The sequence below is a fragment of the Bacteroides sp. AF25-38AC genome (assembly GCF_003602995.1).
GTDB classification, from domain to species: Bacteria; Bacteroidota; Bacteroidia; order Bacteroidales; family Bacteroidaceae; genus Bacteroides; species Bacteroides uniformis.
Genome location: NZ_QTMD01000002.1, coordinates 288,357 through 335,934, shown reverse-complemented (window position 1 = coordinate 335,934; position 47,578 = coordinate 288,357). Strand labels below are relative to the sequence as shown.

At 44.9% G+C, this 47,578-nt stretch carries 30 protein-coding genes, 1 tRNA gene and 1 pseudogene; 23 read left to right on the top strand and 9 right to left on the bottom strand.

The window, feature by feature from the left end; translation table 11 throughout:
• Window positions 1–127 precede the first annotated feature (127 nt).
• From DWY55_RS02880 to DWY55_RS02855, 6 genes are all read right to left on the bottom strand, one after another.
• Window positions 128–200: transfer RNA gene (locus DWY55_RS02880), tRNA-Met, on the bottom strand.
• Window positions 201–591: 391 nt separating this feature from the next.
• Window positions 592–1,407 carry an alpha/beta hydrolase gene (locus DWY55_RS02875; protein WP_035458100.1) on the bottom strand — a complete coding sequence of 272 codons (816 nt, stop codon included), beginning with the start codon at window positions 1,405–1,407 and terminating at the stop codon, window positions 592–594.
• Between the two features lie 39 nt (window positions 1,408–1,446).
• Complete coding sequence (locus DWY55_RS02870; RefSeq protein ID WP_117878701.1) at window positions 1,447–2,124, bottom strand: GDSL-type esterase/lipase family protein; 678 nt, start codon at window positions 2,122–2,124, stop codon at window positions 1,447–1,449.
• Between the two features lie 68 nt (window positions 2,125–2,192).
• A complete protein-coding gene (locus DWY55_RS02865; RefSeq protein WP_005834898.1) occupies window positions 2,193–2,978 on the bottom strand; it encodes an SGNH/GDSL hydrolase family protein in 786 nt (261 codons plus the stop codon).
• A gap of 12 nt (window positions 2,979–2,990) precedes the next feature.
• Window positions 2,991–4,661, bottom strand: coding sequence for a RagB/SusD family nutrient uptake outer membrane protein (locus DWY55_RS02860; protein WP_016274244.1), 1,671 nt, complete (start codon window positions 4,659–4,661; stop codon window positions 2,991–2,993).
• A gap of 16 nt (window positions 4,662–4,677) precedes the next feature.
• Window positions 4,678–7,962 (bottom strand): SusC/RagA family TonB-linked outer membrane protein, encoded by a 3,285-nt coding sequence (locus tag DWY55_RS02855; protein WP_229034779.1) that lies wholly within the window; start codon window positions 7,960–7,962, stop codon window positions 4,678–4,680.
• Between the two features lie 362 nt (window positions 7,963–8,324).
• Here DWY55_RS02855 and DWY55_RS02850 point away from each other — a divergent pair, with 362 nt between their 5' ends.
• The 5 genes from DWY55_RS02850 to DWY55_RS02830 all read left to right on the top strand — a co-directional run bounded on the left by DWY55_RS02850 (window position 8,325) and on the right by DWY55_RS02830 (window position 17,221).
• Window positions 8,325–12,263 carry a two-component regulator propeller domain-containing protein gene (locus DWY55_RS02850; RefSeq protein WP_259321637.1) on the top strand — a complete coding sequence of 1,313 codons (3,939 nt, stop codon included), beginning with the start codon at window positions 8,325–8,327 and terminating at the stop codon, window positions 12,261–12,263.
• 283 nt (window positions 12,264–12,546) lie between these two features.
• Window positions 12,547–13,131, top strand: a complete 585-nt coding sequence (locus DWY55_RS02845; protein WP_005828604.1) for a TetR/AcrR family transcriptional regulator — start codon at window positions 12,547–12,549, stop codon at window positions 13,129–13,131.
• 31 nt (window positions 13,132–13,162) lie between these two features.
• Window positions 13,163–13,909 carry a 3-oxoacyl-[acyl-carrier-protein] reductase gene (fabG, locus tag DWY55_RS02840; protein ID WP_005828602.1) on the top strand — a complete coding sequence of 249 codons (747 nt, stop codon included), beginning with the start codon at window positions 13,163–13,165 and terminating at the stop codon, window positions 13,907–13,909.
• Between the two features lie 92 nt (window positions 13,910–14,001).
• Window positions 14,002–14,673 carry an RluA family pseudouridine synthase gene (locus DWY55_RS02835; protein ID WP_008665938.1) on the top strand — a complete coding sequence of 224 codons (672 nt, stop codon included), beginning with the start codon at window positions 14,002–14,004 and terminating at the stop codon, window positions 14,671–14,673.
• Window positions 14,674–14,683: 10 nt separating this feature from the next.
• On the top strand, window positions 14,684–17,221 hold the full coding sequence (locus DWY55_RS02830) for a prolyl oligopeptidase family serine peptidase (RefSeq protein WP_118931142.1): 2,538 nt from the start codon (window positions 14,684–14,686) through the stop codon (window positions 17,219–17,221).
• 93 nt (window positions 17,222–17,314) lie between these two features.
• On the opposite strand, the gene DWY55_RS02825 is transcribed toward DWY55_RS02830, so the two are convergent.
• Window positions 17,315–17,497 (bottom strand): hypothetical protein, encoded by a 183-nt coding sequence (locus DWY55_RS02825; RefSeq protein WP_005828596.1) that lies wholly within the window; start codon window positions 17,495–17,497, stop codon window positions 17,315–17,317.
• A 222-nt stretch (window positions 17,498–17,719) separates the two neighbouring features.
• Window positions 17,720–19,147, bottom strand: coding sequence for a sigma-54-dependent transcriptional regulator (locus tag DWY55_RS02820; RefSeq protein WP_022402237.1), 1,428 nt, complete (start codon window positions 19,145–19,147; stop codon window positions 17,720–17,722).
• 93 nt (window positions 19,148–19,240) lie between these two features.
• On the opposite strand from DWY55_RS02820, the gene DWY55_RS02815 reads away from it, so the two are divergent.
• The 18 genes and pseudogenes from DWY55_RS02815 (at window position 19,241) to DWY55_RS02735 (ending at window position 46,437) form a co-directional block, all read left to right on the top strand.
• Complete coding sequence (locus tag DWY55_RS02815; protein ID WP_117878709.1) at window positions 19,241–20,080, top strand: peptidylprolyl isomerase; 840 nt, start codon at window positions 19,241–19,243, stop codon at window positions 20,078–20,080.
• A 24-nt stretch (window positions 20,081–20,104) separates the two neighbouring features.
• Window positions 20,105–21,343 carry a M16 family metallopeptidase gene (locus DWY55_RS02810; RefSeq protein WP_005834912.1) on the top strand — a complete coding sequence of 413 codons (1,239 nt, stop codon included), beginning with the start codon at window positions 20,105–20,107 and terminating at the stop codon, window positions 21,341–21,343.
• 1 nt (window position 21,344) lies between these two features.
• Window positions 21,345–22,688 carry an MATE family efflux transporter gene (locus DWY55_RS02805; RefSeq protein WP_008665947.1) on the top strand — a complete coding sequence of 448 codons (1,344 nt, stop codon included), beginning with the start codon at window positions 21,345–21,347 and terminating at the stop codon, window positions 22,686–22,688.
• Window positions 22,689–22,692: 4 nt separating this feature from the next.
• Window positions 22,693–24,987, top strand: coding sequence for a hybrid sensor histidine kinase/response regulator (locus DWY55_RS02800; RefSeq protein ID WP_009037266.1), 2,295 nt, complete (start codon window positions 22,693–22,695; stop codon window positions 24,985–24,987).
• A 107-nt stretch (window positions 24,988–25,094) separates the two neighbouring features.
• The gene (locus tag DWY55_RS02795) at window positions 25,095–29,645 is read left to right on the top strand and encodes a translocation/assembly module TamB domain-containing protein (RefSeq protein ID WP_009037265.1); all 4,551 of its coding nucleotides are present in this window, start codon (window positions 25,095–25,097) and stop codon (window positions 29,643–29,645) included.
• A gap of 9 nt (window positions 29,646–29,654) precedes the next feature.
• Window positions 29,655–32,009, top strand: a complete 2,355-nt coding sequence (locus tag DWY55_RS02790) for a BamA/TamA family outer membrane protein (protein WP_005828585.1) — start codon at window positions 29,655–29,657, stop codon at window positions 32,007–32,009.
• A gap of 125 nt (window positions 32,010–32,134) precedes the next feature.
• Window positions 32,135–33,046 carry an NDP-sugar synthase gene (locus DWY55_RS02785; protein WP_005828584.1) on the top strand — a complete coding sequence of 304 codons (912 nt, stop codon included), beginning with the start codon at window positions 32,135–32,137 and terminating at the stop codon, window positions 33,044–33,046.
• A 700-nt stretch (window positions 33,047–33,746) separates the two neighbouring features.
• Window positions 33,747–34,667: a tyrosine-type recombinase/integrase gene (locus tag DWY55_RS02780; RefSeq protein ID WP_005828581.1), complete on the top strand. Its 921-nt coding sequence runs from the start codon at window positions 33,747–33,749 to the stop codon at window positions 34,665–34,667.
• A 439-nt stretch (window positions 34,668–35,106) separates the two neighbouring features.
• Window positions 35,107–35,679 carry a DUF3575 domain-containing protein gene (locus tag DWY55_RS02775; RefSeq protein WP_005828576.1) on the top strand — a complete coding sequence of 191 codons (573 nt, stop codon included), beginning with the start codon at window positions 35,107–35,109 and terminating at the stop codon, window positions 35,677–35,679.
• Between the two features lie 13 nt (window positions 35,680–35,692).
• Window positions 35,693–35,998: pseudogene (locus DWY55_RS22265) on the top strand (DUF3868 domain-containing protein); the annotation flags it as partial.
• A 243-nt stretch (window positions 35,999–36,241) separates the two neighbouring features.
• On the top strand, window positions 36,242–37,156 hold the full coding sequence (locus DWY55_RS22260) for an OmpA family protein (protein WP_243633631.1): 915 nt from the start codon (window positions 36,242–36,244) through the stop codon (window positions 37,154–37,156).
• A gap of 52 nt (window positions 37,157–37,208) precedes the next feature.
• Window positions 37,209–38,357 (top strand): hypothetical protein, encoded by a 1,149-nt coding sequence (locus tag DWY55_RS02765; RefSeq protein ID WP_005828571.1) that lies wholly within the window; start codon window positions 37,209–37,211, stop codon window positions 38,355–38,357.
• A 131-nt stretch (window positions 38,358–38,488) separates the two neighbouring features.
• Entirely contained in the window at window positions 38,489–39,421 is a 933-nt protein-coding gene (locus tag DWY55_RS02760) for a FimB/Mfa2 family fimbrial subunit (protein ID WP_008665958.1), read from the top strand.
• 19 nt (window positions 39,422–39,440) lie between these two features.
• Entirely contained in the window at window positions 39,441–40,448 is a 1,008-nt protein-coding gene (locus DWY55_RS02755; protein WP_005828567.1) for a hypothetical protein, read from the top strand.
• A gap of 19 nt (window positions 40,449–40,467) precedes the next feature.
• Window positions 40,468–43,764: a fimbrial protein gene (locus DWY55_RS02750; protein WP_117878711.1), complete on the top strand. Its 3,297-nt coding sequence runs from the start codon at window positions 40,468–40,470 to the stop codon at window positions 43,762–43,764.
• A gap of 6 nt (window positions 43,765–43,770) precedes the next feature.
• Window positions 43,771–44,745, top strand: a complete 975-nt coding sequence (locus DWY55_RS02745) for a DUF5106 domain-containing protein (protein WP_117878713.1) — start codon at window positions 43,771–43,773, stop codon at window positions 44,743–44,745.
• Window positions 44,746–45,094: 349 nt separating this feature from the next.
• Window positions 45,095–45,427 (top strand): DUF3795 domain-containing protein, encoded by a 333-nt coding sequence (locus DWY55_RS02740; RefSeq protein ID WP_005828559.1) that lies wholly within the window; start codon window positions 45,095–45,097, stop codon window positions 45,425–45,427.
• Window positions 45,428–45,660: 233 nt separating this feature from the next.
• A complete protein-coding gene (locus tag DWY55_RS02735; RefSeq protein ID WP_005828557.1) occupies window positions 45,661–46,437 on the top strand; it encodes a class I SAM-dependent methyltransferase in 777 nt (258 codons plus the stop codon).
• A 74-nt stretch (window positions 46,438–46,511) separates the two neighbouring features.
• Here the strand turns inward: DWY55_RS02735 and DWY55_RS02730 are convergent, their stop codons facing one another.
• Complete coding sequence (locus DWY55_RS02730; protein ID WP_120178008.1) at window positions 46,512–47,360, bottom strand: helix-turn-helix domain-containing protein; 849 nt, start codon at window positions 47,358–47,360, stop codon at window positions 46,512–46,514.
• Window positions 47,361–47,578 lie beyond the last annotated feature (218 nt).

The following is a 47,578-nucleotide window of genomic DNA, read 5'->3' as shown; positions in this document are numbered from 1 at the left end:
CTTGCTAAATTATATGCTTAAATATAAAATACCTCAGATTGTTACGTTGACCCTTTTTTTCTGTCCTTGATGGGAATTAAAAAAATGAGGATAAAACGGTTTATAAAACCTTTTATCCTCATTGTAGTTGCGGAGATCCGACTCGAACGAATGACCTTTGGGTTATGAGCCCAACGAGCTACCAACTGCTCCACTCCGCGATGTTATCGTTTTGTGGGTGCAAAGGTACGGCTTTTTATTTAATATGCAAATAAAATGCATGATATTTTTTAGTATAACTCTGATGAAATATTTAAAATATTGATAATGAGTGTGTTTTCTCCTTTCTTTTTTTGACTGTTTATTAATTCCTATTTCTTATTAATAATGGCTCAAGCTTATCTGCTATCATGCGATAGGCTTCCAGAGTGATATGTAATCGGTCTTTTAGATAGAGTTCTTCTCTAAGTTTGCCATTAGTTCCATACATCATAGAAGTAATATCAAGAAGAGTGACGTTGGAACTGTTAAAAGAGAAAAATCATTTCATATTCTTCATGTTGTTAAATTGTGTAACCTATGGTAAAAATCTTTCTGTTGATTTGTATTATATCACTGTTTTGCGGGAGTATTTAATATCCGTTTTATCTGTTGGTGTAATATATAGAAAGCAGGTTCACCCATAGGACCATGCCCATGCCCGCCGATTTCATAAAGATAAGTGTCTTCATGCCCGACAAGTTTCATCATCCGCCACATGTAAGCGTTTTCCTCATAACGTCCAAAAAGCTCTAACTCCCGATCACCGGTTATAAGTATCAAGGGGGGGGCATCTTTTCTGACATGAAATAATGGGGCGAATTCATCGATAGTAGGTTGTAGATTATCAATACCGTTCATTTTACGATAGGAAAAATGACTAATGACTTGGCCGCTAAAGGGAATCAGACCTGCAAGGGAATCTGCATCTATACTGTACTCTTTTAACCATTTTTTGTCTAATCCAATCATTGCAGTGAGGTAGCCGCCTGCCGAATGGCCGGAAACAAATATTTTCTTTTTGTTTCCTCCGTATTTTTCTACTTCTTTAAAAGTCCAGGCTATGGCTGCTGCCGCATCGCCTAAACATTCCGAGATTGTTACTTTGGGAAGTAAACGGTAGTTTACAGCTATCACTATCATGCCACTTTTCTTTAATTTGGTTGGAATGGACTTATTGCCACTAGTCAATCCTCCTCCATGAAACCATATTACAGTTGGGCAATCCTTTAGATTTTCAGGATAATAGATGTCTAACTTGCACCGTTCTTGAGCATATGCATCTTGCGATGTTGCATAGGTTAAATTTTCAATTGTCTTGTAGACGGTTTCCTGAGCGTTGGTAAAGGTGCATATGAGAACGCTCAAACATAAAAGTATTCTTTTCATTTTAATAAATAAAATATTGTATGTGATTATTAATCAGGGTTATTTGTTATTAATGAGATAAGGTTCTATTATTTTGGCAAATTCTTTATAAGCAAGTACGCTGGGATGAAGCCTGTCACTAATATAGAACTTTTCAGGTAAAGCTCCATTCTTGTCATATAGACGTGATGTTATATCAACGTAGGTAACTTGGTGGCTGTCTTTGAAGTAGTCTTGTATCAGTTTGTTCACCTCTCTTTCCTTTGGAATCCAGTCGGGCATAGAAGGGGATGGATGAAAAGAAAGGAGAATAACCGGAACGCCAGGAAGATGAATATCCAATAAACGGCAGAAGCACTTAATGTCTTCGAAAACACGTTCGATGGATACGCCATTATAAAGATCATTCGCACCGCATAACAACACTATCTGTGCCGGTTTGTAGGCTACTACCAGGCGTTGATAGTGGTATAAATAGTCGCTGATCCATGAACCGCCATATGCACGATTTAAAACCCTATGATTGGGGAAATAACTGCCGGTATTTTTCCACATGCCCAATGAGGAACTGCCGATAAAAAGAATGCTTCCTGGTTTAGGAAAATCTTTCTCGTCCATGCTGTAATAATTGTCCAGCTGTTCTTTATAGGCGTTTGCTCTGAAATACAAAGAATCTTGAGCGTTTGCTATGCTATACACAAACAGCAGAAAATAAATGATTGATATATTCTTTTTCATTCTCTTTAGCTTTTTGTAAATATTGGTAGCTCATCTAAGAATCTTCCAATGTTATTATTCTGTTCTTTTTAAAAGAAGTTGTTACGAATCTCTTTAGCAATGTAACGTCCTATCAATCGTTGCCCTTCTATATCCGGATGTACTCCATCCTTTAGATAGCGCCCACGGGTGTTGGAATTTTCGAAAAACTGACTAATACCGCTTTCGCCGTAACAATCAATAACCTGAACGGATAAAGCTTGACTGACTTGGCGCAACACTTCATTTCGTTTCCGATGCATTTCATTTTTTGCCTTGTCCCCGGTCTGTATAGGCAACCATACGAATACACGGCATTCCGGGAAGTTCTCAAGTATAGTTTGAATTGCCCATCTTGCCCCTCCTGCCATGGTCGTCACATTAACATCGTCCAGCGTTCTTGCTGATAATGCTTCTGCAACTCCATCAAGTTTTGTATCATTTGAGCCCATTGCAAAAACGAAAACATCGGGTGCGGGATAAACACCGTCCTTTACTTCTGAGATAAATTTCTGAATATGTACTTTGGATACATTATTATGTCTCATTTGCAATTCTTTCTTATCTTTTGTAGGCTTCCATCCATCTGAAATTCCGGCAAAGTTGTCACTGTTGTAATCTTGTGTATCAGGATGGCATGCAAAGGTAGACGAACCAACTGCAACATTATGGTGTGATGCAAATCCCAATAAATCGACTACGGTCTTTGACCATTGGTTGCCAGAGGTAGTGCTGCTGCCATCACAACCAAAGTTCAATTTGCTAAAATTTGTTGTTTGTGCTTGGACTATCAGGCATAGTCCCCATCCTAACATTAGAAATATAATTCTTTTCATGTTTTGTTTCTCTTAATAACCGTAATTATTAGCTCCTATTAATTTGTTCTCAGCAATTTCTGCAGTCGGAATTGCATATAGTAAGTTCTTTTTTGAGCGAATGGTAGAGCGGTTGGCTGAGCCGCAGACAATGAATTGTGTGTCGTTCATAACGTCTAAATATAGTCCCCACCGTAAAAGGTCAAATTTCCTATTGAATTCTTGGCAAAATTCCAAAGCACGTTCTTTCAGGACTAGACTTCTTGCCTCTATCTTATCGGTCACCTTATTTGTATATAAGGTTGTAGCTTTTGCCCGTTTTCTTATGACATCAATATCTTTCATTGCAGCTGTTATATCCCCCAATTCTACTTCTGCTTCAGCTCTGAGCAGGAATGCTTCTGCATAGCGAATTAAAATTACATCTTGTTCTGATTGTGACGCTTCTTTCTGTTTAAAGAAGGTTGGATTAGAGATATCACCTTTATACCATTTAGTCAGACATGGCACTCCGTATTTATATTCCGCGTTAAAATCAGGAACAAAAGCTTTTAGATTGTCCGGTAGACTCTCTGCATTATATTCGTCCGAGAGAGAGGGAAAAGAAACCCATTTTGTGGAGGTGTAGCTTGTTAGGAAGTAATGCCATACACCGTGCACAATACGGTCATCCTCTTTGTCAAATTGGGTATATAGATTAGGGGCCATATATATCCATGCGCCACTGCCACCGTAAGGAGCCGGAGTGTAATAGCTATGTAAACCTGATGTTTGAAAGTCTACGTCACTTACACTGGTTGCTCCCCATACAAATTCTTTGTTTTTCCTATTGTTACCACCCCAAAGGTTTAGATACCCTTCTACTAAATCAAAATCAACACCTCTTCGTGCAATGACCATGTCGCAAAGCTCTTTTGCACGTTGATAACACTGCTGGGCATCTATGTTTTCAGCTCCTTCAACTGCATTGCAGGTATATTTTTTATCCACTCCCTTGATATCTACAATTATTTCTGTATTTCCTTTGCAGGTTAATGCGCTGGAACCCATAGTGCAATATACGCGTGCCAATAATAGTGCTGCAGCAGTTTTATCTGCATGCCCCCAAGCGCCGACATTGCCTTCTGATGTATAATACATGTATTCTAAGCAAGTTTCCAGGTCATTGACAATTGTGTTGTAGACTGCTTCTACGGAAGCTCTGGGACAATCTGTCTCTGCTTCCGAAGATAATCTCAATGGGACGGCACCATACATTCTTACCAGATGGAAATAAGCGAATGCCCGTAGAAAAAGCGTTTCACCATACAACTGCCTGACAGCGGATTCTGTCTGATAAGAATCTGTAGATTCCAGAGCTTCTTTAGCTTTGTTTGCCCGACTGATCATTCTATAAAAGACACTCCACAAATCATTGTTTGTATTATAGGCATAGTGTCCGGTGATATCGCCGCTACCTGCAGAACTGAGTACCCAAGCTGGAGCCCCACAATGATCGTTGTCGTAGTCCATCCAGGCCATATACGTCTGTTCCATACACCAGTTATCCCAAAAAGTCGCATAGATACCGGTTACTAGTTGTTCTGCTCCTTCTTCAGTCTGACCTAATTTCTCTGATGTGATAGAATAAGGGGTTTCTTCCAATGAACAGCTTGTTGCAAATGCTGCCATCGAGCATATCATTATCAATAGTATTTTCTTCATGATTCGTTTTTATTAATTAAAAAATAACATTAAGTCCCAAAGTAAAGCTTCTCTGCTGGGGATAGGCTCCAGAATCAATACCCCTTAAAGAAGGCGTGGAGCCAAAAGAATTAACCTCAGGGTCATATCCGCGGTATTTGGTGAAGGTCAACAAGTTATTGGCAACCACGTTGAACCGTACGCTATTTATGAACTGAAATGGTTTTCTAATTGTATATCCTATGGATAGAGTGCGTAATTTTAAATAAGAGCCGTCTTCTAGATATAATCTGGAAAAACGAATGTCACGTCCTGAATAATTGAATATCTTAGGGGCAATTCCGCTATTGGGATTTATGCTCCATGATTGTTCATATACGTAGTATGGAACGTTCTGGGTCTGTCCCAGGTTATAAAAACGTAATGAGTTCATATTGAATACGTCATTTCCTTCCACACCCTGAAAAAGAATGCTGAAATCGAAATTCTTCCAGGTCAGGTCCATATTGAATCCATAAAAATACTTGGGATTTGCATCTCCAATCCATGTTTGATCCTGGTCTGTGATAAAACCGTCTTCATCAAGATCTTTATATTTAAGTTCACCGATCCAGTCTCTACGAATTATTTCTTCTGTAGCCGCATCAGAACCGTTCACTGTGTAATCTGGATATTGGGTTTGGAATTGCTTGCTATTAATGACTTCCTCGCGTGAGTTCCAGATACCGTCTGTGACAAAACCATAAAATGAACCGATAGAATGACCATCAGCAATAGCATACGGGCGCAAGCTGTTATAGATAGAGTTGGGGAACATCGGGTCTTTGCCAAAATCGCAAATCTCATTCTTGTTAAATGATATGTTGCCACCGAATGACAATGAAAAGTCTTTGTTTTGAATTGCTCTTACATTTAAGCTGGCTTCAAGTCCGCGATTGATAACAGAACCGCTATTGGAAAGTATCTGTAAGATGCCGGTGCTTGGGGGAACTTGCTTGTATTGCAACAGATCCGTGGTTTTTTTATAATAATAATCTACTTCCAATGATATCCGCTTTAATATATCCAATTCAATGCCTGCATCATGCTGCCAAGTAGTTTCCCATGTTAAATCCTTATTCCCTGGATTATATACATTCGTTGCATATCCATTTTCAACCGATGTGCCGAATGGATAATTGGCTGCAGCCATAATGGCAAAGGTTTGGTAAGAGCTGATGGCCTGGTTGCCGGAAGCTCCATAGCTATAGCGAAGTTTTATATTATCAAAGATATGAGATACGCCTTTCATGAATTTTTCTTCTGACAGCCGATATGAGAAACCGACAGAGGGGAAAAAGGCTGCGCGCTTGCCTTTGGCGAATTTACTGGAGACGTCATCACGTGCGGTAAAAGTCAGATAATATTTGCCTGCATAATTATAGGCAAGCCGTCCGATCAATGAAAACAAACGTGAGTCCCCCTTGCCAGAGGTGGCTGATAACATCTCACTTGCATCTTGAAGCAGCCAGCCATTGGTAGCATCCGTACCGAAGCCTTGTACTGTAACTACTTTGTTATAGTTGCTGGACGCTTCCCAGGAGGTTCCTGCGGTTGCGCTTACATTATGTTTACCCCAAGTTTGGTTGAACATTAACAAATTGTCGAACACCAATGATGACCGCCAATTATCTCCACCGTATGATTTTCCGTTCACATATTTACCTTCGGCCATAGTTCTCGGCCAGTATTTATTGGCATCATTATGAGTATAGTTATATCCAAGAACTGTTCTGAAAATCAAGCCTTTTGTTAGCGTTATATTTAAATAGTTGGAAGTCCTGAAAGATATGTTTCGATTCTCGTTCAACGCATCAGCGTATCGAGTAGGCACTGCTACCATGCTATATTCATTATCCAAATCGTCTTGGGTTTGTGTTGCTGGATAAGTCAATGCTGAGCGGATAATGCCTTCCGTTCCGTTATTTTGGTTGTTTGTAGCAGTCTTGACAATACTTGAATTTGCAAATGAACCCGATATGGATGTACCTACTTTCAGCCAATCTTTCACTTGTCTATTCAAGTTTAGCTTTATGGTATAGCGTGTATAGTCCGAACCTTCAACGATACCTTCTTGGTTCAGATATCCTCCACTTATAGCATAATCGTATCCTTTGGTCTGTCCTGCAATATTTAAGTTGAGGTCATGTGTCACTCCCGTACGGAAAATCTGATCTTGCCAATAGTACGGATCGTTACTGAAGTCGTCAGGTCCTTGCAAATAAGTGCCTTCTGCATTCTCAACTCCGGGGAAAGGCAGGTCGGTTTGTTCCCAAGGGAAATTGGAAACTTCTTGGGTGTTGATGTAAGATTGATTCCTGTATGTTGCATAATCACGTGCTCCAAGTACCTTTATCTTTTTCACAGGATTGCTAATTGTTGTTTTATATGAAAATGAAATTTGGTCTTTAACATCTAGTCCGGTACCGCTTTTGGTGGTAATCAGGACTACGCCGTTGGCACCGCGAGAACCGTAAATGGCTGTTGACGAGGCATCCTTCAAGATTTCAATAGATGCGATGTCGCTAGGATTAAGCGAGGACAAGGCATTATTGTAAGTGGGCGAGCTCGAGTCAAAATTGATTGTGTCATCATTGCTGTCTGCGATGGGTACTCCGTCGATTACATACAAAGGTTCAGTAGAACCTTGAAATGAATTTGTACCTCGAATCTGGATGCTGATTCCTCCACCGGGAGCTCCATCGTTTGAAACCACGTTCACACCGGTCAGGCGCCCTTGTAGCCCCTTTTCTAGACTTACTGGGGAACTTTTTAGTAAATCTCCACTTTTTACTTGTGCCACAGCCCCGGTAAGATCGCTCTTTTTTACATAGCCATAACCAACGACAACTACTTCATCCAGCGTTTTGCTATCTTCATGCAAAACAATTTTCATATTTACAGTTGCCTTTACTGTTTGTTGCAAGAATCCGATGTAAGATATCGTCAGTGGAGTTCCTATTGGACAATTCAGTATAAACTGACCGTTGATATCGGTAATTGTACCATTACTGGTGCCTTTCTGTAATATATTGGCTCCAATTATGGGTTCTCCATTCTGGTCAACCACTACTCCTGCTATTTTTTGTTTTTGTTGTACTGTTTCTACAGTCTGGGAGGAAGTTGCCCACGACAAAGAAGGACTTCCGCAGAATAAAAGAGTTATAAAAACTCCTGCCATGAATACATTCTTCATATTTCTCAGATAATTTATTAGATTTATAAAGTTATTAAAAGTAAAACGTTGTTGTTTTAAAGAGAGTAAAATCTCTTTTTGCTCCATATCCTATCCATTCTCCATAACTAAAATCAATTTAAAGGTTGACACTCCATTTTATTTTTCGTAGCTCAAAACACTGGCGGGTATTGTTACCAACCTTTATACCCGCCACATGTTTGAATCTAAGAAAAACAGCACGAATTACAAATCCGCCGTTCTGTGGACAAAAGTAAGGAAACAATAACCTGAAGTACTCCTAATTTGTTTCTCAGTCTGTCCGGTTCGTATTTTTACCCAAACGGGAAGCGTTTTTACCCAAATGGGAAGTAGTTGTACTGTATGTATTTAAAGCAATTTCCTATCTTTGCATACAAACATATTCATCTTATTACCATATGAAGCATTTACTGACAGTCATATTTTGTATGATAGTCTATATCACACAGATTAATGCCCGGCTAACTTTTCAAACATTTGATGTAAAGTCTGGAATTTCAGATAACTATGTTATAGCTATGTTACGTGACCAATACGGGTTTATGTGGTTTGCGACACTTAATGGCTTAAATCGTTATGATGGCTATCAATGCAAGCAATATTGGGTTACTGATTCTGATACTTATAGTAATTGTTTTAATAATATATCGGAGGACGCATCAGGTACTATTTGGGTACGTACTCCCGATCAATATTTTTACTACAATAGAGAGTTGGATAAATTGGAAAGTAACATAGAAAAGCGGTTGAGACCACTGGGAATAAATGATAAAATAGAAATGATACATGTTGACTATGAGCAGAATTTATGGTGCATGGCTGGGAATAAGCTATATTATTATGATTTTCAGGATAAAAAACTTCAGGAATTATCTTTTCCGGATAAAGAACTGTTGCATATAGTTTCCAGACAATCGTATTCTTGCTTGTTATTTTCTAATGGGGAAATCGCAGAAGTAGACTGGGAAACAAAAACTGTTCGGAAGATTGTTCAATTAGAACTTCCTCGCTCTGGAGAACATCGTATATATATGGATACCCAGTTTAGATTATGGATTTATACAATATATACCTCCAATCTACAGTGTTATGATATTCAAAATAGAAAGATGTTTGAGTTTTCTGGCAAAGAGACTATACAATCGGATATTGTAAAAGCTATCATAGATGATGGGAATGGTAATATTTGGATAGGTACCAATAGTAAAGGCATATACATCTTGAATGAACAGACCGATAATCTCATGCACATTCATAGAGATTCGGGAACTCCTTTTTCCTTGTCGAGCAATCACATTAATAGTTTTTATAAAGATAATCAGGATATTCTGTGGGTTGGAACGACGAAGCAGGGGGTTGCGTTTACTGATTTGAATAATACCGCCTTTGAAATATGTAAAACTCCTGAGCAGGAAGATATCAGTTGTTTTCAAGAAGATAGGAATGGGAATCTGTGGCTTGGATTTGATGGAAAGGGCTTGGCTTGCTATGACAGCAAACAAAAAAACTATAAGTTGTTTAATACTCACAATAGTAATATTCCCTCTAATCTTATTATAGGTTCATATCTTGATTCCAAAGGCAAGATGTGGTTCGGTAGTTATGGGGGTGGCATATTTTATGAACAGAACGGAACCTTTTTTCCTTTTGAACAGATTTTGGAACCAATAGAGTATGTCCGGCATATTGCTGATGACAAATATGGGAATTTATGGGTTGGAACGTTTATGCACGGTCTGTATTGTATAGATAACGGAGGGAAAATAACGTCTTATACAAAAGAGAATTCATGTTTATACACCAATACCATTACAGACTTGGTCTATTCAAGTGACCATGCGATGTTATATATTGGTACTAGTACGGGATTATATGAGTTGAATACTCAAACACGGCAACTTGCTCCAGTAAAAGGGAATAATAATAAAGTGTCATTGACAAAAATGCATATTAGTTGCTTATACCGTGATCGACGGGGATTGTTGTGGATTGGAACCAGACATGGAGTTGGAATTTATGATGAAAAAAGTAGAACGCTTACTCGTCTTTCTACAAATGATGGTGTATCTCATCCTTATATACGTGGCATTGTAGAAGACCATAATAAAAATATGTGGATAGCTACAGATTGTGGTATTACTCACATTATTGTGGTTGATGACCCTACTGCCCAAAAGCTGCAATATCGGTGTTATTCCTATTTTAATGAAGATGGTATTGGGGATATTACATTTAACAACTACTCAATTTATTGTAACCGGAAAGGCGAAGTTTTAATGGGAGGTACGGGAAAATATTTAAAGATAGACCCTAATCAGGCTTTGTATCATCCCAACCAACATAAAGTTATTTTTACCGGATTATATTTAGCCAATCAGCGTGTAGACGTAGAGAAAAAAACGCATGATGGGCGAATCTTGTTACAAAAGAATATTCAGTTGCTTGATGAAATTACAATGGATTATTCTGATAGTAATTTTGCATTGGAAATTTCTGCAATGGATTATGGAACACAGCATAAGCTTCAATTTGCATATCGGATGGATGCTAAAGAGGAATGGGTCAGCTTTGAAGGAAATAGAATCTATTTCAACAAACTGTCTCCAGGGATATATCATCTGCAAGTGAAAGTTAATGAACTGCACGGTAGTAGGAATCCAATATCTTATATGACAATTCTGGTACGTCCACCCTTTTGGCTGTCTCCGGTAGCCTATGTTATCTATATGGTACTGTTCTTGTCAGGAGGTATACTCTTGCTTAGGCGCCTACGTTCTAGGCATCAACGGATTCTGGTACAACAAAAATGGGAACTTGAAGTAGCCCAGCAGCATGAAATGGATGAAGCAAAGATACGTTTCTTTACAAATATAAGCCATGATTTAAGGACTCCATTGTCACTTATCATAACTCCCTTGGAGAAGTTGATACATTCGGAAAAAGCTGGTCCAATCAAGGACGATTTGGACTTGATGTATCGAAATGCTTCTACTCTGCTTGATGAGGTAAATCAGTTGTTGGATTTTCGTAAACTTGATCAGCAAAAGGTACAATTATCCTTGTCTTACGGAGACATAACTGAGTTTATTGCCGAAACATGCAAGTCTTTCAAGGCGTTATCGCAAAAGCATAATATTGAGTTGAAAGTTTGTATCAACACTTCAAAAATAGAAATGGATTTTGACCGTAACAAAGTGCAGCGAATCATATCCAACCTTCTGTCAAATGCCATCAAGTACAATCATGATAATGGTAGTGTGATAGTTGCTATTGACAAGATATTGGCCGGTGATGGGGAACAGATACATATTCAAATAAGTGACACCGGTATCGGTATCAAAAATGAGAATAAGGATAAGATTTTCGACCGTTTCTTTCAGGAACAGCACATTTCTACTACTTATATTGGGAGTGGTATCGGTCTGCATATTGTGAAAGAATATGTTACTCTCCACGGTGGTGAGATAAAAGTAGAGGATAATCATCCCCAAGGGACTATTTTTACAGTTATCCTACCGATTGCCAAGACATTAAAACTGAATTGTACAGAAGATACATCAGCATTTGATGTGGAAGAACAGTTTCATGCTGATATGTCTTCAGTGGACAGAGAAAAGAACTCTTTACTGATAGTAGAGGACAATGATGACTTTCGTAGTTTTCTTGTCGGTTGTTTGCAAGAATATTATCAGGTATATGAAGCGTCTGATGGAAAGAAAGCTCTCACAGTACTTGCGCAACAATCAATCCATGTGGTAATCAGTGATATAATGATGCCAGTAATGGACGGAATGGAATTATGCCGCAAAATAAAGACTGATATCCGCTATTCTCATATTCCTATTATTTTACTTACGGCCCGTACGGCTGAAGAACATATTCTTAGTGGTTTGAAGGAGGGAGCTGATGAATACATTACAAAGCCGTTTAACTTGGAAATACTTTTATTACGTATAAGAAAGTTGTTGATGTGGACTTTGAAGAACCATGATAAATTTAAAACGAGGGACATCTCTCCATCGGAAATAACCATTAGTTCTTTAGATGAACAACTGATAGAGAAAGCCATTCGTATAGTCGAGGAGAATATGGATAATTCAGAATTCTCAGTAGAGGAACTTAGTGCTCAAATAGGAATGAGTCGTAGTGGGTTATATAAAAAGTTAATGCAAATTACAGGAAAATCTCCTTTGGAATTCATGCGGATACTGCGCTTGAAAAGAGGTAGAAAACTTTTGGAAGGAAGTCAAATGAATATTTCACAAATATCTTATCAAGTAGGGCTTTCGCCCAAACAATTTGCCAAGTTTTTTAAAGAGGAGTTTGGATATTTGCCATCCGAATATAAGAAAAAAGAAGAAAAATGAACTTCTCAATAGCTTGGAGTATATTCATTAAGATATTCTTTGTCATTGGTAGCTTCTTATAAGTGAGTAAGAACTACTTGTGGCACTGATTTTTACTCTTGTAGGTCAAGGGAAGAATTTGTAGGAAAATGCTGTTAGATGAAAAAGAATTGTTATCTTTGTCGTGCTCAACTTAAAATAAATAAGTATGAATTGAAACGTTATAATTTGTAAGTGTTTGATATTCAGAACGAAAATAAATAAGCTTTTTTGCTCAAATAATAAAGCAATGTGCAATTAATCTATGACCGTATCGAAGACAAAAGCTAAATTAGTGGACGTTGCCCGTCAGCTGTTTGCAAAGATGGGTGTTGAAAATACCACGATGAATGATATTGCCCTCGCTTCGAAGAAAGGTAGGAGAACGCTCTATACCTATTTTAAGAGCAAGGAAGATATCTACTTGGCTGTTGTCGAGTCGGAGCTGGATATTCTTTCGGATATGATGAAGCACGTGGTAGAGAAAGATATTCAGCCGGACGAGAAACTGATGGAAATGATTTACACCCATCTGGATGCGGTAAAAGAGGTTGTCTTTCGAAATGGTACTCTTCGTGCCAATTTCTTTCGGGATATTTGGAGAGTGGAGAAAGTGCGCAAACGTTTCGATGCTACAGAGACCCAGCTTTTCAAGGAGGTTCTGCGTGAAGGTATGGAGAAGGGCGTTTTCCAGATAGATGACTTGGATATGACTGCCGAGATTGTGCATTACAGTGTCAAAGGTATTGAAACACCTTATATTCGCGGTCATATAGGAGCCAATCTGGATGATGCGGTACGCGATACTTACGTGACCCGTCTGGTACTTGGTGCATTGGGAAAGAAGTAAGAATACATTTTATAAATAATTTTAAAATAATATGGGATTATTAGATGGAAAAACAGCCATTGTGACAGGTGCTGCACGCGGCATCGGCAAGGCTATCGCTTTGAAGTTCGCTCAAGAAGGAGCAAACATCGCATTCACTGACTTGGTGATTGATGAAAATGCCGAGGCTACGGCAAAAGAATTGGAAGCTTTGGGAGTAAAGGCAAAAGCTTATGCCTCCAATGCAGCAAACTTTGAAGACACTGCCAATGTAGTGGCAGAAATCCATAAGGACTTTGGACGTATTGATATTCTGGTAAACAATGCCGGTATTACACGTGACGGTCTGATGATGCGTATGAGCGAACAGCAATGGGATATGGTTATCAATGTCAACCTGAAATCGGCATTTAACTTTATCCATGCCTGCACACCCATCATGATGCGCCAGAAGGCGGGTAGCATTATCAATATGGCATCTGTGGTAGGTGTTCACGGCAATGCCGGCCAGGCCAACTATTCTGCTTCCAAAGCCGGTATGATTGCTTTGGCCAAGTCTATCGCTCAGGAGCTGGGTTCTCGCGGTATCCGTGCCAATGCCATTGCTCCGGGCTTCATCATGACAGCCATGACCGATGCCTTGTCTGAAGAGGTGAAGGCTGAATGGTGCAAGAAGATTCCTTTGCGTCGTGGCGGCACACCCGAAGACGTGGCAAATATCGCTACTTTCCTGGCTTCTGATATGTCTTCTTATGTATCCGGTCAGGTTATTCAGGTAGATGGTGGGATGAATATGTAATTTAATGATTAATGATTAGTGATTAATGTTTAATGAGAAGTTGGGTGTTAGTCATTAATCATTAATCACTAATCATTAAACATTAACAACCGATGACTGTCGTATACGAAGACAATCATATCATTATAGTCAACAAGACCGCTTCCGAGATAGTTCAGGGAGACAAAACGGGTGATACACCGCTTTCGGAAACTGTAAAGCAGTACCTGAAAGAGAAGTACAGCAAGCCTGGAAATGTCTTTATCGGTGTCGCCCACCGGCTGGACCGCCCCGTGAGCGGTCTTGTTGTTTTTGCCAAGACCAGTAAGGCACTGTCGCGTCTGAACGAGATGTTCAAGAATAGCGAGGTGAAGAAGACTTACTGGGCAGTAGTGAAGAACTTACCCCGCGAGGAAGAGGGGGAATTGGTGAACTATCTGGTGCGAAATGAGAAACAGAACAAGAGTTATGCATACGACAAGGAGGTGCCGGGCAGCAAGAAAGCGATTTTGCATTACCGGCTCATCGGGCGGTCGCAGAACTATTATCTGTTGGAAATAGATTTGAAAACCGGACGCCATCACCAGATACGTTGTCAGTTGGCAAAGATGGGCTGTCCCATCAAGGGAGATTTGAAGTATGGTTCGCCCCGCTCCAATCCCGACGGCAGCATCTGTCTGCATGCGCGGTATATCCGTTTTGTGCATCCGGTGTCCAAAGAACCGATAGAAGTGGAGGCTCCCGTCCCTCCTGGAAATTTATGGAATGGTTTTGAAACGATTTAATCTTACAGTAATGAAGAAAATCACAGTTTTGTCGGGTTTGCTGCTCCTTGCGGGATTGGCTGCCCAAGCTCAGGAAAGAGTTGCTGAGTATAATGTGCGTCCTGCCGTTACGGTGCGCACTCCCCTCCAGGGCGATAGTATCAACTTCAAGGGAGACAAGTTTACTACCGGCAATCTTCTGAAGACGAAGGTCAGTCTCGACTTCGACGGAGGTCGGTACGAACGTATGGTTGCTGATACGGCTGGATATGTAACTGTGGCAAAGGCAGACAAGGACAATCTGTTCTATCTGTTTGCTACCAATCTGCGTGCGGAGCGTTTCATGAAGGGCAAGCTGAATGTATATTCTCCTGCCCGTTTTGAGGTGTTTGTAAACGGTGAATCCAAGCAAGTCAAGGAGACAGCGGAGGACAGCTTGTCGCAGGTCCGTCCTACGGCTGTCAGTCTGCGTATGGACCCCGAAGCGGATTATGAGATTGTCATCAAGTTGCTTTCAAGCGCGGACGACAAGATGCAGCCGATGCTGAAATGCGAATTTGAAAAGGAAAAGGACTTTGCCGATGTAGCCTGCCGGATGGCACCGGACATGAAGAGACGTTTCTCTTTGTTCAACACCAATTTCGGCTCCCGAGCGAGCAGGGTTTCTCTTTCGCCCAACGGCAAGTATCTGCTGACCCGCTATTCGGACAATTACGACGTGAAGCGTTCCAGGACCCGTTGTGAGCTGACCGAGGTAAAGACCGGCCGGGTGATATTGCCCAATGCCAATGAAAAGATGAACTGGATGCCCAACAGCAATAAGCTCTATTATACGGTTATGGGCGAGGAGCAGAATGACCTGGTTGTGTTCGATCCCGCCACGATGCGTGAGGAAGTGCTGCTGAAGAATGTTCCCGAAGGATATTTCAGCTGGTCTCCTACAGAAGACTATCTTATCTATATGCTCACGGACGAGGGCGAAAAGGTGAGTGGCCCGTTGAAACGTCTCTTGCATCCGGACGACCGTATCCCCAATTCTCGTGACCGCTATTATCTCATGAAATACGATGTGGCGACGGGACTTTCCGAGCGCCTGACCTACGGTAGTCACAACGTCTATCTGAATGATATTTCCCCGGATGGCAAGAAACTGTTGTGCAGCACTTCCAAGCCGGACATCACTCGATGCCCTTTCTCCCTCTCTTCTCTTTTCGAGATTGATTTGACCACCTTGCAGGCAGATACGCTGGTCGCCTGGGATGCTTATCTGGGAAGTGCTTCTTACTCTCCGGACGGGAAGCAGCTTCTGGTGACGGGCAGTCCGTCTGCTTTCGGAGGCATTGGCAAGAATTGCGGTGAACATCCCATAGCCAATGACTTTGATACCCAAGCATTCATTATGGATTTGGCTACAAAGAAAGTGCAGGCTATCACGCGCGATTTCAATCCTACAGTGTCTCCCGTGCAGTGGAACCGTGTGGACGGATGTATCTATTTCGATACGACTGATGGGGATTGCAGGCATATATACCGTTATGTTCCGAAGACGGGCGGCTTTGAAATGCTTCCGCTTGAAGAAGATGTGATTACTTCCTTCACGCTGGCCAATGACAATCCGGTTGTGGCTGCCTATGTGGGCGGAGGAAACACCAGTACGGGCGTAGCCTATACGTACGACACGAAGAAAAAAGTTTCTACCCTGCTTGCCAACCCCATGAAGCCCGTCCTCGACAAGATTGAGCTGGGACAGATGGAAGAGTGGAACTTTACAGCTTCGGACGGTACGGAGATAAAGGGAATGATTTGCCTTCCGCCGTCTTTCGACCCGAGCAAGAAGTATCCGCTTATCGTGTACTATTATGGAGGAACGACTCCTACGACTCGCGGTATAACTTCCCCGTACTGTGCACAGTTGTTTGCGTCACGTGACTATGTGGTTTATGTTATCCAGCCCAGTGGTGCCATCGGGTACGGCCAGGAGTTCTCTGCACGCCATGTCAATGCATGGGGTGAGCGTACGGCCGATGAGATCATTGAAGGTACGAAGAAATTCTGTGCAGCCCATCCGTTTGTCAACGATAAACGTATCGGATGCCTGGGTGCCTCTTATGGAGGATTCATGACGATGTATCTGCAGACTAAGACGGATATGTTTGCTGCCGCTGCCTCGCATGCTGGCATCAGCAATGTAACGAGCTATTGGGGCGAGGGTTATTGGGGATATTCCTATAACTCTGTTGCGGCAGCCGATAGCTATCCTTGGAATAATCCCGATTTGTTTACGAAGCATGGAGCATTGTTCAATGCGGACAAGATTAATACCCCTCTGTTGTTGCTGCATGGCACGGTAGATACAAACGTGCCTATCGGTGAAAGTATCCAGTTGTATAATGCGCTGAAGATATTGGGCAAGCCGGTGGAATTTATTACCGTGGACGGTGAAAACCATTTTGTACTTGATTATGCAAAACGTGAATTGTGGCACAATTCAATTATGGCTTGGTTTGCCCGCTGGCTGCAGGATAGTCCGGCATGGTGGAATGACCTTTATCCGGAAAGACATTGGTGATTTCTTAGCTGATAACTGTCAACTATCAATTTAAAAAGCCGTTTCCCAGAATAGACAAGGAGGAAACGGCTTTTTGTTGTAGTGTGCTTACTGTTATTGGGCCACTTTTGCTGTGTCTTGGACGTTCTCGGCTTTCTGCAAAGTATCCGTTACCACAGTGTCGTTAGACAAGGTTGTTGTCTTACTCGGCTGTTCTACCGGAGCCTTAGCTTGAGCCAAGAACGTTCCACCACAAACAAACATAAACAGGGCTGCTACTAATACTAATTTTTTCATAATTCATTTGCTTTTAGGTTGGTATATCTTATTGTTAAGTCTAAGTGCTTGCTTGTTGTAGCGCTTGTTGCTTACGTCTAATATAGTTCAAATGGTGTGCCAGAAAGAATGTGTGTTGGATAATATTCTGATAGTTAGTGATATATGTTTCTGTGCAAAGTGTGGCATAGTGTGGAAAAATGTGGAATGTGTGGAGGGGAGTGTGGAATAATTCCACACCTTTTAGTCGGATATGTTATAAAGCTTCAACTTGTTGTACAGCGTTTTGCGGTCAATGCCCAACAGTTGTGCAGCGCGGCTCTTGTTGTTTCCCGTCTGCCGCAAGGCTTCGATGATTTGATGCTTCTCTGCCTCCTCATTGCGGAGAGGGATACCGATGATGGCCGGTGCGGGTTCTTTCAGTTCATTCAGTTCGTTGATAGTAATGAATTTGCCTTGTGCCAGCAAGGTTGCACGGCGTACCATATTCTTCATTTGGCGTAGATTGCCGGGCCAGGGATATTCCAATAGGGCGCGGGATGCCTTGTCATCAAAGCCGGTCAGTTGCTTGTCCATTTCGCGGTTGGCCTGGTCCAGAAAGAAATTGGCAAAGAGCAGGATGTCTTCACGGCGGTCTTTGAGTTGCGGCATGCGTAGGGTGAATTCATTGATACGGTGATATAAATCTTCACGGAACGCCCCTTTTTCGATGGCTTGCTCCAGATTTTCGTTGGTGGCGGATACCAGACGTATGTCCACGCTTATCTCTTTGTTTGAACCTACCGGACGTATCTTGCGCTCTTGCAAAGCACGCAGCAACTGTATTTGCACTTCATAGCTCAGATTACCTATCTCATCCAGGAAGATGGTACCGCCGTTGGCTTCGACGAAAGCGCCCGTTTTGTCGGTCAGTGCGCCGGTAAAGGCGCCCTTTATGTGCCCGAAGAACTCCGAAGCGGCCAATTCTTTGGGAATAGAACCGCAATCGATGGCTACAAACGGCTGGTCGGCACGCTTGCTGAGCTGGTGGATGCGGTGAGCTACGTATTCTTTGCCCGTTCCGCTGGCACCATTGATGAGTACAGACATATTGGTAGGTGAAACCAGTTTCACATAATTGTAGAGTTGTTTGGCTGCGTCGCTCTCTCCCTCAAGGAAGTCGGAGGAGGACAATGAGCCTTCTGCACCCTTCAGAGGCTGATTTTTCATCTTGTCGGAATGCATCGTCTGTTTGGGTGAAACGGATGGTCTGTTTGGGGTAAACGCATCATCTGTTCGGGACGAATGCATCATCTGTTTCAAAGCGGAGGATGATGCATTCAAGGCTTCGCCTATTTTTTTCAGTAATTCGTCCGGGTTCACAGGCTTGGCAATGTAATCGCAGGCTCCCAGTTTCATGGTTTGGACGGCCGACTGTATGTCAGCGTATCCTGTCATGATGATAAGCGGTATTTGCAGGCCGTGTTCGCCCAGCCATTTCAATAAGTCAATGCCATCCTTGTCGGGCAGGCGCAGGTCAGACAATATCAAGTCTACGGTTTCCGACTCAATATGTTTTTGAGCACGGGCAATGCTGCTGACGGAGATTACTTGGAAACCTTTTTTGCCGAGCCATGTTTTTAGCATCATGCCGTAAGTAATATCATCTTCTACAATTAATATGGATGTCATTGCTTTAGCCTTTTATCTCTTTTATGTAGGCAAAGGTAAGTGCTTTTGTCTGATTTTAGTATATTTGCAAACTTAAATTAAATAAAAAACAAAATGAAAAGAAATCTTATTGTATTATTAACTATACTGGTTTGCGGTCTGATTGCTTGCAAGCCGGGACAAAAGAAAGAGGAAGATATGGAAAAAGAAACGAAGCTGAAGATTGAAACAAGTGCGGGTGACATCACCGTGAAACTGTATAATGAAACCCCGAAACATCGTGATAACTTTATCAAGCTGGTGGAAGACGGCACGTATGAAGGTACGCTGTTCCACCGTGTCATCAAGGACTTTATGATACAAGCAGGTGACCCGGAATCGAAGAAGGCTCCGAAAGGCAAGATGCTGGGGGCAGGCGACGTGGGTTATACCGTTCCTGCCGAATTTGTTTATCCGAAGTATTTTCACAAAAAAGGTGCTTTGTCGGCTGCACGCCAGGGTGATGAGGTGAACCCTGACAAGGCATCATCCGGCTGCCAGTTCTACATTGTGACCGGAAAAGTGTATAATGACTCTACCTTGCTGGGGATGGAACAGCAGATGAATCAGATGCGCTTGAACAATGCTTTCAACGCGTTGGCGCAGAAACACATGAAGGAAATCTACAAGATGCGCAAGAATAATGACCAGGACGGTCTGATGGATTTGCAAGATTCCTTGATTGCGCAGGCAGAGGCTCAGGTTGCCAAGGAACCGGAGTTCAAGTTTACCCCCGAGCAGGTGAAGGCTTATACTACCGTGGGCGGTACTCCACATTTGGACGGTGCATATACCGTGTTCGGTGAAGTGCTGGAAGGTATGGATATTGTTGATAAAATACAGAAGATCAAGACTGACCGTAACGACCGTCCCGAAGAGGATGTGGTTATTAAAAAAGTGACAGTGATAGATTGATGATAGATTCTGTCATTCCATTTTATGAAAATAAACAAAAAGATATTTGACAACGGTCTGCGGTTGGTGCACAATGAGGACACCAGCACGCAGATGGTTGCCTTGAATATTGTTTATGACGTGGGTGCCCGTGACGAACATCCCGAGCATACGGGCTTTGCCCATCTGTTCGAGCATCTGATGTTCGGAGGTTCGGTGCATATTCCTGATTATGACGCTCCTTTGCAATTAGCAGGCGGGGAGAATAATGCATGGACCAATAATGATATAACCAATTACTACCTGACGGTTCCAAAATCGAATGTGGAAATCGGCTTCTGGCTGGAGTCCGACCGCATGCTGGAACTGGCATTCAGTGAGCAAAGTCTTGAAGTGCAGCGTGCGGTAGTGATGGAGGAATTTAAACAACGTTGCTTGAACCAGCCGTATGGTGATGTGGGACATCTGCTTCGTCCTTTGGCTTATCAAACGCATCCTTATCGCTGGCCTACTATCGGGAAAGACCTCTCTCACATTGCCAATGCCACGCTGGACGAGGTAAAGGAATTCTTTTTTCGTTTTTATGCACCTAATAATGCAGTGCTGGCCGTTACCGGAAATATTTCGTGGGAAGAAACGGTTAGGCTGACAGAAAAATGGTTTGCTCCCATTCCCCGTAGGAATGTGCCCGTAAGGCAATTACCGCAAGAAGTTGTACAGACGGCGGAACGCCGGCAGACGGTGGAACGGAATGTTCCTCTGGATGCTTTGTTCATGGCTTATCATATGTGCAGCCGTGAGGATGCCGATTATTATGCCTTCGATATTCTGTCGGATATTCTGAGCAATGGACGTTCCAGTCGCTTGACCCGCAGGCTGGTGCAGGAGCAGAAGTTCTTTTCCAGTCTCGATGCCTATATCTCCGGTACACGGGATGCCGGCCTGCTGCATATCAGTGGAAAACCATCTGCAGGCGTATCTTTGGAGCAAGCCGAGGCTGCTGTCCGGAAAGAGTTGGAAGAGTTGAAATCCGGGTTTGTTGGAGAACAAGAATTGGAGAAAGTAAAGAACAAGTTTGAGTCTACACAGATATTCGGCAACATCAATTATCTGAATGTTGCCACGAATCTTGCCTGGTTTGAACTGACCGGACAGGCAGAAGACATAGACCGTGAAGTGGACAATTACCGCTCTGTGACGGCAGAACAGCTTCATAGGGTCGCCCAACAGACCTTCCGCGATGAAAACGGGATTGTGCTTTATTACCAAAAAGAAAACCTTTAGTATGAAAAAATTATTTGATACGTATAAGCAGCACTATAAAGCATTGCTTCTCCTGGGGCTACCCATTGTGGTGGGGCAGTTGGGAGTCATTGTGCTTGGTTTTGCCGATACGCTGATGATTGGGCATCACAGCACGGAGGAACTGGGTGCCGCTTCTTTCGTAAACAATCTGTTTACTCTTTGCATTATTTTCAGTACGGGCTTCAGCTACGGGCTGACACCGGTTGTAGGGGGCTTCTACGGTAACCGCCGCTTTGCCGAGGCAGGGCAGGCGTTGCGGTGTAGCCTGGTTGCCAATGTGCTGGTGGCTTTGTTGCTGACTCTTGTCATGGCTGTTCTCTATTTCAATGTGGAGCGGCTGGGACAGCCCGGAGAATTGTTGCCTCTAATCAAGCCTTACTATCTGGTGTTGCTTGCTTCACTGGTCTTTGTCATGCTGTTCAACGGTTTCAAACAGTTTACGGACGGCATCACCGATACCAAGACGGCCATGTGGATTCTGCTCGGAGGGAATGCGCTTAACATCGTAGGAAACTATATACTTATCAATGGAAAGCTGGGCTTTCCGGAGATGGGACTGCTTGGTGCGGGTATCAGCACCTTGTTCTCCCGCATTGTGATGGTGGTGGTCTTTGCGGCGATTGTGCTTCGCGGCCGCCGGTTTATCCGTTACAGGCTCGGCTTCATGCGGCTGGGGTGGTCGATGCCGATGTTCAGGAAGCTCAATGCACTGGGCTGGCCCGTGGGTATGCAGATGGGTATGGAGACCGCTTCCTTCAGTCTGAGCGTCGTCATGGTGGGCTGGCTGGGGACACTTGCCCTAGCATCGCATCAGATAATGCTTACTATCTCTCAGTTCACCTTCATGATGTATTATGGCATGGGCGCTGCGGTTGCCGTGCGTGTCAGCAACTTCAAGGGGCAGGGAGACGGGCAGAATGTGCGCCGCTCGGCGTATGCCGGCCTTCACATCATCCTGTGTATGGAGGTGGTGTTGCTGGGTATCGTCTTTGCACTTCGCGGTCAGGTAGGGGGATGGTTTACGGACAATGCGGAAGTGTCCGGCATGGTTGCCGCTCTCTTCTTCCCGTTCTTGATTTACCAGTTCGGCGATGGGTTGCAGATTAACTTTGCCAATGCCCTGCGCGGCATCTCGGATGTGAAACCGATGATGATTATTGCATTTATATCCTATTTTATTATATCTTTGCCCGTAGGGTACCTTTGCGGTTTCGTTTTCGGTTGGGGGCTGACGGGAGTCTGGATGGCTTTCCCGTTCGGACTGACCAGTGCGGGAGTGATGCTGTGGTTGAGGTTCCGTAAACAGACCAGGGAAAGGATTTGATAGTATGAATAATGTCTCCAAAGTAAAGATTGCCGTAGGCTACACTTTGTTGCTGGCGGTATTGTTCTTTTCCTTGTTTTTCGTACACCGGGAAATGGAGAACCTTATTCTTACTGATGACCGCGATGTACAATGGACAGACAGCGTGCTTGCCTTGATACGCGAGAAGGATACCAATACGATAAAAATGCTGCGCACGCTGAGTGAGGCGAATGACAGCATGGTATCCACCAGTGACATTGAGCAGATAATTGCCCAGCAGGACTCGGTAGTGACCCAGCAGCGTGTGCAGCACCGTATCATTACACATCGGGATACCGTCGTGACACGCCCTCGGAAGAAGGGGTTTTTCCGTCGTTTGGGTGAAGTGTTTGTCCCCCCAAAGAAAGATACGGCTATCCAGGTAAAGACCTCCCTTGAATTTGCAACGGATACGGTGATTGAACCCTATAATCCGGCCGATTCTTTGCATGAGAAACTGCGTGCCGTGGCCCAGCAGAAAAAAGCTGTAAACACTGTTATACAGCGACGTAAACGCTATCTGCAACGCTTGGACCATATGCTGACCGCTCGTATTGACAGCTTGCTGAAAGATTACGAGACGGAAACTCTGCTGCGTGCACGGACGGAAGCCGAGTATCAACAAGCGGTCCGACGCCGTTCGGCCAAGATTATCAGTGGCATTGCCGTAGGTGCGGTGTTGCTTTCCGCTTTTTTTCTTATTATCATCGGCCGCGACATAACCCGAAGCAACCGTTACCGTCGTGAGTTGGAAGAGGCCCGTCGTCGTGCCGAGGATTTACTCGCTGTCCGTGAAAAACTGATGCTTGCCATTACCCATGATTTCAAAGCCCCGCTCGGTTCTATTATGGGCTATGCCGACTTGCTTTCCCGTCTGACGGTGGATGAGCGTCAGCGGTTCTATCTGGACAATATGAAAACCTCATCGGAACATCTGCTGAAGCTGGTCGTTGATTTGCTCGACTTCCATCGTCTTGATTTGAACAAGGCCGAAATCAACCGGGTCACCTTTCATCCTTCCCGCCTGCTTGAAGAGATACACGTCAGTTTTGAACCACTTACGGCTGCCAAAGGACTGGCGCTTCATTGCGACATTGCCCCGGAGCTGGGCGGTACCTATATTTGCGACCCCTTGCGTCTGCGCCAGATTATCAACAATTTGCTGTCCAATGCCGTGAAGTTTACGGACCAAGGCAGTGTTACCATGACTGCCCGTTACGAGGACCGTCGACTGGTAGTTGCCATTGCTGATACCGGTAAAGGTATGGAACCTGCCGACCGGGAACGTATCTTCCAGGAGTTTACCCGCTTACCGGGTGCTCAGGGTAAAGAGGGGTTTGGACTTGGACTTTCCATTGTCCGTATGCTGGTACAGTTGCTTGAAGGCACGATTGATGTAGACAGTGTGCCAGGCAAGGGAAGCACTTTCACCATATATATTCCTATCTATCCCGTAAGGAGTGAAGGACGGAGAATGAAGGATGAAGAATCGGGATGTGCTGCCACGCCGAATGGCAATTCTTCATTCCCCGTTCCTCATTCTTCACTGAAGAATGTCCTCCTTATCGATGATGACCGTATTCAGCTTACCCTTACTGCCGCCATGCTTCAGCAGAGTGGTATAAATTCTGTCTCTTGTTTACAACTGGATGAACTGCTGGATGCCTTGCGCACTGCAACCTTTGATGTTCTGCTTACTGATGTGCAGATGCCTGCTATTAATGGTTTTGATTTACTGAAACTGCTTCGTGCTTCGAACATACCGCAGGCACAGTCTGTTCCGGTGATTGCTGTCACTGCCCGCAGTGACATGCAGCGTGAGGAATTTACGGTGCATGGATTTGCCGGATGCCTGCATAAGCCGTTTACCGTCAGTGAATTGCTACATGAATTGAATATGGAGGACAAAGGGATGGAGGTTATGGAAGTTTCGGAAACTTCGGCTTGCCCGGGGTATAAATTCTTTTCGCTCACTGCTTTTTCGGTCGATGACCCCGAGGCGGCAAAGTCCATTCTGGAAAGTTTTGTGGCTGAAACCCGCCTCAATGCGGAGCGTTTGCAGAAGGCTGTGGAGAATGAGGATGTGGACGAGATGGCTGCTGTCTCCCACAAAATGATTCCCCTCTTTACTTTAATTGGAGCAGCGGAACTGGTTGCATTGCTGAAACTGTTGGAAACTTCTCATGGAGTGCCTTTTACCGGAGAGTTGAAAGAACACGCCCTTGCCGCCCTCGTTTTGATAGAGGATGTCATTACTCAGGCAACAGCTTTTCCGTAATGGGGGAACAGAGAAGAATACGTGATTTTTTTCTGTCGGGAACCAAATGTCGAAAGAAATTGTTTACTTTGTAGGACTTTTAAATACGATGAAAGATTGACGTTCCGATGAGAAGAAAATGGTTGAGAACAGCACTGTGGGTGTTGCTTACTCCTATTATACTGTTTATAATATTGATGATATTGCTTTATGTGCCTCCCGTACAGAATTTGATACGGAAGCAGGCTACGGCAATTGCATCAGGTGCTACGGGTATGGACATATCCGTGGAGCGGATTGACCTTCGCTTTCCTTTGAATTTGTTGGTCCGCGGTGTATTGGTGGTACAGCCTGCCGACAGTGCTGTTGATGTGCAGCATCCCGATACCTTGCTGAATCTTGGAAGTTTGAACGTACGGGTACAGGCATGGCCTTTACTCAAAGGGAAAGTGGAGGTGGATGACATTACCTTGAAACAAGTTGCTGTCAACTCCTCCAATTTAATGGAAGGTATGTGCATCAAAGGAGTACTGGGGCATTTCTTTTTCGAAAGCCATGGCATAGACCTTACAAAAGAAGATGCCATCCTCAATAATATAGAATTGAGCGATACCCATGTGCAGGTGATGCTTGCAGATACCACTGAGACTCCCAAGGACACTACTGACACTGCGTTAAACTGGAAAGTCACACTCCATACTCTGAAGTTGAAGAACGTCTCGGTCGATTTACAGATGCCATTGGACTCCATGGGGCTGAAAGCCCATATAGGAGATGCTGAGATTGCGGACGCTGCTGCCGACCTGAAACACCAGTTCTATGGCTGGAGAAAATTCCTGCTGACTGGAACTTCTGTCAATTATGATACCGGTGGCCCGGGGAGTGCGATAGGCTTCGACCCCTCGCACATTGCTCTTCGCGACATTCGCCTGGGCATTGATTCTGTGATGTACTACGGCAGAGATATGAATGCCGTTATCCGGGAATTTTCCATGTATGAGCGTTCCGGTTTGAGTGTAACTTCCCTGACCGGGCGGTTGTTTGCCGATTCTACCGTTATCCGTATCCCTTCTTTGAAGTTGCTGACACCTCATAGTGAGATGAACCTTACGGCACAGACTTACTGGGAACTGATAAATATACCTACCACCGGCCGTCTGACAGCCCGTTTCAATGCCCGTATCGGCAAACAGGATGTACTGCTTTTTGCCGGTGGCTTGCCGGAAGCTTTCAAGGAAGCCTATCCGTTCCGTCCGTTGGTGATTCATGCCGGTACGGAAGGAAACCTGAAGCAGATGCAGATTTCCCGTTTTACGGCTGAGCTGCCCGGAGCCTTTTCGTTGAGTGGGGGAGGAGAATTCTGGAGCTTGACCGACAGTGTGAAACGTAATGGAAGCATGGACTTCGAAATGCATACGCAGAACTTGAACTTCCTGACCGGACTAGCTGACATTGCTCCCGATGGCTCCATCATTGTGCCGGACAGTATGCACCTTGCGGCACGTCTCGGTATGGAGGGGGCGCAGTGCACTGCCGCCCTGAAACTGAAGGAGAAGGAAGGCGCCTTGAATTTGGACGCCGCCTATAATCTTGCTACGGAAGCCTACCATGCCGACCTTGCCATCAACAACTTGCAGGTGCATCACTTCCTGCCCAAGGACTCTATCTATACTCTTACGGCAAAGATGTCCGCTAAGGGGCAAGGGGTGGATGTGGCATCACGAAAAACTGTGGCCGCTTTGAATGCCTCCTTGGAAAAACTACAGTATGGCCATTGGGACATTTCCGGTGTAGATGTGCATGCCGGACTCAAGTCATCCGTTGCTACCGTCCGTCTTGCCAGCGATAATGTCCTTCTCAAGATGCAGGGAAATGCGGATATGCGTCTTGACCGCAGCTATCTGGATGGCGCTTTGGATTTAAATGTGGAAGAGGTGAATCTGCATAAGCTGGGTTTGGTGCCCCGACCATTGAAACACCCGTTTGCCTTTACAATGGGAGCGGAGGCACGTCATGATTCTCTCAAGTTGAGGCTTGATGCCGGTGACTTGAATCTGCGTTTCCGCGCTCACAGCACGTTGAAGAAGTTGATGGAACAGTCGGATAAATTTGTCTCTATCCTGACAAAGCAGATTGATGAACGGCGTTTGGACCATGCCGCTTTGCGCCAAGTCCTTCCTTCAGCGGGCATGCATCTGGAAGCCGGTAACCAGAATCCCGTCAGCTATTTCCTGGCTGCAAAGGGTATTTCCTATAATGATTTCAAACTGAGCTTCGGATTTACTCCGCAAGTCGGCATCAATGGACGTACAGCTGTTCACGGATTGCGCATGGACTCCTTGCAGCTCGATACGATATTTTTTACAGTAAAGCAGGATACTGCCCGCATGAAGTTGCAAGGTGGTGTCATAAACGGTCCCAAGAACCCGCAGTTTGTGTTCCGTAGCACACTGACGGGTGAAGTCCGTAATGAAGATGCGGAACTGACTGTGGATTATGTGAATGGAAAAGGGCAGACCGGTGTTCTATTCGGTATTAATGCCCGTCCGTTGACCGAAGGACACGGTCGCGGTAATGGTGTGCTGCTGAACCTTATTCCTGCCGAGCCGATTATCGCTTTCCGTAAATTCCACTTTGCGGACAATAGTAACTGGATTTATCTGCATAAGAATATGCGCGTCTATGCCAATATTGATATGGACAGCGACGATGGTCTGTGTTTCCGTATGCAATCCGACAAGAATGATACCCTTTCCTTGCAGAATATAAACGTAGAACTGAGCCGATTGCGCTTGGATGAACTTACGGAGGTACTTCCTTATATGCCCCGGCTTACGGGATTGTTCTCCGCCGAAGCAAATTATATACAGACTGCCACTTCCCTGCAGGTGTCCGCCGAAGCCAATGTAGAGAAACTGACCTACGAACGCCAACCGGTTGGAGACATCGGCCTGGGGGCTACCTGGTTGCCGGGCGACAAGAATACGCACTATCTGAATACCTATTTTACATATGATAATGAAGAAGTGATGACCGCCGACGGTATCTTGACGCAGAAGAACGGAAAGGATACCCTGGAAGTGTCCACCCGTTTCGAGCATTTTCCATTGAAGATGGCCAATGCATTCATCCCTGACCAAACGGTGGCCTTTACCGGAGATATTGATGGAGGGCTTTATATTTATGGTTCGCTGGACAAGCCTCAAATGCATGGTGATATTGTTTTGGACAGTGTGTCTGTCTATGCACGCCAGGCGGGAGCACGTTACTGGTTCGACAACCGTCCGGTACAGATAAAGGACAATCAGTTGATATTTGATAAGTTTGCCATTTATACCACCAGCAAGAATCCGTTTACGATTGACGGTAAGGTTGATTTCCGGAATATGGAGCGTCCTACTGCCAACCTCAATCTGCTGGCAGAGAACTATACGTTGCTGGATGCACCGCGTACCCGCGAAAGTCTGGTGTATGGAAAGGTGTTCGTCGACTTGCATGCCACGGTGAAGGGGCCGCTTGACGGGCTCACGATGCGTGGAAACATGAATTTGCTGGGCAATACCAACGTAACCTACGTGTTGACCGATTCCCCTTTAACGGTGGAAGACCGTCTCAGTGGGCTGGTTACCTTTACCTCGTTCACCGATACGACGTCGGTAAAAGCAGATGAGGTTCCTGCCATGTCTTTGGGAGGATTGGAAATGTATATGTCCGTCCATATTGACGATGCTGTCCGTCTTCGTGCTGACTTGAGTCCCGACCGCAGCAAATACATCGAACTGGAAGGTGGCGGTGATTTGAATATGCAGTATACTCCCCAAGGGGATATGAGCCTTACCGGACGCTATACCCTTTCGGGTGGCGTCATGAAATATTCGCTGCCTATCATCCCGTTGAAGGAGTTCCAGTTCAATCCCGGCAGTTATGTGGATTGGCGGGGGAATATTATGAATCCTACGCTGAGTCTGAAGGCTACGGAACGTATGCGTGCTTCTGTGGCCGATGGTGACGGGGACGGTTCGCGCATGGTGAACTTCGATGTTTCCATTTCCATCAAGAACAGGCTTGACGCTCCCGATTTGATATTCGATATTTCGGCGCCCGAAGATGCCGCAGTAGAGAATGAGCTGCAGGCAATGGGTGCAGAAGAGCGTAGCAAGCAGGCCATTGCCATGCTTGCCACGGGTATTTACCTGAACAGTGGTGCCAAAGGAGGAGGTTTGTCAATGGGAGCCGCCTTGAACTCAGTGCTTCAGAGCCAGATAAACTCCTTGGCGGGAGGTATAAAAGGGGCCAATATCAGTGTAGGTGTGGAAGACCGTACCTCTGCTGAAACGGGTGACACGCAGAAAGACTTCAGTTTTCGTTATTCCCAGCGTTTCTTCAACGACCGCGTACAGATAGTCATCGGTGGAAAAGTGTCCACCGGGGCCAATGCCACGAACGATGCGGAATCATTCATTGACAATATATCGCTGGAATACCGTCTTGATGCGTCGGGTACTCGATATGTCCGTGTATTCCATAATAAAAACTACGAAAGCATACTCGACGGTGAGATAACCGAAACGGGTGTCGGCCTTGTGCTGCGCCGGAAGATGGACCGATTGAGTGAACTCTTCATCTTCAGGAAGAAAAAGATAAAACCGGAGGCTGAAAATAGCGATATGAAAAAGTAGGAATGTGATATGAAACGACTGATATTATATATTGCAGGATTGATATTTCTGGCAGGTTGCTCCACCACGAAGCACTTGCCCGAGGGGGAGATACTCTATACCGGCCAAAAGCCGATGATTGTATTGAACCGCAGTGAAACGTCTGTTGGTGAGATTGCTATGGAAGAGGTGGAAGCCGCCCTTGCTACGGCACCGAACAATTCGTTGCTGGGAAGCTCTACTATCCGCTATCCCTTTCCTTTCGGACTGTGGATTTACAATGGTTTCCAGAAGTATGAGAAGGGATTCGGAAAGTGGATATTCAATAAATTTGCCGCCACTCCGGTGCTTATGTCTACGGTGAATCCCGATATACGCCAGAAGGCGGCGGTTAACTTGCTGCGCGATTATGGCTATTTCAACGGAAGCGTCAGCTACAAGACATTTATCGACCCGAAGGACTCGCTGAAGGCAAAGTTGCAATATACGGTGAACATGCGTAACCCCTACTTTATAGATACGGTATATTATCGTGGTTTCAGCGAGCGTACCACTCGCATTATGGAGCTGGGACGCCGACGTTCCCTTATCAGTTCGGGAGAACAATTCAATGTGGCTGATCTGGATGGGGAGCGTACCCGTATCAGTACCCTGCTGCGTAATGTGGGCTGTTATTATTTCCGTCCCGACTACCTGACCTATCAGGCCGATACCATGATGGTTCCCAATGGGCATGTCCAGATGCGCTTGATTCCCGTTCCCGGTATGCCAAAGGTAGCCGAGAAGCAGTTCCGTGTGGGGCGTAAATCCGTCTATCTTCTTGGAAAGCAGGGGCAGGAACCCAATGACAGCATGGATTACAAAGGCTTGACCATACATTACTACAACAAACCTCCGGTACGTCCCAACATGCTTTACCGTTGGTTGAACTATCAAGGTTATCGGCGGAAACGTCAGATACAGGACAGCGCAGGTATTGCCCGCCAGCGTTCTATGCAGAGTTTGTATAGTTTGTACCGTCAGACCCGTATTCAGGAGCGTCTGGCAAGCGTCGGTATTTTCCGTTATGCGGAGATGCAGTATATACCGCGTGATACGGCGTTTGTGTCTGATACATTGGATGTGAGGGTCATTGCCGCGCTCGATAAACCCTACGATGCGGAGTTGGATTTTAATGTCACCATGAAGAGCAATAACCAGACGGGACCGGGTGCCGCTTTTACGGTGACGAAGAACAATGTCTTCGGTGGCGGTGAAAGCTGGAATGTGAAGTTGAACGGTTCGTACGAATGGCAGACGGGCAAGTCAAGTTCTTCCCTGATGAACAGCTATGAACTGGGGATTTCCACTTCTCTCATCTTTCCGCGCGTGGTGTTTCCTAGGATGGGCGACCGTGAGTATGACTTCCCGGCTACAACGACTTTCCGTTTATATGCCGACCAGATGAACCGTGCCAAGTATTATAAGCTGCTGGCTTTTGGCGGTAATGTCACTTATGACTTCCAGCCCAAATCGACTTCCAGGCACAGTATAACTCCTTTCCGTTTGACATTCAATGTGCTGCGTAATCCTACTGCCGCTTTCGATACGTTGCGTGCCGAGAATCCGGCACTCTACGTTAGTTTGCGCGACCAGTTCATTCCTGCCATGGAGTACACCTATACTTATGACAACGCTTCCGTGCGCGGCAAGCGTAACCCCATCTGGTGGCAGACCACCGTTGCGTCGGCCGGTAACCTGACTTCTGCCGTCTACCGTATTTTCGGCAAGCCGTTCAGTGAGGAAGGAAAGAAGCTTTTCGGGGTACCTTTTGCACAGTTCCTGAAGCTGAACTCGGAATTCAGGTACCATTACCGGATAGACAAGAACCAAATGATAGCCTCGCGTATTGCCGGAGGGGTGATATGGTCGTATGGCAACGCTACGACTGCACCTTATACGGAACAGTTCTATATCGGCGGTGCCAATAGTGTGCGCGCCTTTTCTGCACGCAGTATAGGTCCGGGCGGCTATCCTCCCGAGACGGACAGAAAATATACCTATATCAACCACGTGGGTGATATTCGCATAGAAGCCAATATCGAGTATCGCTTCCGTATGATTGCCGACTTGCATGGAGCGGTGTTTCTGGATGCCGGCAATGTATGGCTGATGCGTAAGGACGAAAATCGCCCGAACGGTGAGTTCACCTTGAAGAATTTCCCGAAACAGATTGCTTTGGGTACGGGATTCGGCTTACGCTATGACCTGGACTTCCTTGTTTTCCGTCTGGATTTGGGTATCGGGCTTCACGACCCGTATGATACCGGAAAGTCGGGATATTACAATATTCCTAAGTTCAAGGATAGTATGGCACTGCATTTTGCCATCGGTTATCCGTTCTAAATGTACGTTTTTGAACGGATAGTGGTAAAGAATGAACTAAAACTCCCTTTTGTCAGACATAAATTTTTGTACATTTGCAACCGTTATCAACTATGATACACTAACCTTTTTAAATAATAACTAATATGAAACCAACTTTATTCTTATTGGCAGCCGGTATGGGCAGCCGTTATGGTGGCTTGAAACAATTGGACGGATTGGGACCGAATGGCGAAACTATCATGGATTATTCTATTTACGATGCCATCAATGCCGGTTTTGGCAAGCTCGTTTTCGTAATCCGTAAAGATTTTGAACAGGACTTCCGCGACAAGATTATTTCCAAATACGAAGGCCATATTCCCTGCGAACTGGTATTCCAGTCCATAGATGACCTTCCTGAAGGCTTCACCTGCCCCGAAGGCCGTACCAAACCTTGGGGAACCAACCATGCTGTAATGATGGGTGCCGATGTAATAAAGGAACCGTTTGCTGTTATCAATTGCGACGATTTCTACGGTCGTGACTCCTTCCAGGTAATGGGCAAATTCCTTGCAGCCCTTCCCGAAGGCTCCAAAAACGTATATTCCATGGTAGGCTTCCGCATCGGCAATACGTTGAGCGAGAGCGGTACCGTATCCCGTGGTTTGTGCGGAACGGATGCAAACAACTTGTTGACTTCTGTAGTAGAGCGTACCAAGATTCAGCGTATGGACGGCGAGGTGAAGTACATCGATGATAACGGTGAATGGACTGCCACTCCCGAGACGACTCCGGTCAGCATGAACTTCTGGGGCTTTACTCCCGATTACTTTGCTTACAGTGCAGAGTTTTTCAAGAGCTTCCTGAGCGACCCGAAGAATATGGAGAATCTGAAAAGCGAATTCTTCATCCCGCTGATGGTGGATAAGCTGATTAACAATGGCACTGCTACCTGCGAAGTGCTCGATACAACCAGCAAGTGGTTCGGTGTGACTTATCCCGAAGACCGTCAGAGTGTAGTCGACAAGATTCAGGCTTTGGTGGATGCGGGCGAGTATCCTGCGAAGCTGTTCTAAGAAGAACTTGAATACTTTACTATAAGGAAAGGCTGTTTCACGTTGCATCGTGAGGCAGCCTTTTTGTGTATAGTGGGAGAGTCTGCCGGAAAGCTCTGTATTTGCGTTCTTTGTGATTATTTTTTAGACGCGGATGACGCGGAGTTTTCATATTTCAATCCGCGTCATCCGCGTCTAAGCGATAGCAGATATAAGTTTTCGAACACTGAAGAGGAGAATACCTCTGCAATGAAACAAATGCTTCTCTTTGCTGATATGTTGTAAGCTAAAATACAGATGTTTGAACGAAGTATAATGAAAGACTTGCGCAAGTGGGCAGATAATCCTTATAGGAAACTTTTCGATAGATAAGGTGCAGACCATAGAAGGTAAAAGCTTCCGGCTGGTGAACTTACCATTTTATTTATTGGCTGCTTTGCCGGAGGTATTGTCGAAGTTATAGTGTCTTTTTGTCTCTTAATTGGCAGGGTTTTGCCACCGCATTGGCAAAAGTTTGCCAAAGGTGTGGCAAGGGGTTGGCAAAACTTTTCTCTGATTGTCAGTGTATTACCGTTATGGACGATTGTTGAGTTCTGAACAGTCCCCCAATGAATAAAAATCCGTAAAAACAGTATAATCTCTCCTCGAAAGCAATAAATTGTAGTCGGATATTTGTTTTATCCTCTTGAACCGATTACTCATATTTTAAAATCGAGAGATTATGAATCAAAACAATCTTTTTGCCTACATGGCATCCGTCGTTTCCCAACTGAAGGAGGAACGGCGTATGGGCACCGCCCATGTGTATCAGAGCACTTTGCGACGCGTCATGGAATTTGAAGGAGAGGAGACTCTGGATTTCAAGGACTTGACTCCTGCCTGGTTGAAGAGCTTTCAAGACCATCTGCTGGACAGCCGGTTGCAGTGGAACACCGTCTCCACCTACATGCGCATGCTCCGTGCCATTTACTTCCGCGCGGTGGACGACGGTGTTGCGCCCTATCGTTCGCGGCTTTTCAAAGGTGTATATACCGGCACCAAGGTGACGGTGAAGCGCGCGGTGGGCGAAGAGACCTTTCGCAGGCTCAGCGCTCCCGTCGATGATGAATCCCTGGAGTCGGCGCGTTGCCTTTTCCTGCTGCTGTTCATGCTTCGCGGCATCCCGTTTGTGGACATCGCCTATATGCGCCGTTGCGACATGCATGGCAATGTCATTGCCTATCGCCGCCGCAAGACGGGGGCATGGCTCACGGTGCGCGTCGAGCCCGAAGCTATGGAGCTTATCCGGCGTCTGAAGAACCCCGATGAGTCATCACCCTACCTTTTCCCGTTTATCAGCCGTCCGGGCAATAACGAATACCGCCAGTACCAAAATGCGTTGCGCCACTTCAATTATTGCCTTGGCAGGCTGGCACGGGATATGAGTGGGGTGGAAGGGCTGAGCAGCTACAGTGCCCGCCACAGTTGGGCTACCATTGCCAATTTCAGGAGCTATCAGCAGGAGCTCATCAGCAATGCCATGGGACATTCCTCGGTCAAGGTAACCGAAACTTACTTCAAAAAACATTCGGACAAACAAATACAAGAAATGAACAGGGGCATACTCTCGTATGTCTTTGATGGATATAATGCTTGGAATTAGGAGTTTACGACAAATCTGCTTCCTGGCGAATACTATGCCGGACATCCGTTACTTTGTAGGTAACGGGAATCTTTTCTGTTCGCAAATATCAACATGATTTTTTTAATTAGCAAGAAAAAAGCGACTTTTTCTTATCAAAAGTTGAAAATAGCCCCAGAAAGGCTTTCTGAGCGGTATTTTCTTATAATACAAGGCAATGCAGTTTGAGAAAATGCATAACGCCGGTGCTCCCGTGTTAGGTTAAATTAACACGGGCTGTCTGTTCATGTCTTCCTTTTTCTTTCCATGGTTCCCTTGAACAGTAGTGTATTTTACTACATAAGCGGCTTCTGCGGCCTCCTATGGTCGTTTCCCGTTACCTACAAAGTAACGGGACTGTTAAATCATCCCCTTTCCGGGGATGCCATGGACACGTACTAAAATTACACACATACTAAATATGAAGAATATGAGAAAAAGTGTTTGCATAATCTTTCTGATGATCGGCATCTCCCTGTCTGCCCAGAATGTGGCGGTAAAGACAAACCTGCTCTATGATGCCACGACCACCTTCAACCTGGGTGCCGAAATAGGCCTTTCCCCCCGGTGGACGTTGGATTTGTCCGCCAATTATAATCCTTTTTCATTTTCTGACAACAAGAAGTGGAAGCACTGGATGGCGCAGCCCGAGGCGCGCTACTGGTTCTGCGAACGCTTCAACGGACACTTTATGGGACTTCATCTACTGGGGGGACAATACAACGTGGGGGGCGTGAAGCTGCCTTTCGGCATCTACCCCTCGGTGGAGGACTACCGCTATGAGGGCTACTACTACGGCGCGGGCCTTGCCTACGGCTACCAGTGGGTGCTGGGCAAGCACTGGAGCTTCGAGGCAAGCCTGGGCCTGGGCTACGTGCGTGCGCACTACGACCGCTACGACTGCCCACGCTGTGGCGAATGGAAAGGCAAGGGAGACAAGAATTATCTGGGGGTGACGAAAGCCGCCATCTCCCTTATTTATGTAATCAAGTAAACAGAAGGAGGACATGGAAATGAAACGAATGCTATATGTCACGGGCCTGCTGCTGTGCACCTCCTTAGGAGGATATGCGCAGGAGGGCAACCTTATCGATGTGAAGGTGGTGAACGAAGAAGTGAAGAAACAAGGTAGCGAGGTGAGCCTGCGCATGACGCTGGACTTGACCGGCCTGCGTGTGGGTAATCAGAAGAGCGTGTGCCTGCATCCGGCAGTGGTCTCTGCCGACGGCACGCACGAAGCCGTGCTCGCCCCCGTAGTGGTGGACGGCAAGACGCGCAGCCGCGTGCACCGCCGCGAGAAGGCGCTGACAGGAGCCTCTCCTGCCACGGACAATGCCTACACGGTACTCCGCTCCGGGCGTGAGAGCCGGGTGGAATATATCGCCAAGCTTGCCTATGAGCCCTGGATGGTGGACAGCCGCCTAGTGCTGCGCGAGCGGATGACGGGCTGCCTGGACTGCACGGCGGCCACGGAAGAATCGACGGTAAAGGCACCTTTCATAAAGCTTTTCACCCCGCGGTATGTCACGCCTTTCGTTACACCGGAGCGTGAAGCGGTGAAGGTGCGCAACGAGGTACGCGTGGCACGCCTGCAATTCCGCCAGGGAAAGTCGGATGTGGACCCGCGCTACAAGGACAACCGCGCGGAGCTGGAAACGGTGACAGGCTCCATCAACGTGGTAAAAACCAACCCCGACCTGACCATTACGGGCATCTACATCACCGGCTACGCCTCGCCCGAAGGCTCGGTGGCTTTCAATCAGAAGCTGTCCGAATCGCGTGCAAACGCCCTGGCCGAATATGCCCGGAAAGATACCCACATGGATGCTTCTCTGTGGCACGTCGCGGGCATGGGTGAGGACTGGGAAGGCCTGCGCCGCGAAGTGGAGAAGCACCCGCAGTTGCTGGACATCGACAAGGTGCTGAGGCTTATCGACGAGTGCGAGGGCGACAAGGACGCCTGCGAGAAGCGTATCCGCGAGTCCGTATCACCGGATGTCTATACCCGCCTGCTGAACGAGATGTACGGCCCGCTGCGCCGCAACGAATACAAGATAGAGTACAGCGTGCGTAGCTTCAACCTGGAGGAGGCAAAGAAGCAGATAAAGACCCGCCCGGACCTGCTGAGCGTGGAGGAAATCTACACGGTGGCGGAGTCTTATGGCAAGGGTACTGCCGACTATGAAGAAGCGCTGCGCATAGCTGCCGCTACTTATCCCAAGAACGCCGCCGCTGTGGTGAATGCCGCCTGCCTGAAGATGGAGGGCAGAGACGTGCAGGGAGCTATCGCGATGCTGGAGGCTTCGGAGGTGAAAGAGGACGGCAGGGTGCTGAACGCGCTGGGTGTGGCGTATGCCAAGCAGAAGCAGTACGACCGTGCAAAGGCGGTGCTGGAGCAAGCAGTGCAGGCAGGAAGCCGGGAAGCACGCACCAACCTGGAGCAGGTGGCAGGCGTAGTGGCCGACTTGTAAGAAAGACAGAACAGATACATAAAACGAATATTTTTTACTAATACTTTAAATTATGAAGTTAAACAGATTTTTTATGCTGGGTTTGGTCGGATTGGCATTCGCGGCATGTGGGAATGAAGATGAAGCTGAAAATGCTTTGGCTCAAGGTAATGGTGCAGTCAGCATCAAGATTGTGTCTCCGACTGCAAATAGTCGTGCGGTGACTTCGGACTCTCCGGATGGTACAATAAAAGTAACAGGTCCTGCTACGGTGTCTTTAACTGCTACTTTTGATGGTGAAGAGAAAATCAAGACGATTGACTTGGCAAGAGGAGAAACTGAAGCTAAATTTTGGAATGTGACAAATCCTACGCTGGTAACCGTATCAATGAATGACGGTACGAAAGTTTACACAACAAGTATTAACGATGTTACAATGCAGGTTACTGAGAGTATTCCTGCTTATGGTGAAACCAAAGACTTCACCTATAATAACCGAACAGGCACTCCGACTCTAGAAGACATCACGAATGGAGACAATACGGGAGCAAAAGATGGTGATACTGATAAAACGTTCTTCATGTATGAAGCTACCGTAGACTTGAAAATTCCTGTAGCACGTTTGGAGGTATCAAATATTAAGCATAAAAAGGAGGTTGAATCTGTTAAATGTGAATATGCAACATTGACTATTGATGGTGTCTATATGGATAATATCAGACCGACTGGAACAGGTGATTTGACCGATTATAAGTTCCCTGGTGACAATGGGGGAACAGCTTCCGGAACTGACGCTATCTTGTTTGATGCTATCCCAGCAGAAGGAAATGCAAATAATTTTATGGATTATGATTTATCTTGGCCGGCAGCGGATGAAGATGGCAAAGCCCAAGTGTTTGCTTATAACTTCTATGCTCCGGAAACAGGAGATGATACTTCTGTAAATCCGATTTTTAAAATTTATTTCAAGACGGCAACACCGAGCAACACGGGCGAGATAATGGCAACACCTCGTTATGCTAAAATCGTGAACTACAAGTCTGAAGTGAATGGTGCTCCTATTGTGTTGCTTGCCGGTCATGTTTACCGCATTACAGATGTTCAACTGGAAGATAAGAATATCTCCGGTGGTGAAGGTGGTGATGAGCTGTGGGGTGTAACTGTTACTGTAAGAGAGGCTGCATGGCAGGTTGAAACCACTTATGCTGATTGGGCAGAATAATTATCTTCCCACACCAATTAAGAATTTCTTTTTCCCCGCCTCCTTTCCACAGGCTGCGGGGAGGACCCTTTCTCTTTTTCTTTTCTTGTTTGAAGAAAAATGACGTATCATATAACCGAAAACGTATGACAATGAAACAATTAAAGAAACTCATATTACTGTCGCTGGTTCCCGTCCTGACAACCGGTTGCATAAAAGAAGATATGGACGATTGTGAAAACGTCGCCATCTGTTTCCGTTACAAGGCCGACGGAGATAAGGATGTGCTGCGCCAATACATGGACAAGATTGACCTGTACGTTTTCGATGCCAACAACCGTCTTGTCGACCAAAGGACATACAATCAGGACGCCTTGAATCCCGCCCAAGAAGCACCCTCCTTCAAGCTACCCCAAGGCACCTACAGCGTGGTGGCAGTGGGAAACGCCTACGGCAAAACCCAGGTGAAGGACATCAACTCCACCGACCTCTCACAAATCTACATACAGCATCCCAACTGGGGCACAGCCTCCGCAGTGGACGGGCACGACCACAACTACATGGGAAGCAAGCAAATCACCGTGCCCGGCAGCAACAAGTTCCTGCGTGACACGCTCGACCTATTCAGCTCGCACATCAACGTAGACATCGAGATACACGGCCTGCCCGCCCCCGGCGAGGCAACACGCGCCGGTATTCCCTATAAGCTGAGCATCGAGAAATCGAATGCCCAGACCGACTTCAACAACGAGATTAACGAGGACGAAAAGGGTACCTGCTACCCCGAACTGGTGTACGACTCCCAGACCGGCGTCTACCACACCAACGACCTCACCCTCTTCCGCATGGACCACAACGACGTGTTGTCCCCCGTCTGCTGTACGCACCTCCTTCGCCTGGAGGACGCCGACGGCAACACCTTGGTGACTGGCAGCATCTACAACTACCTGCAACAGCACCTCAAAAGCATTGATGTGACCAAGCAGGAAGCCTACCTGCCCATCAGCATTGTGTTCACTCCGGTAGGAGTCACCATCAAGGTCCCCTCATGGTATGTGGAAGACGTAACACCCGACTGGCAATAAAAACAAGGAGGAACGATATATGAAAAAAATACTGAAGAAATACAGTCTGGCGGCAACCTTGATGGCAATCCTCTGCCTACTGCCCGCCTCGTGCATCACCGATGATGCCCCCGCCGCCACCGAGAAAGCAACGGTGACGATGACGTTTACGACGAGGGCGGTGACGGATGATACAAACGGAAGCAGCCTATTGGATAATGAGCAGATGCGGACTTTGCATGTGATTATGGTAAGAAGCAGTGACTCTGAAGTGATATTGAATGAAAGATATGACATCGCTCCCGAGGTAACTTCGCAAACAATCACTTACAATGACCTTGTTGTAGACAAGAATAATGGTACTGAATTTGATTTTTATGCCATTGTGAATGAAGGTTCTCTTACACTAACTGAGGAGGTAACAGAAATTTTGAATAGTAAAACTACTATTGATAACGTTTCTCTATTGGAGAATGTGATACTGGGAGAAAATGGTTTTGATTTTCAAAATCCTCCAACAGATAAAAAACCATTGCCACAAACTGTAATGAGGAAAAATGTTCGTTTAGAAGCTGAAAAATCTCAAAATGTGGCCTTGCAGTTACAATTTCCGGTGGCAAAGGTATGCTTGAAGTTTATTAATAATACCGATAAGGAGCAAGAGCTTACTAATATTAAAATGCCGAATGTGAAACCTAATAAGGGTTATCTTTTCGTTAAAGAAAACAACCTGCCAACTCAAATTTCTTATACAGATTTACTATTAAAAGAAAGTATAACAATAGCTTCTTCCCTAAAAGAATCTGAAGAAATTATCAGCTATCTCTATCCGGGACATATTGGTACGGGATATGAGTTGGTTACTAACTGGGAATATGTGGGACCACAATCGTTGAAGCTGCAAAAGAACAATGAAACTTTAACCCACCTTAGTGCCGGAGAGTGTCTGAATATAATCGTCACCTTGAATTCAACTCCGAAAGATACTGAGTTACAGTGGACCATCAGTGGTTGGACAAAGGAAGAAATAGATGTGCCATTTGAATAATGGATAGGAGAAATTTGTTATGAACAGAAAATTACAATATATATATAATCTTTTTATCGCAATGATTGTTTCCGCACTGGCTGTGTCGTGTACGGATGATGAACTTGTGAAGGGTGGAGATAAATATGAGGTAGTGCCTGACATTCCTGTGGCACTTTCGCTGAAAATAAAAGTGGCAGATCAAATGGAAGTTCAAACCCGTTTGGCACAGTCTGACGAAACAGAACGCACAGTTAATAAATTGTTTGTGATAGCTTTCAAGCCGAGTAAGCAATCTGATGGAGCGGAGAATGCAGATGCTTCGGATGACGAATGGTCTGTGGACAATTCTGCATTTTATGATACTGAAGATGGTTTGGGAAATCCTATTGAAGTAGGGAAACCGCAATCTGTAGAGTTCTCTATGACTACAGGATTGAGGAGAATTTATGTGGTAGGTAATCCGCAGAGCGGGGTAGGAACCTTATCTGATGATGAATTGAAGAATGTAAAGACAATAGCAGCCCTAAAAGCACTTTATTCCAAGTTGAGTGATAATTTGAGTGTTGAGCGTGTCTATTTCTTGATGACTGGACAGGCGATAACCAAAGAAAAGAGTGAAATTGTAACAGTATATAAGTCTGGGGACCACCAGGGAGCAATAAGGGAAGATTACACAATGGCATTAAACCATGTAGATGCGCGTATAACTTTCAATATTATACCTGCTGTGGGAGTGACTTTTGAACCTGAAGCCTATAGAGTTATTAATATTCCGGGTGGTACTTATTTGTTTTCGCGCGAGAAACAAAATAGTGGAGATAATACATGGGATTATGATGGAGCGGGCTATGCTCCGAGTAATCGGCTGAGTGACTTTACTGAAAAGGATGGGAAGTCTATTTTTGAGTTTTATATTTGTGAGAATAGACAAAATCCTAAACAAAAAATAAGTACAGAGAGCCTACTTGAGGAGGGTACTTATTATGCTTTGCGTGAGAAACAGGAGAAAAAGCTAATAACCGGAACTGTAGAAGGGCAAAAATATGAAAATGGAGAATATGTATATGCCAATGCTAAATCAACGTATGTAGAATTGGAGGGTACTATTACCTATAAGGATGATGATGGGAGTGAAGTGTACGCAAAGACAACTTACACAATTCATTTAGGTAATACAGGAAATAGTAATACAGCCGACTGGTTGAATGACTTGGAACTCGTCAACAATTATGATACGGAACGTAATACTCATTATACTTATAATGTGAAAGTACAAAGTGTAGACCAAATCATTGTAGAAGTTGAGGATAGTAAGGAAGTCAATCCAGGTGCGGAAGGCGATGTCATCGTTGCGCAAGGAACTGTTAAGACGATGGATTCCCACTATGGAAGATTATTGCTGACGTTAAGAAAAGAAGATATTCAAAAAGGACTTTCCTGGTCGGTAACCACTCCTTTTCAACGAGGGATGAAGGTGTTTGATACGAAACTTCCCTATGATGGATACGGGCTTCCTCAAACAGATTTGTCTTTGAATGATTATAAGTGGGTAAAGTTTCTGGTTAATAAGGAATGTCGTTTGGCTAATGGAAACTATGTGCCGACAAATGTCATGGCAAAATATCCTGGCGAACAAGCGTATGACGGTGGTGGTAAAAATAATTCAGAAGCAGCCCCTATTGCAGGTGGGGAGTATATAGAAACACAATTTTATGGACATGTGCGGTTGTATGACATTAATCAGTTATTGAATTTTTTGCATGTGGAGGCTAACAATGGCAATAGTGATATTTTTGAGCGGAGATGGAATTCGGAAACATTTGAATACGAAGATGTTGTAACGATTACTGCTTATGTAGATGAATATATTTATGTATATGACCCACGAATGATTTATTATCGTCAGGCAGCATCAGTAGGACTTCCCGGTTCTGGTGATGGTATAGAGGGTGTTAATTTGGAATTATGGAAAGAAACAGTGAATGGAGAAAATCGTATGCTAAATTTTTGTGTAGAAGGCTCAAAATACAGTGAAGATGGAGAAAGTTCCGTAGCACGTAGTGTTTATTCCATCGCACAAAATCCGGTTTATACTTTCTACAATCCGAAACATGCTGACTTGAAAACGGCATGGGGAACAGAGGCTATGATGGAAACGAAATTCTTGCCGATAGTACCGGACGGTGTTTCCGATGAAGACTTTAATAGTCGTTTTAGTGGACAAAATCCAAATGGAATGGAGAATGGACGCCTCAATATGTTGAACCTTATTAATGCGAGACAAACAGTAAACCAATTACATTGGACGGATGTCTTAGGAGTTGTTACGGATGTAGATCATCAATTAAACTCTGGCTATGAGAGTATTTGGTATGCCTGCTTGTTGCGTAACCGTGATTTGGATGGGGATGACGTTATAGATGCAGATGAAATCCGTTGGTATCTTGCTTCTGTAGATCAATTGACAGATTTGTGGATTGGGGAAACTGCTATTCCTAAAGCGAAACTTTATATGAATGATATTGATGCTTCCGGAGTGGAAATACCAATTGAAAATGGAGAAACACGTGTACATGTGGCAAGTAGTAGTTATCATCCTGGTACAACAGATAAGCCTACAAATAAACCTAGTGATCCATGGGTTATATGGGCAGAGGAAAGTGCATCGAGAGGATCTGCGTCTTATTCACAGACAGCACCTGGTGAACACTTTACTGGTATTAAGAATTTCTCTTATCGTTGTATAAGAAATCTGGGGTTAAGTTTGAAGGATATTGATGCAGTTCCAGAGGATTATGTAACGAAAGGAAGTAGCACACATATTATTGGAGGTGTAACTTATAAGGAGAAAACTATTGATATAAATCCTATGATTGATAACACAATCAGACCGTCTGTAGGTACTGAAGTATTGCCGACAAATACGGAAAGAGATATTTCTGGTAACAATCGTCCACCTTTGACGTTGGCAATTCTTGCGGATGAGGGTGATATTAGTTATGGAGTATATCCTGAAGAGGGATCAATTGGAGCAGAACGTGTGGCAAAATATGAAAGAGTTGATCGCCCCTGTCCTATTGGATACCGTGCTCCTAATCAGCGTGAATTAATGTTGATGTACACAACCTATCCTGATTTGATGACCGGATTTACTTATTTGACAAATACAACTTTTAGCGGTAGGAATACTGATATAGGGCAAGGTGTAGGATCTACAACGAATAGAAAGGAAGCTTTCGCCTATACAAGTGGTACTCTTCAATTGACTACGGGCTGGGGAAGTGGTAAGGTGCGTTGCGTACGCGATGCTACCAATAATCTGGGAGGAAATTAATAGGGAATGAGACGTATCCTCAGCTGTATCGGTTTGTTTCTGTTTATTGTCGGTTTGCTTCATTCTTGCATTGCCGGTGATAAACAGAAAGCCGGGAAGATGGATGAATGTACAGAGAATGTCAAAGGGAAAGCTGAATTGAGAGATCAGCAATTCCCTTTTCCCGAAATCCCCTCCGTCCTCACCTCCCCCACCGAGCGCAAGACTTTCTTGCTGACGCACTACTGGGACAGCTATAACTTCTCCGACACCGCCTTGGTGAATAACCGGGCGGTGACGGAGCAAGGCTTGGTCAATCAGCTATCCCTGTTGTCGGCTTCAGAAGCCACGCAGGAGGAGATTAAGGGAGGCATCGGCAACCTCTGCACCGGCATGGAGAGTCAGGAGCATGCAAGGCAGGTGTTCATGCGGCTGATGGATGATTATCTCTATAATCCCAATTCGCCGTACTACAACGAAACGCTCTATGCTGCCTACCTGCGCCGTATGCTGCAAAGTACCGCGCTGGACGAGGCAAGGAAAAGTTCTTTGAAATTCAAGTTGGAGCTGATAAGCCGTAATAACGTGGGCAAGGCAGCTACGGACTTCACCTACTACCTGCCGGACGAAGAATGTCGCACGCTGCGGACAACCACGGTACAGGGAGACAAGCTGTTGCTGGTATTCTACGACCCCGAATGCCCCAGTTGCCACGAAGTGCTGAAAGCGATGATGGCAGACCGGGCATTGGCTGATGCTGTGGATACAGGCACCCTGACCGTACTTGCCGTCTACACCGAGGGCAATGATGAAGTGTGGAGGAAAGCCCTGACAGACATGCCCCGTAGCTGGCTAATAGGCAACGACCGGCAACAGGTGAAAGACTGTGCTTTGTATGACCTCAAGGCCATGCCCTCGCTTTACTTGCTGGATAAAGACAAAACCGTACTGCTGAAAGATGCGGCCTACGACACCGTGAGGCAGGCGCTGGGTTTGAGATAAATCTTGTAATAATGAATCGGGCAGACGTGATTTGCGGTCTACCCTCGGAAAATTTAATCCTCTCCTCGACAAGAAGGCTTAAATTTTCGCTATGAGACCAACTGTGAAGTTCGTCTGATAGATTTTGTTTGTTTTGTTTGTGAATGCCTCCGATTCAAGCGTGGATTCGGGGGCATTTTGTCTTATTATCCCTGGAAAAATGAAATGTTATTAATCAGGCATTTGGAGGGAGCTCTATTTTATTTTCCATATCTTTGCAAGATGACTGTTTGTCTTTGAACTGAAAAAGAAGGAGCAGACAAGTTGATGATTATCACAAGAGACAAACATAAATCGTTATAACCAAGTGATGAAACAATTAATTGCATGTTGCGGACTGGATTGCGAAAATTGCACCGCCCGTATAGCCACTGTCAATAATGACGATGAGCTGAGAGAGAAAACCGCCAAAGAGTGGAGTGTGCTGAACAATACGCCGGAAATTACGGCAGAAACCATCCATTGTATGGGGTGCCGTGCAGATGGGGTGAAGTTTGCCTATTGCAGCAATTACTGTGCTATCCGTAAATGTGTGTACGAAAAAGGTTTCAATACCTGCGGTGACTGTAAGGAACTGGATACTTGCCAGGTGGTAGGTGCCGTTCTTCAGCATGTGCCCGGTGCAAGGGAAAATCTTTATTAACCGTAAATTTTTTGATTAAATAAAATATTGCTTATCTTTGCAGTATGACAAAGACATTTAAATCGGATTTGGTTTTGTAAACAATCTGTGTTCCATGCACAGATTGTCCCTTTCGTTTACTTTCGGATAACTTCTTTCGAGAGTGTTTTTCTATTGTTATAATTCAAGTTTAATCCGCATATTATGCTGAAGGTGTTGTGATACTTTCCGTATATGCAAAATATAGTAAGAAAATGAGTAACGAAAATAAAACTATCCACGATTTCGAATTTAATTTAATCTGTGACTTTTTCTCCAATATGGAACGGCAAGGCCCTGGCAGTCCTGAAGTGACGTTGAAGGCATTGAGCTTTGTAGACGGTCTTACCGATGAATCCCTTATTGCCGATATCGGTTGTGGAACAGGTGGTCAGACAATGGTATTGGCTGGCCATGTTCCGGGACAGATTACCGGAATTGACCTTTTCCCCGGCTTTATTGACATCTTCAACCGTAATGCAAGGCAGTTGGGCTTGCAGGACAGAGTAAAAGGAATTGTCGGTTCAATGGATGCCCTCCCTTTCGGTGAGGAGGAGCTGGATATGATTTGGTGTGAAGGTGCTATCTATAACATCGGCTTTGAACGTGGCTTGAAGGAGTGGCGTAAATATCTGAAACCGGGAGGGTATATTGCCGTATCCGAGAGTTCATGGTTTACGGACGAACGTCCTGCGGAAATCAATGACTTCTGGATGGACGCCTATTCTGAAATGGATACACTTCCCAATCAGGTAGCCAAGTTGTACAAGGCGGGTTATCTCCCCGTTGCTACATTCATTCTGCCGGAGAATTGCTGGACAGAGCATTACTTTGCTTCAAAGGTTGCGGCTCAGGAGATTTTCCGTAAGAAATATGCCGGTAATAAAATTGCCGAAGAGTTCAGCTCACTCCAAATGATTGAGGATGAACTATACGGCAAATATAAGGAATTCTACGGTTATGTGTTTTTTATTGCTAAGAAGGTAGGTTGATGGCAGACTTCTCTTATTGAGGAATGCGGGTATTCTCATGGCAGAATATCCGCATTTTGTGTTTTGAGTGGATTTTATTGTTTTGAGGATGTGCGGAACTTCTGAGGAGGTATTCCCGTATGACGTTTAAAGAATTTGTTGAAGAAGGCCGCATTATTAAAACCTAGACTCACGGCTATATCCTTTATCGGAGTGTTGGCGGTACAAAGTTGTGCTTTGGCATCCATGATGATAGTATTGTTGATGATTTCCATGGCTGTATGTCCTGATTCCTTTTTGACAAGGCGGCAAAGAGCTGCCGGTCTCATATTCATTTTCAATGCATAATAGGACACTTGATGCTCCCGGACATAGTCTGTGTGTACCAATCGGATAAAAATGCGGTATTGGTTGAAATGCCTGCTGCCCGGAGTCTCTTTTATTCTAGGGCGTTCCGGACAGAGTTCGGATATACCTTGTAACAGATAGGTCAGTAGAGTTTGCAATGAAACTAGACTTGAGGGGCTTTCTGTTCTTTGGTAGAGGTGTGACAAATAGGTCATGAACTCGGCATAAAGCTGGAAGTCCGTTTTCGATAGAGGAAAAATATAGTGTTTGCCTATAATGTGAAACTTATCCATCATGACCTTGCCGGCCCCTGAACTCTGGATAAGTTGTTGGGAAAATATGACGACATATATTTCAGCATCGTCTGACGTGTGTAGCAATTGTACGAAGGTCTCGGGAGGAATAACTAGGAGGGTGTTAGCTTCAACCCTGAATTGAGTATGGTTTATGATGGTTTTCAGAACTCCTTTGGTGCATAGAGCGAAGATACTGGTCTTGGTGTGGTATGGCTTTTCCACTAGCGGATTCAGTTCATTGGTTGTGATATGATTGCAGGCAATGAACTCGGCATTTATATTGAATTCGGATATATTCATGTTGGAGATTTTAAGACACAAAAATGGGGGATAATAATGTATAAATGACAGAGATAACAGTTAAAATCAATATTACGCTCAATTTGTCTCTGTTAAATAAGGTAAAGTTGTGAATAATAGAATATATACATGCTAAAACGGAATATTGATTTATAAGGGTTTGTTTGTGGCATAAGCATTTTAGCCCGAACTTTGCTCCTTGTATGATAAAACAATTC

Bases quoted from the DNA above. Each gene is read 5' to 3' on its own strand.
- DWY55_RS02780 (WP_005828581.1), top strand. From the start codon at position 33,747: ATGAATCAAAACAATCTTTTTGCCTACATGGCATCCGTCGTTTCCCAA.
- DWY55_RS02815 (WP_117878709.1), top strand. From the start codon at position 19,241: ATGAAAAGAAATCTTATTGTATTATTAACTATACTGGTTTGCGGTCTG.
- DWY55_RS02845 (WP_005828604.1), top strand. From the start codon at position 12,547: ATGACCGTATCGAAGACAAAAGCTAAATTAGTGGACGTTGCCCGTCAG.
- DWY55_RS02800 (WP_009037266.1), top strand. From the start codon at position 22,693: ATGAATAATGTCTCCAAAGTAAAGATTGCCGTAGGCTACACTTTGTTG.
- DWY55_RS02820 (WP_022402237.1), bottom strand. From the start codon at position 19,147: ATGACATCCATATTAATTGTAGAAGATGATATTACTTACGGCATGATG.
- DWY55_RS02860 (WP_016274244.1), bottom strand. From the start codon at position 4,661: ATGAAGAAAATACTATTGATAATGATATGCTCGATGGCAGCATTTGCA.
- DWY55_RS02835 (WP_008665938.1), top strand. From the start codon at position 14,002: ATGACTGTCGTATACGAAGACAATCATATCATTATAGTCAACAAGACC.
- DWY55_RS02745 (WP_117878713.1), top strand. From the start codon at position 43,771: ATGAGACGTATCCTCAGCTGTATCGGTTTGTTTCTGTTTATTGTCGGT.
- DWY55_RS02785 (WP_005828584.1), top strand. From the start codon at position 32,135: ATGAAACCAACTTTATTCTTATTGGCAGCCGGTATGGGCAGCCGTTAT.
- DWY55_RS02850 (WP_259321637.1), top strand. From the start codon at position 8,325: ATGATAGTCTATATCACACAGATTAATGCCCGGCTAACTTTTCAAACA.
- DWY55_RS02855 (WP_229034779.1), bottom strand. From the start codon at position 7,962: ATGGAGCAAAAAGAGATTTTACTCTCTTTAAAACAACAACGTTTTACT.
- DWY55_RS02775 (WP_005828576.1), top strand. From the start codon at position 35,107: ATGAAGAATATGAGAAAAAGTGTTTGCATAATCTTTCTGATGATCGGC.
- DWY55_RS02795 (WP_009037265.1), top strand. From the start codon at position 25,095: ATGAGAAGAAAATGGTTGAGAACAGCACTGTGGGTGTTGCTTACTCCT.
- DWY55_RS02825 (WP_005828596.1), bottom strand. From the start codon at position 17,497: ATGAAAAAATTAGTATTAGTAGCAGCCCTGTTTATGTTTGTTTGTGGT.
- fabG (WP_005828602.1), top strand. From the start codon at position 13,163: ATGGGATTATTAGATGGAAAAACAGCCATTGTGACAGGTGCTGCACGC.
- DWY55_RS02740 (WP_005828559.1), top strand. From the start codon at position 45,095: ATGAAACAATTAATTGCATGTTGCGGACTGGATTGCGAAAATTGCACC.
- DWY55_RS02810 (WP_005834912.1), top strand. From the start codon at position 20,105: ATGAAAATAAACAAAAAGATATTTGACAACGGTCTGCGGTTGGTGCAC.
- DWY55_RS02730 (WP_120178008.1), bottom strand. From the start codon at position 47,360: ATGAATATATCCGAATTCAATATAAATGCCGAGTTCATTGCCTGCAAT.
- DWY55_RS02865 (WP_005834898.1), bottom strand. From the start codon at position 2,978: ATGAAAAGAATTATATTTCTAATGTTAGGATGGGGACTATGCCTGATA.
- DWY55_RS02870 (WP_117878701.1), bottom strand. From the start codon at position 2,124: ATGAAAAAGAATATATCAATCATTTATTTTCTGCTGTTTGTGTATAGC.
- DWY55_RS02760 (WP_008665958.1), top strand. From the start codon at position 38,489: ATGAAACAATTAAAGAAACTCATATTACTGTCGCTGGTTCCCGTCCTG.
- DWY55_RS02735 (WP_005828557.1), top strand. From the start codon at position 45,661: ATGAGTAACGAAAATAAAACTATCCACGATTTCGAATTTAATTTAATC.
- DWY55_RS02765 (WP_005828571.1), top strand. From the start codon at position 37,209: ATGAAGTTAAACAGATTTTTTATGCTGGGTTTGGTCGGATTGGCATTC.
- DWY55_RS02875 (WP_035458100.1), bottom strand. From the start codon at position 1,407: ATGAAAAGAATACTTTTATGTTTGAGCGTTCTCATATGCACCTTTACC.
- DWY55_RS02750 (WP_117878711.1), top strand. From the start codon at position 40,468: ATGAACAGAAAATTACAATATATATATAATCTTTTTATCGCAATGATT.
- DWY55_RS02805 (WP_008665947.1), top strand. From the start codon at position 21,345: ATGAAAAAATTATTTGATACGTATAAGCAGCACTATAAAGCATTGCTT.
- DWY55_RS02790 (WP_005828585.1), top strand. From the start codon at position 29,655: ATGAAACGACTGATATTATATATTGCAGGATTGATATTTCTGGCAGGT.
- DWY55_RS02755 (WP_005828567.1), top strand. From the start codon at position 39,441: ATGAAAAAAATACTGAAGAAATACAGTCTGGCGGCAACCTTGATGGCA.
- DWY55_RS02830 (WP_118931142.1), top strand. From the start codon at position 14,684: ATGAAGAAAATCACAGTTTTGTCGGGTTTGCTGCTCCTTGCGGGATTG.